The 56,442-nt window shown below is 38.3% G+C and carries 65 protein-coding genes (1 of these 65 only partly in view); 50 read left to right on the top strand and 15 right to left on the bottom strand.

Going from position 1 to position 56,442, the window contains the following annotated elements; all coding sequences use genetic code 11:
- Nucleotides 1-858, top strand: partial view of a reverse transcriptase domain-containing protein gene (locus tag WCS89_02780; protein MFA6554413.1) — the 3' portion only. It extends 147 nt beyond the left edge of the window; 858 of the gene's 1,005 nt are visible here — the last part of the coding sequence; its start codon lies off the left edge, out of view; the stop codon is at nt 856-858.
- 167 nt (nt 859-1,025) lie between these two features.
- Here the strand turns inward: WCS89_02780 and WCS89_02775 are convergent, their stop codons facing one another.
- From WCS89_02775 to rny, 4 genes are all read right to left on the bottom strand, one after another.
- Nucleotides 1,026-1,298, bottom strand: a complete 273-nt coding sequence (locus tag WCS89_02775) for an HU family DNA-binding protein (protein ID MFA6554412.1) — start codon at nt 1,296-1,298, stop codon at nt 1,026-1,028.
- Nucleotides 1,299-1,501: 203 nt separating this feature from the next.
- Nucleotides 1,502-2,161 carry a nucleotidyl transferase AbiEii/AbiGii toxin family protein gene (locus WCS89_02770; protein MFA6554411.1) on the bottom strand — a complete coding sequence of 220 codons (660 nt, stop codon included), beginning with the start codon at nt 2,159-2,161 and terminating at the stop codon, nt 1,502-1,504.
- 18 nt (nt 2,162-2,179) lie between these two features.
- On the bottom strand, nt 2,180-2,377 hold the full coding sequence (locus tag WCS89_02765; protein ID MFA6554410.1) for a hypothetical protein: 198 nt from the start codon (nt 2,375-2,377) through the stop codon (nt 2,180-2,182).
- An 84-nt stretch (nt 2,378-2,461) separates the two neighbouring features.
- Complete coding sequence (gene rny / locus WCS89_02760) at nt 2,462-3,991, bottom strand: ribonuclease Y (protein ID MFA6554409.1); 1,530 nt, start codon at nt 3,989-3,991, stop codon at nt 2,462-2,464.
- Between the two features lie 270 nt (nt 3,992-4,261).
- Between rny and WCS89_02755 the strand changes: the two genes are divergently transcribed.
- Both WCS89_02755 and WCS89_02750 read left to right on the top strand, forming a co-directional pair.
- The gene (locus WCS89_02755) at nt 4,262-4,843 is read left to right on the top strand and encodes an ATP-dependent Clp protease proteolytic subunit (GenBank protein MFA6554408.1); all 582 of its coding nucleotides are present in this window, start codon (nt 4,262-4,264) and stop codon (nt 4,841-4,843) included.
- A 148-nt stretch (nt 4,844-4,991) separates the two neighbouring features.
- Nucleotides 4,992-5,714, top strand: a complete 723-nt coding sequence (locus WCS89_02750; GenBank protein ID MFA6554407.1) for an RsmE family RNA methyltransferase — start codon at nt 4,992-4,994, stop codon at nt 5,712-5,714.
- Nucleotides 5,715-5,785: 71 nt separating this feature from the next.
- On the opposite strand, the gene WCS89_02745 is transcribed toward WCS89_02750, so the two are convergent.
- The 4 genes from WCS89_02745 to WCS89_02730 all read right to left on the bottom strand — a co-directional run bounded on the left by WCS89_02745 (nt 5,786) and on the right by WCS89_02730 (nt 10,669).
- Nucleotides 5,786-6,901, bottom strand: coding sequence for a trigger factor (locus WCS89_02745; protein MFA6554406.1), 1,116 nt, complete (start codon nt 6,899-6,901; stop codon nt 5,786-5,788).
- Between the two features lie 306 nt (nt 6,902-7,207).
- Nucleotides 7,208-7,699 carry a hypothetical protein gene (locus WCS89_02740; GenBank protein MFA6554405.1) on the bottom strand — a complete coding sequence of 164 codons (492 nt, stop codon included), beginning with the start codon at nt 7,697-7,699 and terminating at the stop codon, nt 7,208-7,210.
- A 37-nt stretch (nt 7,700-7,736) separates the two neighbouring features.
- On the bottom strand, nt 7,737-8,558 hold the full coding sequence (locus WCS89_02735; protein MFA6554404.1) for a hypothetical protein: 822 nt from the start codon (nt 8,556-8,558) through the stop codon (nt 7,737-7,739).
- A 125-nt stretch (nt 8,559-8,683) separates the two neighbouring features.
- Nucleotides 8,684-10,669 carry a sodium-translocating pyrophosphatase gene (locus WCS89_02730; protein ID MFA6554403.1) on the bottom strand — a complete coding sequence of 662 codons (1,986 nt, stop codon included), beginning with the start codon at nt 10,667-10,669 and terminating at the stop codon, nt 8,684-8,686.
- Between the two features lie 165 nt (nt 10,670-10,834).
- Between WCS89_02730 and WCS89_02725 the strand changes: the two genes are divergently transcribed.
- Nucleotides 10,835-11,323 carry a DUF5680 domain-containing protein gene (locus tag WCS89_02725; protein ID MFA6554402.1) on the top strand — a complete coding sequence of 163 codons (489 nt, stop codon included), beginning with the start codon at nt 10,835-10,837 and terminating at the stop codon, nt 11,321-11,323.
- A 246-nt stretch (nt 11,324-11,569) separates the two neighbouring features.
- Entirely contained in the window at nt 11,570-11,923 is a 354-nt protein-coding gene (locus WCS89_02720) for a hypothetical protein (GenBank protein MFA6554401.1), read from the top strand.
- 60 nt (nt 11,924-11,983) lie between these two features.
- Here WCS89_02720 and nusA read toward each other — a convergent pair whose 3' ends face one another.
- Entirely contained in the window at nt 11,984-13,150 is a 1,167-nt protein-coding gene (gene nusA, locus WCS89_02715) for a transcription termination factor NusA (GenBank protein ID MFA6554400.1), read from the bottom strand.
- Nucleotides 13,151-13,365: 215 nt separating this feature from the next.
- Here nusA and WCS89_02710 point away from each other — a divergent pair, with 215 nt between their 5' ends.
- From WCS89_02710 to WCS89_02665, 10 genes are all read left to right on the top strand, one after another.
- Nucleotides 13,366-14,343, top strand: a complete 978-nt coding sequence (locus WCS89_02710) for a winged helix-turn-helix transcriptional regulator (protein MFA6554399.1) — start codon at nt 13,366-13,368, stop codon at nt 14,341-14,343.
- Between the two features lie 232 nt (nt 14,344-14,575).
- Complete coding sequence (locus WCS89_02705) at nt 14,576-14,992, top strand: hypothetical protein (GenBank protein ID MFA6554398.1); 417 nt, start codon at nt 14,576-14,578, stop codon at nt 14,990-14,992.
- Nucleotides 14,993-15,455: 463 nt separating this feature from the next.
- Complete coding sequence (locus tag WCS89_02700) at nt 15,456-15,965, top strand: hypothetical protein (protein MFA6554397.1); 510 nt, start codon at nt 15,456-15,458, stop codon at nt 15,963-15,965.
- A 63-nt stretch (nt 15,966-16,028) separates the two neighbouring features.
- Nucleotides 16,029-17,849 carry a GspE/PulE family protein gene (locus WCS89_02695; protein ID MFA6554396.1) on the top strand — a complete coding sequence of 607 codons (1,821 nt, stop codon included), beginning with the start codon at nt 16,029-16,031 and terminating at the stop codon, nt 17,847-17,849.
- 48 nt (nt 17,850-17,897) lie between these two features.
- Entirely contained in the window at nt 17,898-19,115 is a 1,218-nt protein-coding gene (locus WCS89_02690) for a type II secretion system F family protein (GenBank protein ID MFA6554395.1), read from the top strand.
- 10 nt (nt 19,116-19,125) lie between these two features.
- Nucleotides 19,126-20,895 (top strand): carboxypeptidase regulatory-like domain-containing protein, encoded by a 1,770-nt coding sequence (locus WCS89_02685; GenBank protein ID MFA6554394.1) that lies wholly within the window; start codon nt 19,126-19,128, stop codon nt 20,893-20,895.
- Between the two features lie 19 nt (nt 20,896-20,914).
- A complete protein-coding gene (locus WCS89_02680) occupies nt 20,915-21,535 on the top strand; it encodes a prepilin-type N-terminal cleavage/methylation domain-containing protein (protein ID MFA6554393.1) in 621 nt (206 codons plus the stop codon).
- Entirely contained in the window at nt 21,532-23,013 is a 1,482-nt protein-coding gene (locus tag WCS89_02675) for a hypothetical protein (protein MFA6554392.1), read from the top strand. Before WCS89_02680 ends, WCS89_02675 begins: the two co-directional genes overlap by 4 nt.
- Nucleotides 23,014-23,202: 189 nt before the next feature.
- A complete protein-coding gene (gene tpiA, locus WCS89_02670; GenBank protein MFA6554391.1) occupies nt 23,203-23,967 on the top strand; it encodes a triose-phosphate isomerase in 765 nt (254 codons plus the stop codon).
- 8 nt (nt 23,968-23,975) lie between these two features.
- On the top strand, nt 23,976-25,103 hold the full coding sequence (locus WCS89_02665; protein MFA6554390.1) for a phosphoglycerate kinase: 1,128 nt from the start codon (nt 23,976-23,978) through the stop codon (nt 25,101-25,103).
- Here the strand turns inward: WCS89_02665 and WCS89_02660 are convergent.
- Nucleotides 25,100-25,240: a hypothetical protein gene (locus tag WCS89_02660; protein MFA6554389.1), complete on the bottom strand. Its 141-nt coding sequence runs from the start codon at nt 25,238-25,240 to the stop codon at nt 25,100-25,102. The two genes, WCS89_02665 and WCS89_02660, sit on opposite strands and share 4 nt — an antisense overlap.
- Before the next feature lie 32 nt (nt 25,241-25,272).
- The gene (locus tag WCS89_02655; GenBank protein ID MFA6554388.1) at nt 25,273-25,638 is read right to left on the bottom strand and encodes an HIT domain-containing protein; all 366 of its coding nucleotides are present in this window, start codon (nt 25,636-25,638) and stop codon (nt 25,273-25,275) included.
- A 48-nt stretch (nt 25,639-25,686) separates the two neighbouring features.
- Between WCS89_02655 and recJ the strand changes: the two genes are divergently transcribed.
- From recJ to WCS89_02640, 3 genes are all read left to right on the top strand, one after another.
- Nucleotides 25,687-27,453, top strand: a complete 1,767-nt coding sequence (recJ, locus tag WCS89_02650) for a single-stranded-DNA-specific exonuclease RecJ (GenBank protein MFA6554387.1) — start codon at nt 25,687-25,689, stop codon at nt 27,451-27,453.
- Between the two features lie 23 nt (nt 27,454-27,476).
- Nucleotides 27,477-28,202, top strand: a complete 726-nt coding sequence (rnhA, locus tag WCS89_02645) for a ribonuclease HI (protein ID MFA6554386.1) — start codon at nt 27,477-27,479, stop codon at nt 28,200-28,202.
- Nucleotides 28,203-28,292: 90 nt separating this feature from the next.
- Entirely contained in the window at nt 28,293-30,116 is a 1,824-nt protein-coding gene (locus WCS89_02640; protein MFA6554385.1) for a ComEC/Rec2 family competence protein, read from the top strand.
- Nucleotides 30,117-30,300: 184 nt separating this feature from the next.
- Here WCS89_02640 and WCS89_02635 read toward each other — a convergent pair whose 3' ends face one another.
- Nucleotides 30,301-30,915: a Fe-Mn family superoxide dismutase gene (locus WCS89_02635; GenBank protein MFA6554384.1), complete on the bottom strand. Its 615-nt coding sequence runs from the start codon at nt 30,913-30,915 to the stop codon at nt 30,301-30,303.
- Nucleotides 30,916-31,089: 174 nt separating this feature from the next.
- Here WCS89_02635 and WCS89_02630 point away from each other — a divergent pair, with 174 nt between their 5' ends.
- Entirely contained in the window at nt 31,090-31,998 is a 909-nt protein-coding gene (locus tag WCS89_02630) for a hypothetical protein (GenBank protein MFA6554383.1), read from the top strand.
- A gap of 19 nt (nt 31,999-32,017) precedes the next feature.
- Nucleotides 32,018-32,668, top strand: coding sequence for a DUF3800 domain-containing protein (locus WCS89_02625; GenBank protein ID MFA6554382.1), 651 nt, complete (start codon nt 32,018-32,020; stop codon nt 32,666-32,668).
- A gap of 181 nt (nt 32,669-32,849) precedes the next feature.
- Here the strand turns inward: WCS89_02625 and WCS89_02620 are convergent, their stop codons facing one another.
- On the bottom strand, nt 32,850-33,092 hold the full coding sequence (locus WCS89_02620; GenBank protein ID MFA6554381.1) for a bL28 family ribosomal protein: 243 nt from the start codon (nt 33,090-33,092) through the stop codon (nt 32,850-32,852).
- Between the two features lie 51 nt (nt 33,093-33,143).
- Here WCS89_02620 and WCS89_02615 point away from each other — a divergent pair, with 51 nt between their 5' ends.
- From WCS89_02615 to WCS89_02530, 18 genes are all read left to right on the top strand, one after another.
- Nucleotides 33,144-33,752, top strand: coding sequence for a site-2 protease family protein (locus WCS89_02615; protein MFA6554380.1), 609 nt, complete (start codon nt 33,144-33,146; stop codon nt 33,750-33,752).
- Between the two features lie 28 nt (nt 33,753-33,780).
- Nucleotides 33,781-34,830, top strand: coding sequence for a hypothetical protein (locus tag WCS89_02610; protein ID MFA6554379.1), 1,050 nt, complete (start codon nt 33,781-33,783; stop codon nt 34,828-34,830).
- Between the two features lie 206 nt (nt 34,831-35,036).
- Complete coding sequence (rpsL, locus tag WCS89_02605; protein ID MFA6554378.1) at nt 35,037-35,456, top strand: 30S ribosomal protein S12; 420 nt, start codon at nt 35,037-35,039, stop codon at nt 35,454-35,456.
- Between the two features lie 60 nt (nt 35,457-35,516).
- Nucleotides 35,517-35,987: a 30S ribosomal protein S7 gene (gene rpsG, locus WCS89_02600; protein ID MFA6554377.1), complete on the top strand. Its 471-nt coding sequence runs from the start codon at nt 35,517-35,519 to the stop codon at nt 35,985-35,987.
- An 84-nt stretch (nt 35,988-36,071) separates the two neighbouring features.
- On the top strand, nt 36,072-36,281 hold the full coding sequence (locus WCS89_02595; protein MFA6554376.1) for a hypothetical protein: 210 nt from the start codon (nt 36,072-36,074) through the stop codon (nt 36,279-36,281).
- 470 nt (nt 36,282-36,751) lie between these two features.
- Entirely contained in the window at nt 36,752-37,489 is a 738-nt protein-coding gene (locus WCS89_02590; GenBank protein ID MFA6554375.1) for a peptidoglycan recognition family protein, read from the top strand.
- Nucleotides 37,490-37,597: 108 nt separating this feature from the next.
- A complete protein-coding gene (fusA, locus tag WCS89_02585; protein ID MFA6554374.1) occupies nt 37,598-39,742 on the top strand; it encodes an elongation factor G in 2,145 nt (714 codons plus the stop codon).
- Nucleotides 39,743-39,778: 36 nt separating this feature from the next.
- A complete protein-coding gene (locus WCS89_02580; protein MFA6554373.1) occupies nt 39,779-40,054 on the top strand; it encodes a type II toxin-antitoxin system RelB/DinJ family antitoxin in 276 nt (91 codons plus the stop codon).
- 26 nt (nt 40,055-40,080) lie between these two features.
- Nucleotides 40,081-40,350 (top strand): type II toxin-antitoxin system YafQ family toxin, encoded by a 270-nt coding sequence (locus WCS89_02575; protein MFA6554372.1) that lies wholly within the window; start codon nt 40,081-40,083, stop codon nt 40,348-40,350.
- A gap of 150 nt (nt 40,351-40,500) precedes the next feature.
- Complete coding sequence (gene tuf / locus WCS89_02570) at nt 40,501-41,688, top strand: elongation factor Tu (GenBank protein ID MFA6554371.1); 1,188 nt, start codon at nt 40,501-40,503, stop codon at nt 41,686-41,688.
- Nucleotides 41,689-41,739: 51 nt separating this feature from the next.
- A complete protein-coding gene (rpsJ, locus tag WCS89_02565; protein ID MFA6554370.1) occupies nt 41,740-42,129 on the top strand; it encodes a 30S ribosomal protein S10 in 390 nt (129 codons plus the stop codon).
- Nucleotides 42,130-42,148: 19 nt separating this feature from the next.
- The gene (gene rplC / locus WCS89_02560) at nt 42,149-42,769 is read left to right on the top strand and encodes a 50S ribosomal protein L3 (GenBank protein MFA6554369.1); all 621 of its coding nucleotides are present in this window, start codon (nt 42,149-42,151) and stop codon (nt 42,767-42,769) included.
- Between the two features lie 106 nt (nt 42,770-42,875).
- Nucleotides 42,876-44,402 (top strand): HlyD family efflux transporter periplasmic adaptor subunit, encoded by a 1,527-nt coding sequence (locus WCS89_02555; GenBank protein MFA6554368.1) that lies wholly within the window; start codon nt 42,876-42,878, stop codon nt 44,400-44,402.
- A gap of 63 nt (nt 44,403-44,465) precedes the next feature.
- Nucleotides 44,466-44,834, top strand: a complete 369-nt coding sequence (locus WCS89_02550) for a hypothetical protein (GenBank protein ID MFA6554367.1) — start codon at nt 44,466-44,468, stop codon at nt 44,832-44,834.
- 29 nt (nt 44,835-44,863) lie between these two features.
- The gene (locus WCS89_02545) at nt 44,864-45,712 is read left to right on the top strand and encodes an H-type lectin domain-containing protein (protein ID MFA6554366.1); all 849 of its coding nucleotides are present in this window, start codon (nt 44,864-44,866) and stop codon (nt 45,710-45,712) included.
- A gap of 58 nt (nt 45,713-45,770) precedes the next feature.
- Nucleotides 45,771-46,487, top strand: coding sequence for an ABC transporter ATP-binding protein (locus tag WCS89_02540; GenBank protein MFA6554365.1), 717 nt, complete (start codon nt 45,771-45,773; stop codon nt 46,485-46,487).
- 114 nt (nt 46,488-46,601) lie between these two features.
- Nucleotides 46,602-47,840, top strand: coding sequence for an ABC transporter permease (locus tag WCS89_02535; protein MFA6554364.1), 1,239 nt, complete (start codon nt 46,602-46,604; stop codon nt 47,838-47,840).
- A 169-nt stretch (nt 47,841-48,009) separates the two neighbouring features.
- The gene (locus WCS89_02530) at nt 48,010-48,525 is read left to right on the top strand and encodes a hypothetical protein (protein MFA6554363.1); all 516 of its coding nucleotides are present in this window, start codon (nt 48,010-48,012) and stop codon (nt 48,523-48,525) included.
- Between the two features lie 133 nt (nt 48,526-48,658).
- On the opposite strand, the gene WCS89_02525 is transcribed toward WCS89_02530, so the two are convergent.
- Complete coding sequence (locus WCS89_02525) at nt 48,659-49,129, bottom strand: hypothetical protein (GenBank protein MFA6554362.1); 471 nt, start codon at nt 49,127-49,129, stop codon at nt 48,659-48,661.
- Nucleotides 49,130-49,325: 196 nt separating this feature from the next.
- Here WCS89_02525 and rplD point away from each other — a divergent pair, with 196 nt between their 5' ends.
- The 3 genes from rplD to rplB are packed head-to-tail and all read left to right on the top strand — an operon-like array spanning nt 49,326 to nt 51,378.
- Complete coding sequence (gene rplD / locus WCS89_02520) at nt 49,326-49,997, top strand: 50S ribosomal protein L4 (GenBank protein MFA6554361.1); 672 nt, start codon at nt 49,326-49,328, stop codon at nt 49,995-49,997.
- Between the two features lie 33 nt (nt 49,998-50,030).
- Complete coding sequence (rplW, locus tag WCS89_02515; protein MFA6554360.1) at nt 50,031-50,495, top strand: 50S ribosomal protein L23; 465 nt, start codon at nt 50,031-50,033, stop codon at nt 50,493-50,495.
- Between the two features lie 22 nt (nt 50,496-50,517).
- Complete coding sequence (rplB, locus tag WCS89_02510; GenBank protein ID MFA6554359.1) at nt 50,518-51,378, top strand: 50S ribosomal protein L2; 861 nt, start codon at nt 50,518-50,520, stop codon at nt 51,376-51,378.
- A gap of 135 nt (nt 51,379-51,513) precedes the next feature.
- Here the strand turns inward: rplB and WCS89_02505 are convergent, their stop codons facing one another.
- Nucleotides 51,514-52,335, bottom strand: coding sequence for a HAMP domain-containing sensor histidine kinase (locus WCS89_02505; protein MFA6554358.1), 822 nt, complete (start codon nt 52,333-52,335; stop codon nt 51,514-51,516).
- A 113-nt stretch (nt 52,336-52,448) separates the two neighbouring features.
- On the opposite strand from WCS89_02505, the gene rpsS reads away from it, so the two are divergent.
- From rpsS to rplE, 9 genes are read left to right on the top strand one after another with little or no spacing between them, the layout of a single operon-like run.
- On the top strand, nt 52,449-52,802 hold the full coding sequence (gene rpsS, locus WCS89_02500; GenBank protein MFA6554357.1) for a 30S ribosomal protein S19: 354 nt from the start codon (nt 52,449-52,451) through the stop codon (nt 52,800-52,802).
- Nucleotides 52,803-52,811: 9 nt separating this feature from the next.
- Nucleotides 52,812-53,204, top strand: coding sequence for a 50S ribosomal protein L22 (gene rplV, locus WCS89_02495; GenBank protein MFA6554356.1), 393 nt, complete (start codon nt 52,812-52,814; stop codon nt 53,202-53,204).
- A 6-nt stretch (nt 53,205-53,210) separates the two neighbouring features.
- Entirely contained in the window at nt 53,211-53,894 is a 684-nt protein-coding gene (gene rpsC / locus WCS89_02490; protein ID MFA6554355.1) for a 30S ribosomal protein S3, read from the top strand.
- 17 nt (nt 53,895-53,911) lie between these two features.
- Complete coding sequence (gene rplP, locus WCS89_02485) at nt 53,912-54,337, top strand: 50S ribosomal protein L16 (GenBank protein ID MFA6554354.1); 426 nt, start codon at nt 53,912-53,914, stop codon at nt 54,335-54,337.
- A 7-nt stretch (nt 54,338-54,344) separates the two neighbouring features.
- Nucleotides 54,345-54,539 carry a 50S ribosomal protein L29 gene (gene rpmC / locus WCS89_02480; protein ID MFA6554353.1) on the top strand — a complete coding sequence of 65 codons (195 nt, stop codon included), beginning with the start codon at nt 54,345-54,347 and terminating at the stop codon, nt 54,537-54,539.
- A 41-nt stretch (nt 54,540-54,580) separates the two neighbouring features.
- Nucleotides 54,581-54,838, top strand: a complete 258-nt coding sequence (gene rpsQ / locus WCS89_02475) for a 30S ribosomal protein S17 (GenBank protein ID MFA6554352.1) — start codon at nt 54,581-54,583, stop codon at nt 54,836-54,838.
- A gap of 19 nt (nt 54,839-54,857) precedes the next feature.
- Complete coding sequence (rplN, locus tag WCS89_02470; protein MFA6554351.1) at nt 54,858-55,229, top strand: 50S ribosomal protein L14; 372 nt, start codon at nt 54,858-54,860, stop codon at nt 55,227-55,229.
- A gap of 39 nt (nt 55,230-55,268) precedes the next feature.
- Nucleotides 55,269-55,535, top strand: coding sequence for a 50S ribosomal protein L24 (gene rplX / locus WCS89_02465; protein ID MFA6554350.1), 267 nt, complete (start codon nt 55,269-55,271; stop codon nt 55,533-55,535).
- Between the two features lie 47 nt (nt 55,536-55,582).
- Complete coding sequence (gene rplE / locus WCS89_02460) at nt 55,583-56,137, top strand: 50S ribosomal protein L5 (GenBank protein MFA6554349.1); 555 nt, start codon at nt 55,583-55,585, stop codon at nt 56,135-56,137.
- The last annotated feature ends 305 nt before the right edge of the window (nt 56,138-56,442 follow it).

Below are 56,442 nucleotides of genomic sequence, written 5' to 3'. Positions count from 1 at the left end.
TTGCATCTGGATCTTACAAATAGGAATTACAAGCATTCGCCATATGAAGCATTTAAAATCAATGATCCCAAGCCGAGAGACATACACAAAGCCACTGTTCGTGACAGACTATTACATCATGCCATCTATCGAATACTTTACACATTTTTTGATAAGACATTCATATCTGACTCATACTCTTGCCGGTTGAGAAAGGGGACACATAAAGCCGTCAATAGATTTATGGTTTTCTCCAATAAAGTCACTCATAACCATACTCGAACTGCTTGGGTGCTCAAATGCGACATACGTAAATTCTTTGCCTCGATTGATCAGCGAAACTTGCTTCAGATTCTTGAAACGTATATTCCAGATAAGGATATCGTTGCTCTTATCTCAGAAATCGTGCATAGTTTTTCTTCAACTGGAAAAGGTGTCGGTCTACCACTTGGCAATCTTACTTCGCAGTTGCTGGTGAACATATATATGAATGAATTTGATCAGTATATGAAACATAAAATAAAAGCGAAATATTATATCCGTTATGCTGATGATTTTGTAATTTTGTCACCTGACCGAACTTGGCTATACCAAATTATTCAAAAGATCACTGATTTTCTGAAGAATAGATTAATACTCCAGCTACATCCAAAAAAAGTCTCTATACGTACGATTGCTTCCGGTAACGATTATCTTGGGTGGATCAATTTTCCTGACCACCGTGTTCTGCGGACAAGTGCTAAAAGGAGAATGTTTCGAAAATTACAATCATGTAACGGTAAATCAGCTACAGTGCAGTCCTATTTAGGGTTGATAAGTCATGGTAATAGTAAAAAGTTGGAAGCCGTGATTAGGAATCTAACAATCAAAACCCAATAGGGAAAATTACGTTTTGATTTATTGCTTATATTCGTTTGTATACGATTGTATCCGTAAAGTCAACTGTACAAACAAAAAACCGCTGTTAAGGCGGTCTTTTGTTCGATAACAATAAGAAGACTTTTGGTGATCCTATTGAGTTTGTTTGTAATAGCCTTACAGAGCTACTATTTAACTGCGTCCTTGAGGGCCTTTGCGGCGCGGAACTTTGGAACCTTCATAGCTGGGACCTTGATGGCCTCACCCGTGCGAGGATTGCGAGCTTCGCGAGCTGCACGCTGTTTTACTGAGAAGATACCGAGACCTGCGATAGATACTTCATCACCCTTCTTGAGTGAATCAATGATGCTATTAATGGCTGTCTCGACTGCTTGCTCGGCTTGAACCTTGGTTCCTCCGAGGATTGCGTGAACTGCATCTACAATACCTGCTTTGTTCATAGTTGTTTTTATTACTTAATAAATTACTAACTGGTCCCGCCCCGCACCACTATCTCCGAGAGGAGAGCGGGACGAGTCTCGAACCGTGGCTATAATTATATAGTAAGCCGTATTATAAGCAACAGGAGTTATACTATTGACATATATAGCCAATTTGTTCTTGAATTTTTTTGAATTAAATTTAAAAAGTAAAATATTAGTACCTACCTTACCTCACCACTTGAAAGTCTTTTGGCTTCATTCATAAAAAATGATTGCCAGTCTTTTTCATCAATCTTTTTAATCATCGTAGGGTAATCTTTCAATTCTTGGCATTTGACGAATTGCGCGGCAAGCTGTAGGGGATCAATGAAATTATCAAATTTTACTTGAGCCTTTTTGGCTAGATCATCAATCGTCCAGTCCTTTTTCTCTTGCAATATGCAGTATAAATCAATGAAATCACGAGAACGAGGTTTTTGGTATATGGTAAAAACCTTATTTACGGCAATATCTAGTAAACTATCAACTGATAAATCATCCAGTTTTTGCTTGAGGTCAATTCTTGCAAAAGGGAAATAGGTGAATTCTGTCTTTATAGAGTCATTTTCCAATTCTAAAAAGAATAGGTTTCTATTAAAGCTTTGCTCATAGGAGACTTTTTTAATACCAGCACTTTTCTGGATTTTCTTAAATAGTGTAGAAATAGCTTGTGGATCAAATTCATTTTCGGAAAAGAAATCCAAGTCTTCAGATAGGCGATGGTGGAGATAAAATTCTGTCAAAGCGGTACCGCCAGTTAAATAGAAATTGTCGGTTATCAGGCTTTCTTTGGCAAGAATTGAAAGCAAATTCTGTTGATTCTTGGAGAGAATTGACTGCATGTTTATGTAAGCTAGAAATTATGCAAATAATGCAAGAGCGAGAGCCTTGCGTTTCCAAGGATCTATATCTAGGCGATCCCAGAATTTAAGTAAATCAACTTTACTCATGATTTTCTCACCGATACCCCAGTTTATACGTTGCTCAAGCTTCCAGATGGTATGTGCCTCTGGATTCTTGACAAGTTCTTTTTCATCAACTGACCAATGCTTATTCATTGCTATATTATACCATTTTTTCACAAAAAATACCCGAAGAATGATTTTCTAGGGGTATTTTTCTGTGAGGTCGGACCTCGTTTTTTACCTAGCGAACTCAATAGTCCTTGTTTCTCTGATGATAGTAACTTTGATTTCACCAGGATATTTCAAGTCTTTTTCTATTTTGAGGGCTATATTGCGAGCTAATTCCTTGGCTGCGACATCATTGATCTCTTCTGGCTTAACGAATATTCTTATTTCACGGCCAGCTTGTAGAGCGTAAGATTTTTCAATACCAGGGAATGAATTAGCTAGAGCTTCTAGATCGCCGAGTCTCTTCAAATAATTTTCAATGTTATCACGACGAGCACCGGGACGAGCTCCGGAAATTGCATCGGCAGTTTGGACGATACGAGATTCAACTGTTTCGTAAGGATATTCCTCATGATGAGCTTGCATAGCTTTGATGATCTCTTCTGATGCACCAAACTTTTGCAAGATACGACGACCAATGTCTACGTGAGTACCAGCAACTTCATGGTCTAGAGCTTTACCTAGATCGTGTAGAAGAGCACCAGCCTTTGCAACTTGAACATTGGCACCTAGTTCTTCGGCTATCATACCTGCGATGTGTGCCATTTCTATGGAGTGTTGCAAGACATTTTGACCGTAACTAGTACGGAAATGGAGACGGCCTAGAATAAGGAGAATTCTAGGGTCTAATCCTATAATACCGCAATCATAAGCAGCTTGTTCACCCTTTTCCTTTATGGTTTTATTGATATCTTGTTTGGCTTTTTCTACAACCTGTTCAATCTTGGCTGGTTGAATACGACCATCTTTGATGAGTTCTGAAAGAGCTATTCTTGCGATATGACGGCGAACTGGATCAAATGATGAAATAGTAATAGCTCCTGGAGTATCATCAACCATGACTTCAACACCGGTGATACGTTCAAAAGCTTTGATATTACGACCTTCTTTACCGATGATTTTACCTTTGACATCATCACTAGGAATCTCTACGGAAGTAGACATGACATCTTGAGCAACTGATGAAGCAAGACGTTGGATAGATATAGCCAAAATATCTCGAGCTTTTTGATCTAACATTTCTTCGCCATGAGTATCTAACTTATTCATACGAACAAGCAAGTCTTCTTCGGATTGTTTTTCTACGAGCTTGATGAGTTGTTCTTTGGCTTCTTCTGACGTTAATTTTGCTATTTTCTCTAGAGCAGACTTACGATCTTCTTCCATTTTGTCGGCTTTTTCACGAATAGCCTTTATTTCAGCCACGCGTTGCTTGATCATTTCTACTTCTTTGTCTAGATCTGACTGACGTTTGTCCAATAAATCCTCTCGTTTTACGAGACGATCTTCGGTTTGATGAATCTTATCTTCTTTCTCTTTGATCTCTATCTTTGCATCGTCGTGAATTTTGGCGGCTTTGGCTTCGGTATCAGCGGTGATCTTTTTTGCTTCCTCTTTGGCAGCAAGGAGCATTTCCTTGATCTCAAGTTCCATAGAACCCTTTTTGCCCAATGAGATGATCAGTCGTAGATAATATCCGACAGCCACACCGACAACTCCGGCGATGGAGAGGTAAAGTGCGACTAGTTTGAGTGACATATACGGATTGGATCCGCCTTTTGCGAACTATTGTGAAAGTAACATATGAGTTTTTAGCTGGATCTGAATTGTAAGTTGTTTCATAAGTTTGAACGTCACGCCAAGTTCGGAAAAAACGGTATCAAAATTAAAATTTAGTAACAATTGTATCTTATAACAGAGGAGGGCAGTTGTCTAGTTTTTCGTACTTGAAAAAAGATGTCACATGATGTATCGTATGTCAATAAAGCCAAATAATTATACAGAATCATATAGTAACCATATAAAACCATGTTAATACCAACAGTAATAGAAAAATCAAGTTTTGGAGAGCGCGCTTATGATATATATTCTCGTTTGCTAAAAGATAGCATCATTTTTCTTGGCGGGCCTATAGATGACCATACTGCCAACTTGGTAATTGCTCAGCTTCTATTCTTACAATCCGAAGATCCAAAGAAAGAGATTTCTCTTTATGTAAATTCTCCTGGCGGTTCTGTAACAGCGACTTTGGCTATCATAGATACGATGCAACATATTAAAAATGATATTTCTACAGTTTGTGTTGGCCTTGCGGCATCGGGTGCAGCCTTAGTTCTCTCTGCTGGTACAAAAGGAAAGCGTATAGCCTTACCAAATTCTGAAGTTATGATTCACCAGCCTTTGGGTGGTGCAGAAGGTCAGGCTTCTGATATTGAGATCAGTGCAAAACATATTTTGAAGACTCGCTTGATGTTGAATAAGATTCTTGCAAAAAATACAGGTCAGACTTTGGCGAAGATTGAAAAGGATGTTGATCGCGATTTCTTCATGGACGCAGAAGAAGCTAAGAAGTATGGGTTAGTCGATCAGGTTACATCAGTCAAGAAGTAAGACTTGTAAATTTGACGCGCTTCGTTGTCGCTTCACTCGTTTGTGACTAGGCAGTATTATTCATACAGCCTAGTCACAAGCCTCGCTTGCTCCTAGAATCGCATTCAAATTTCCAAGTCTTTACAGTTATAATTGAAATATTGAAATCATGAGACTCCATCGTTTTTACATTTCAGAAAAAATCGGTGTCAAAACCGAAATCACGGTAAACTCTGTTGAATTGGTAAATCAGATTCAGCGAGTTTTTCGTTTGAAGAAAGGTGATATGGTAATTACCTTTGACGGATCTGGTCTTGATTTTGAATGTGAGATTGTTGGTCTAGAGAAAGAAGCCGTTGCTTTGAAAGTTATAAAATCAGAACCAAGTCGCTTTGTACCAAAGAGAGAAGTTTATCTTTATCAGGCTCTCGTTAAGAAAGATAATTTTGAATGGATTGTTGAGAAAGCTACAGAGTTGGGTGTAACTCATATTATTCCTGTTATGGCAGAACGTAGTGAGAAGAAATCTTTGAATGAAGAACGTTTGAAAAAAATTGCAATTGAAGCTAGTGAACAAAGTGGTAGAAGTGATGTCCCAACAATTGGTCAAATTATGAAGTTGGAAGATGTGATTCTTGCGACGTCTGGTACTGTGAATTTAAAGCGTTTGGTTTTTCATACAGAAGGTTTGAATTTTGCGACTTACCAGTTAACGAATAATGCCGTAAAGACTAGTTTAGTTGGAATTTTCATTGGTCCAGAAGGAGGTTGGTCTGAAAAGGAAATTGAGCTGTTTCACAAAAATAATATGGACATAGTCTGTCTAGGTAATCAAGTTCTACGATCAGAAACCGCTGTCATTGCTGCCCTTTCCAGGGTAGTGCTTGAGTAATAGTAATTTCATCAGGTAGTAAGTTTCACAAAAAAACACCCTGACAAGTTCAGGGTGTTTTTTTGTATTTATTATTTCTTGCTTTCTTTTTCCCCAGATTTTTCTAACATCTGAAAGACTTTTTCATTTGTTAGAACTGTATCTGCGTATACAGCAGCTCTTTCTTTATCAGCATCTTTGTAGTGTTCTACTATATGAGCAACTTCGGCCTCAATCTCTTTTTGATCAGGTTTTATTTTCTCGGCATCTGAAATGGCATTCAAGATAAGTTGTAGTTTTGCTTTCTTCTCGGCATGAGGTAACCATTCTTTTCTTATTTCTTCTATGGTCTTTTTTGCATGCTTCAAATAATCTTCTAGTTTTACACCCATGCGTTCTATGTCATCTTCAAATTGACCTTGAGTACGATTGAGTTCGGTTTCGATCATGATGTCAGGTATTTCAATAGTTGTTGCATCTGATAGAGCATCAGCTATACGAATGCGAAGTTTTTCACGAGCTTCATCTTTTTTATTTAAACCGATCATCTCACGGATTTTTTCTTTGAATTCAGCTATGTCTTTGAATTCTCCCAAAGATCTTACAAATTCATCATTGAATTCTGGTAGGGAATCCATAATAGCTTTTTCGTGTTCCTCTGGAGACATTTTCTTGTGATCATGACCTTCATGAGAAGCGTGAGACTTTCTAACTTTCAAGATAGCATCTTCAATATCTTTTTCTTCAACTTTGATTTCATTCTTGGAGTCCTTCTTTACTTCTTTCTCAGCAATCTTTTTGTAATCAGGTAATGTGACGACTGGGACGATGGCAGTGATAGCTTTGAATTCTATAGGGTTACCTTTTGCTAGTTTGGTAATCTGAACTTGAGGTCTACCGATAGCGTCTATTTTATTATCAATCAGAATTTCAATATAAGCTTTTGAAAGGGCAAGTTCTGCCATTTCTTCGTTCACAGCTGATTCACCGACTTTGGAAACAAGTACGTTTTCTGGAACCATACCCTTACGAAATCCATCTACAGTGACAGATTCATTTATATTTTTTAATGCTTGCTTACGGAATTTTTCCCAAACCTCGGTAGGTATGGAAGCACTTATCTCAATTTGAGATTTGGCCAAACTCTTTGTAACAGCGGTGCTATATGATTTCACCGCTTCTTTTGGGGTTGAAGATTTATTTGTCATGAAAGCCAGTCTAACGAATAGGGGACAAGTTGGCAAGGTGTTGATGGTAGTGCCACAATCGCAAGAACATTCCTCTTGAAAACCGAGAACCTGTCTGAGCGCAGTTTTAGTTTCTTAGTAAAATGCGAATGTCCTTGGAATTACGAGAGGACGATTAGTCCTCCGTAATTCCTGAGCATTTTACTTAGAAAATAAACGGAGCGAGTCTCGCAGGTTTTCAAAAGGAATGTTCTTGCGATTGTGGCACTAAAAAATCCCTTGCAAACTTGCAAAGGATTTTTTAACGGTAACGAGAGAGTAAGGTTGTTAAATACTTTGAGCGTCAACACCTTCAATGGAAGTGTCTAGATCTGCTTGGAGAGATTGGAGATCGTCTGATGTTCCTGTTACAGGCTTGATTTCCGCTGGAGTCTCGGTGACTACAGGTGTTGTATCTGTTGAAATGAGGTCGTTTATTGCTGTTGTATTATCTACTGGTGTAGATTGCTGATTTACTCTTGAAGCTAGTATATACAAAGCAACAACTATCAAAATGATAATGACCACAAGTCCGGCAACAATAGGTCCAACTTTCTTTGGGGTATTTTTTACTACATTTCCATTATTTGCAGTGTAAATAGGTGGAACGGTATTTGTTGGAGTAGGCTGTTGAATCGGAGTTGAAGGTCGGATTGGTGCTGGGGCTGTAAATGGTTGGACTGGGGTTGAGGGCTGAACTGGTGTTGGAGCTGGTACTGGTGCTGGTGTTGGCGTTGGAGCTGGTTGACTTGGTACGTACTGTTTTTGTATTGGTTCCATGTTTTTATTAAAAATTGTTAATTATGTGGGTTATTAATTATTGTGCTGTTGTAGAAGAAGCCGTGCCATTTTTCAATCCCATTGCCTGAGCAATCGCAACAACTACATCATTTAAAGATTGATGAGTGTATTTTATAGTCTTTTGAACATCATTTATAAGTTTTCGTGCTGAATCCAAGTTGGTGGAATCTGTTGTTGAAGCTGTAGAGTAAGCTTTTAAAGTATCCATTGAAGTTTTTAATTGAATCAACTTTGTATCAGCAATACCTAAAAGTTGTTTTGCTTTTGTCATATCTCTACCACTTTGTTGGTCTTTTTCTATTCTAGAACCAATGCGTTTACGTAATTCTGTTAGATTTTTGACAGCAACTTCAAGTTGCTTGGCAACATTCTCCTTCTTTTGACGAATAGTAGTTCGTTCATCTTCTTGACCATCGCGACGCATCATAGGTGTTGTAGAAGCCCCTAGACGTCTCTCGTTTTCTAGACGAGCTTTTAATTCTGCTGGATTTTGAGGTGGCTTATTTATCGTATTTACGATTCGTGGTGAAGTAGAATTATTGGAAACAGATGAGGTTGTCGCTGAAATACGTTTCTCTGTCAAGATATTTCTGGTTTCCTGATTGATTTTGAGGTTTTGAGCTTTTGACTCAAGATCAGCACGGAGCTTCTCTCTGATATTCGCTGTATTAGTGGCTGGGACACCATTTAGGGTATTACCAATACTTGTTGCGGAAGTTGTATCAACGATAGTTTGAGCCTTCGTTGCATGATTGTTGATCAATAAAACTGTGAAAATCGCAATAGTTAGGATAGTTACTGTTTTGAGGGTTTTTGAATAAATGGGATCTTTTTTCATATTATATTTGTATATATTATTGTAATTACAATTGTTAACGATGAGAACTATTCTACCATGGTTGAAAACAAAAAACTGCATGCGCTGTGCATACAGTTTTTTGTTAATTCTAGTTGTAAGTAAGATTACATCAAGAAAGCGACGATCAATAGAGCGACAATGTTCAAGATCTTGATCATTGGGTTGATAGCTGGACCAGCTGTATCCTTGTAAGGATCGCCGACAGTATCACCGGTAACTGCTGCCTTGTGAGCGTCAGAACCTTTTCCTCCATGATTACCTTGTTCAATATGTTTCTTTGCATTATCCCAAGCACCTCCTCCTGATGTCATAGAGATGGCTACGAATAGTCCTGTAACGATAGAACCTACGAGCAAACCTCCGAGAGCGACCGGTCCGAGGATAAATCCAACCAAGATAGGAGCGAGAACAGGGATGAGAGCTGGTACGATCATTTCCTTGATAGCTGCAGATGTGACGATGTCAACACATTTTGCATAATCAGGCTTTGCTGTGCCTTGCATAATACCCTGGATCTCACGGAATTGACGACGAACTTCATCAACGACTTTACCAGCAGCCTTACCTACAGCTTCCATACATAGAGCGGCGAAGTAGTAAGGTAGAAGTCCTCCGATAAAGAGACCGACGATAACTTTTGGATCACTCAAACTAAAGGCGAAATTACCGCCGGTAGCCTCTGTGTATGAGGCGAATAGAACTAGAGCAGCTAGACCAGCAGAACCGATAGCATAGCCCTTTGTGACAGCTTTGGTGGTGTTTCCGACTGCATCTAGAGGATCTGTAACATCACGAACTGCTTGTGGAAGATTTGCCATTTCAGCGATACCTCCAGCATTGTCTGTGATAGGACCGTAAGCATCAATAGCAACGATGATACCTGCCATAGAAAGCATACTCATAGCAGCAACAGCGATACCGTATAGTCCAGCGAAGTAGTAAGCAGCTAGAATACCAGCAACGATGGTGATGAGAGGCCAAGCTGTGGATTTCATTGAGATAGCTAGACCTTGGATGATGTTTGTTCCATGACCAGAAGCAGAAGCATTGGCGATGGATTGTACAGGTTTGTACTTTGTTGATGTGTAATATTCAGTGATAACTACGAGGAAACCTGTAACCAAGAGACCGATGATAGTTGCGCCGAATAGATTGAGAACACTATAAGAACCGTTACCCTTCATGATGACGTTTGTAACAGGGTAGAAAGCAATAGCAGACAAAACTCCGGCAACGACTAGGCCTTTGTACATAGCACCCATGATGTTTCCAGATTTACCTAGTTTGACGAACCATGTTCCGATGATAGAAGCGAAGATTGCGACTCCACCGATAGCAAGAGGATACATGAGAGCACCGTTGAAACCTTGGAATAGAGTTGCACCGAGCATCATGACAGCAATAGTAGTAACAGCGTAAGTTTCAAAGAGGTCAGCTGCCATACCTGCACAGTCACCGACGTTATCTCCTACGTTATCGGCGATAACTCCAGGATTTCTTGGATCATCTTCTGGAATACCAGCTTCAACTTTACCAACGAGGTCTGTACCTACGTCAGCGGCTTTGGTGAATATACCTCCACCCAAACGGGCGAAGACTGAAATCAAACTTGAACCGAAAGCTAGACCGATGAGAGAAGCGACACTTCCTGTAATAACATAGAAGCCAGTTACTCCGAGAAGAGCAAGACCAACTACTAGTAATCCAGTAACGGCACCACCTTTGAAAGCCAAAGATAGGGCTGATGCCAAGCCACTGCGTGCAGCTTCGGCTGTACGGATGTTTGCACGAACAGAGACGTTCATACCGATATAACCTGCCAAAGCAGATAATACGGCACCAACTACGAATCCTAGAGCAATCTGGATACCGAGGAAAATCCAGAGGACGATAAACAATACGACAGCGATCATAGTGATTGTGCGGTATTGTCTATTTAAATAAGCTTTTGCCCCGGCTTGAATAGCGGAAGCAATCTCTTTCATCTTGTCGTTACCGGCTGGCTTCTTCATGATTGAAGCGGCCAATGATAGGCCGTAGACGATGGCGACGATTGAAGCAACGAGGGCGAATATTTCGGACGAATGCATGTTATTTATAGTGATTATTAATATTTGCTGCTAATTTGTAGCAATACGCGAGATTCTAGCAGATATTTGAATGATTTGCTTCTTGACATGTGAGTTATTTGTGATATAAGATAGAGAGTAAGTAGTTTTTTGACACATAAAAATTAACATAGAAAAGAGGTTATTATGCAACCAATATCATTAAAGTTTGTCCATGGTGTTTTTTTAAATGCTATGGCAGTAGGTTGGGCGCAAAACGTTCAAGAGATTGAGGTTTCGGAGTTTCCAGGTTCCAAAGCAATTCCATTTGTTTTTGGAGATTTCCGTGTACTTGATATCTATCTTGTGACGCCATCTTCAAATCTAAGTTCTGGTCTTACGACAATTTGGTACAAAGAAGATCCTGTCTGGACTATGCACTACGGAGGCTGGTACACAAATGTTGCGATACCCTTCCTGAAATCATGTTTACATAGAGCATATGTCACTGAGCGTCGTTTTTACGGCGGTCGCGGACCAGTGTTTGTTCGAGGTGAACGTTTCACTTACGTAAACAAGATTGAACGCAATGACTTCGCCAACTTCGCAGGTGAGGAACATGTGTTAGATTTAAACGAGCAGTGCCTCGGTTTTCATTGGTACCGAGGAATGTCACTGATTGGAAACGATCAATAATTGGAAAGGAGTGCTTTACTTATCTGCCCGACGAATCGTTACTGATTTGTCGGGCAGTTTTATTTGGCTTACAAATGTGTACGCGCGAGATGTGTCTCTAAAGTAAAAAGAAAATGTGACGGATTTTTCGTCACATTTTCTCCATTACCAAACAAAAAAATTATTTTGAATAGATTGCAAAAAGTTTTGAGGTGGTATAATTCACGTACCTGCCTACATTATCAGAATTAATTTAAAGATTTCAAAATGATAAAAACCGATACAGCATTGGTTCCAAAACATCAGCTCTTGGATTATGTTTCCAAGAGGGAATTTAACGATTTTGTAGCAGATATGAGAGATTTTAGAGAGGTAACAGAGACAAGGTTGATTGCTTACGATAAGCGTTTTGACAGTATAGATAGACAACTCCTCGCTTTAAACCGTAACTTCGATCAATTCAAAGAAGATGTAAGAGTTCAAAACGGTGCCATGATGGATAAATTTGATGAGAATATGAAAATAACTCTTGAATATGTTCAAAATATTGAGAAAACAAAAGTTGATGAAAAAAGATTTGAGGAATTAAAGGAGTGGGTTAGTAATTATTTAAGAAAATAATTATACACAAACAAAAAAGAGGCTCACTGCCTCTTTTTTGTCTTATAAATTTTAATCCAATTATTTCTTTTCAGCCTCTTCTTCGTCCTCACCGCCAACTTTCAAATCTTCAATTCCACCAATTGATTTGATATCAATTTTCCAACCAGTAAGCTTTGCGGCTAGACGAACGTTTTGACCACCCTTACCGATAGCTAGAGATTGTTCATCTTCAGTTACGGTGACTATTGCACGATGTTCTTTTTCATCTAGTTCAAGAGAGACAACCTCAGCAGGAGATAAAGATTCTTCAATAAACAGAGCAGGATCCTCATTCCATTCTACGATATCTATTTTTTCACCAGAGAGTTCACTAGTAACGGTTGTAACACGAACACCTCTTTGTCCAACCATAGAACCAATAGGATCTATATGGGCATCATGAGAGATGACAGCAACCTTGGAACGTGAACCAGCTTCGCGGGCAATAGTTTTTATTTCTACTACACCACTAGCGATTTCAGGAGTCTCTGTTTCAAAAAGTTTTGCCAAGAATTTTGGATGAGCACGTGAGAGTTTCAAAACAATGCCTTTTGGTGTTTCTTCTACGGCGTACAAATAAGCACGGATACGATCTCCAGTTTTCCAGCGTTCACTAGGAATCTGCTCCTCGTAAGGAATAATACCGACAGCACGTCCCATGTCTATATATACAACGCCACGTTCTACGCGTTCTACTATACCAGCGACAATGTCACCCTCTTTTTTACCATATTCACTCATAACAGAGACTTTTTCAGCCTCACGAATCTTTTGGATTATAATCTGCTTTGCTGTTTGAGCGGCAATACGGCCGAAGTCAGCCTTGGTTTCTAGAGGAAATACCAATTCATCACCAATAACAACGTCTCTCTTTATTTTGCGAGCGTCTTCAATGAACATGTGTTGTTCTGGATTGAAACGGATTTTGATGTCTTCCAAGGCTGTATCTTTGAGATTTTCCTGATGTTCCTCATCACCCTCCATGATGACTTGGTTGCGGTCAACTACAATTTTAACCTGCCAGAATTCTACACTTCCAGAATTTTGGTCAAATGAAGCGCGAACTATCTGTCCTTTTTTGCCGTATTCCTTTTTGTAGGCTGTTGCGAAGGCCATAGAGATGGCTTCAAGAGTCTTTTCGCGGGGAATACCACGCTCTTCTTCCAATTGCTGTACTACGGAGTTTATTACTTTTAGATCAAACATGTTGTTATATTTAGTTTTTATTAAATTTTTACCCTTTTAACAAATAAGTTCGCCGGTGGGCGAACAGATACGTAACGACAACAGTATAGCATAGGTGTCAATTTGAGGCAATTTTTGCCGGCTTGGTGTGTAGGCTTGAAAATCTTCTGTATATTTAGAATCATAAAGTTCCTAGTATACTAGGAACTAGGAACTTTTTATGCTATACTTGTTCCATGGACCAGAAGACATCAGAAAAAATTATTAATTATATAAAAGATAAAGGTCAAGCGTCAGGTAATGAGCTGGCTGATTTTCTTGGTATTACAACTAGAGCAGTTAGAAAACAACTTTTTAATTTGTTGGAACAAAATCTTGTGCACAAAAGAGGTACACCTCCAAAAGTGTACTATTTTATTAATGACATAAAAAAGGATGTTATTTCCGAAATCATCTTTGATAAGAAAACAGAGAAGATTATAAATGAAAATTTTCTTCTCATATCCCCAAGCGGAGAAAGGAAAGAAGGAATTATAGGTTTTATAGAATGGTGCAATAAGAGAAATGAGAATCCTATAAAAACAGCCAATGATTACGTCCAGTCGTACAAGAAATTCTCCGAGTATAGAAAAGATGGTTTTATAGATGGTAAATATAAAATTAAACATACATTCAAAGAAGTATTCCTTGACGAAGTTTTTTATTTGGATTTTTATAGTATAGAAAGGTTTGGTAAGACAAAACTCGGTCAAATTTTGCTTTATGCAAAACAAAGTCAGAGCAAGGAACTTATTCGTGAATTGATAAGTGAGATAAAGCCACGTATTGAATCTTTCATAAAAAAATGGTCAGTAGATGCTATTGGCTATATTCCTCCGACTGTTAAAAGAGAGTTACAGCTTATGAAAGAGATAGAAAGACAACTCAATCTTTCTGTTCCGGTCATTTCATTGGTAAAGGTGAAAAAAGAAATATCTGTTCCACAGAAGACTCTTACTAAACTAGAGGATCGTATTGAGAATGCTAAGTCCACAATCATTCTAGATGAGTCTAGGAAGTTCAAAACCATTTTGCTCATAGACGATGCTCTGGGATCTGGCGCTACTTTGAATGAAACGGCCAGAAAAATAAAAAGTCAAAATATAGCAGATACTGTAATTGGTCTCGCTATAACTGGAAGCTTTAGTGGTTTTGAAGTTATTAGTGAAGTGTAAGGGTCTTAATTTATAATATACTTATTGAATTCAGTTCTCCCGAGTTCAACAATCAATTGCATGTACTCATCTAGTACAAAATACTCGACAAGTTTGAAGTAGGATGATATGTTATGAAAAATAATGAGTTCATTGAGAGGCTTGTTAGAAGTGGTTCTAATGGCATAAAAACATGCTTTTAGAGTTACTCTTATAGTCAAACTATAATAAAAAAGAAAGGACGGGTAAATGAATGATTGTAAATAGAGTTAAAGGAGACATATTCTTGGCGCCACAAAAGCATATCGCTTTTGCAATCAACACTCAGGGTGATAATGACGATGGGTTTGCAGAACAGGTATCTTTGCGAATAAAATGGTCGGAACTTATTCGTACTGGTGGAAATCAACTCGGCGAAGTGCTCATACGTAAGGATGGTGAGAAGACTTACTATGCTCTGGTTTGCCATTCGCTTGATAAGGGTGGTTGGAACGACACACCACGCGTCGCTCGGGAATGTCTCGATAAAATCGAGGCGCCCGACGATGAGGAAATTGCTGTCGTACTGATGGGTTCCGGATTCTTCGGTAGGATGCAAGGTGCAGACGTGGAAGCTATCCTTGGGGGAATTGAACAATCAAAGAAGAAACTTGTTGTTTACACACTCTGACTTACTGGAAGTTCAAGCTTTCACACCCCGCAATCTGAAATATGGTTGCGGGTTTTTGTTTTTATTAAATTGTATTGTAAGTGCAAAGTGAAAAGTGCAAAATGCAAAGTTGTAGTGAAAAGTTATTGAGTTTTTGAGTTAGATAGTATTTGAATATAATAACTATTAACCATTAACTAAAATTTTGCATTTTGCACTTTTCACTTTGCACTAAACATCGCCCCTTTTAACAAATAAGTTCGCCGGTGGGCGAACAGATACGTAACGACAACAGTATAGCATAGGTGTCAATTTGAGGCAATTTAGAGTAGGAATTTTCCGTGTTATTTATGTTAATGGCTTAGTAGAGCCGTATACAAACGCTTGACATCGTCATTAAATAGGAGTATAATATGTCCATCGACAATTGAATCGGAAGCATGATCCATAAAGGTAATGGGAAATCTCTCGAAAGGAGATAAATATGAGAACATTAACAGAAACAAAGTCCTTACCACTTTACGCGACTCGAATCCGTCAACAGAAGTGGTTGGATCAGGAGTACATCGTCAATGTGACGAAGAACATCATGGGTGAGCTCCAAATCACTAATGATGATTTAAAAAAACATTCTTGCGTAAAGGATTTCTCTAAACACGTTTTTCAAAACGTGCTCCATCTTATCGGGAGGCGGAATTCGACCACGCTTGGAAAGATTATTGCCTACGGACTTGGTAGTGGTGAAACCTCTGCTTCTGAGTCTATACCGCTACGCCGAACTTCAATGGGGGATGCGTGGTATGGCACTCCGCTTGAGATTGATATCTCAGGTGGCCTAGCTCTTGAGTGGCTTGCGACGACGGTTATCGTCGCAACTGCGTTTGATTTGCTTCAAGCTAATGCTTTGGAGGATTATATCAAAGCAAGAGTTGCAAAAGGTGGTCAAGACGGTCCTGTCCCGGATCTCTATCTTCCTGACTGGGCTAGGGTCTAGCATAATAAGGTAATGAAGTGGTTACCTGAAAACACCACTCAAAATTTCCCCGCAATCTGAAATATGGTTGCGGGTTTTCGTTTATTCAAAGCTGTGCATAAGCAGTCATCTCTTATATCTGATATAATTTACCTAATGTTCGTTGAAGATACCCAATTATATAAATTTATTCTTGATTCTGGTCTTGTAACCAAGGATGACCTTGAAGATGCAAAGAAAGAAAGCGAGAAAAAGAAAAAGCATTTAGGCGATGTATTGATTTCGTCAGGCAAGATCAGTGCAGACAATCTCCGTAGAATGCAAGCTTATGTCTTTGGTATTCCTTTCGTAGACCTTAAAGGTAAAAAATTACCTTTTGAGACCCTCTCTCTTATTCCAGAACCGATTGCTCGTGCTCATAACATTGTCGCTTTTAAAAAGACAGATGTCGCTTTGGAAGTTGCGATGTTGGATGTCAACGATTTGCCCGCTATTGATTTCATTAAAAAGAAAGTCAATTTGAAAATATTACCTCGTTTGACTGATTCGGATTCTATTAAAGAAGCATTGGTTCAGTATCAAAAGAGTCTCAAGGCTGAATTTGGTGATTTGATCCAAAAAGAGACCGCTTCACTCAAGATGATTTCAGAAGAAGAAGGGGATACTGCCTCAGAAGCTGATTTAAAAAAGATCGCAGAAGATATGCCGGTTGTGCGTATTGTTGATACTTTGATAAAACACGCTATCTTGCAAAATTCTTCCGATATCCATATAGAACCAATGGAGGAACAAGTCTTGGTTCGTTATCGTATAGATGGACTTTTACATGATGCGATGGTACTTCCAAAACAGGCCGGTCCTTCGGTATCTGCTCGTATCAAAGTTTTGGCCAATCTAAAATTGGATGAAAAACGTTTACCTCAAGACGGTCGTTTCAAAGTTGACATGAATGAAGAAAAAGTTTCATTCCGTGTCTCTATTTTGCCAACATATTATGGTGAAAAGATCGTTATGCGTTTACTTAGAGAAAGTATATCCGGATTCACTTTGGAATATTTGAATTTCCACGGCGAAGGCTTGGAAGCGATTCATAAAACTTTGAATAAGACGACGGGAATGATACTCATGACAGGTCCCACTGGATCTGGAAAAACTACGACTTTGTATACCATGTTGGATATTTTGAATACTCCAGATGTGAATATTTCAACTATTGAAGACCCTATTGAATACCAGATGGCTCGTATCAATCAAACTCAAGTTCGTCCAGAGATCGGTTTCTCATTTCCACAAGGTATCAGAACTTTGGTCCGTCAAGATCCAGATATTATCATGGTTGGAGAAATCCGTGACGGTGAAACCGCAGCACTTGGAGTCAATGCCGCTTTGACTGGTCACTTGGTTCTTTCTACTTTGCATACCAACTCGGCAGCAGGAGCGATGCCTCGTCTTTTGGATATGGGTGTTGAGCCATTTTTGTTGGTTTCTACTTTGGATATTGTTATCGGTCAGCGTTTGGTTCGTAAACTTACTGATTCAAAACAGGAATACAAGTTATCCAAGGATGAATTCAATCAATTGGCAAAAGTTGTTGATCTAGACAGAGTCCTTGGTTATTTGAAGACAGAAAAAATAGTAAAATCGTCCGACACTTGGGATAAGATCAATTTCTGGAAAGCTGTACCAGCTGGAGATGACGATGGTTTCAAGAGTCGTGTTGGTATCCACGAAGTCTTGGTTATGACTCAATCTATCAAAGATCTTATAATGAAAAATGCTACTTCAAATGATATTGAAATTCAGGCCAAGAAAGAAGGAATGCTCACAATGTTAGAAGACGGTATATTCAAGTGTGTACAGGGAATGACAACGATTGAAGAAGTGCTCCGTGTCGTTTCAGAGTAATAACTTTGCACTTTTCATTTTGCACTTTTAATTTTGCACTAAACTATAATGCCCCATTTCACTTTCAAAGCAAAAAAATCTACAGGAGAGATATATAACAGCGAAAGAGATGCTGTAGATCGTTACGAATTGTACAAACTTCTACGAGAAGGTGGTGATGAAGTAGTTGAATTCAAAGAAAAGCGTGAATCTAGAGGACTGCATATGAATATTTCTCTATCTATTTTTGATAGGGTCAAGACTATTGAGAAAATAAATTTCGCACGTAATTTGGGGGCAATGTTGGAAGCTGGTCTAGCTCTTTCTAGAGCTTTGGCAGTCCTTGAGAAACAAACACGCAACGCATCTCTCAAGAAAGTCGTAGCTGATCTTGTGAAGAATATTGATCAAGGTATAACTTTTGCTGACGCGCTTAGTAAACACCCAAAGGTTTTTCCAAAGATATTCGTCGCAATGGTTCATGCCGGAGAACAGTCTGGAACATTGGCTGATTCTCTGAAGATTGTCTCCAGTCAGATGGATAGTTCGTATTCCTTGGATAAGAGAATCCGTGGTGCTCTCATGTATCCTGCAGTTATTTTTTCAGCAATGATAATTATCGCTGTATTGATGTTTATCTTTATAATTCCTACTTTGCTCAAGACTTTTACAGATCTCAATGTTCCGTTACCTATGACAACCCAAGTAGTCTTGAATATAAGCAATCTCATCAGGGATCAAGGAGTGATCGTCTTTGGTCTTGTTTTGATCCTTATCGGCTCTTTAGTCTGGTGGTCAAAAAAAGCTTCTGGAAAAAAGATATTTCATTCTGCCATTCTTAAGATTCCTGTTATAGGAGAACTCGTTCAAGAAGTTAATACTGCTAGAACAGCAAGGACGATGTCTTCATTGTTGGGTTCTGGGGTTGATGTTGTTGAATCTATAAATATTACTGCAGACGTTGTTCAGAATGTTCATTTTCAAAGAATTTTACAAAAAGCTTCTCTTTCAATAAAGAATGGAGAATTGATGTCAAAGACTTTCGGTCAGTTTGGTAAATATTACCCAGTCTTTTTTATTGAAATGATGAGCGTTGGTGAAGAGACCGGTAAAACAGGGGAGATGCTTATGGGTGTAGCTCAATATTATGAAAATGATGTTAATCAGAAAACCAAAGACATGTCTACGATAATAGAGCCGATACTCATATTGGTTATAGGAGGGGCCGTAGGTTTCTTTGCAATTTCTATGATTCAACCTATGTATTCGTTGGTAGATGTAATGTAGGATCAAAAAAATGTTTTGTCTTAAAATTAAAAAATTACAAAGAGGCTTCTCTCTCGTTGAAGTGCTTGTAGGCTCGGCAATTTTTCTAATTGTAGCAATGGCTGTTTACGGCTCATTTGTAAGCTTGCTTCAATTGGCTAGTGGAAGTCAGGCTAGGACTTTGGCTACTCAATTGGTGGCAGAGCAATTTGAGATCATTCGTAATATGCCATATGTAAACGTTGGTCTTACGACAGGTATTCCTTTGGGAGTTTTGCCTCAAACGCAAACATTGACTCGTGGAGGTATGACTTTTGATGTCGGTCTGACTATCCGTAACATAAATCTTTCAACCTCGTCCGTTCAAGCTAGTAGTAAGTTGGTTGAAATAAACGTTGATTGTTCAAATTGTAAAAATTTTAGACAGGTATCTCTTACGGGTTTGATTTCTCCTGCCAATCTTCAATCTGCAGGAAATGGGGGAGCTTTGGTCGTTCAAGTATTCAATGGTAATGGGGAACCTGTTCAAGGCGCAACCGTCAGTGTTCAAAGTGTTGCAACTTCATCTGTCACTAACGTTGATATAACAAATAATTCTGGGATATTGAATATCATCGGTGTTCCCCCTGGCGAGGATATGTACAAAATCATTGTAACAAAAGAAGGTTATTCTACTGAAGAAACTTATTCATTGGCAGAAGTAAGCAACCCTACGAAGCCAAATGTTACTGTTTTAAATCAGGAAGTTAGTCCGATAAGTTTTTCCATAGATAAATTGAGCTCATTACACTTTTCTAGTGTTACACCACTTTGTGTTCCTGTTGGGAATGTAGACTTTTCAATGGTTGGGGCAAAAGAAATTGGTGCTGGAATACCAAAATATTCACAAAATCTTTCTACCAACGCATCTGGTCTTTTGAATCTCAGTTCTATGGAATGGGATACATATACTATTACACCTACAGATGGTTCTTATGATGTTGCTGGTATAAATCCAGATAGTCCATTTTCCTTGAATCCTGACAATTCTCAGAATGTACAGATTGTAGTCGTACCAAAGGATTCCAATAGTTTGATGGTCTCTGTTTTGGATAGTGCAACGAATCTACCGATCTCTGGTGCTGTTGTTGAACTTTCTAAGACTGGTTATTACAAAGCTAAAGTTACAGGTGAAGGTTATCTTAGCCAATCAGATTGGTCTGGCGGAAGCGGTCAAGACATGTATGTTACTGACGGAAGATATTTCACAGATAATAATTTGGTTGATACTGCCACTTCCTCAGGAGACATCCTCTTGAAAGATCTTTTTGGTTCTTATGATGTGAACGCTACGGGTACATTGGAATCTTCTATATTTGATACAGGAACTACAAGTAATTTTTATACTATTTCTTGGAATCCAAATAGTCAGCCTATCTTGTCTGGAGAAACAAGTGTGAAGATGCAATTTGCAACCAATGCAAGTTCATCTGGATCAGCTTGGAATTATTTTGGTCCAGATGGAACATCAGGGACTTACTACACTGTTCCTGGGTCTCCGATAAATATTGTTCATAATGGTGACGAATATGTACGTTACAAGACTTATTTAACGACAGAAACGGCTACTGTAACTCCAAAAGTTTCAGATGTCTTCTTTTCTTACACTTCGGCTTGTTTACCACCGGGGCAGGTTATCTTCCAAGGTCTTTTGGGTGATGAATACACTTTGACCGTTACAAAATCTGGATATGCTACACAATCTAAATTTGTAACTATTGGAAGCGGTTGGCAGAAACAGACGATTTTGATGAGTCTATAACGAGAAAATATTCATTCATATGATAAATAACAAAGATTTAAAAATAAGGGGTATGACTTTGGCCGAGGTCATGGTTGCTGTGGCTATCTTTGCAATAATAATGATGGCGGTTGGAACTTTTTCTGCAAATATTTTTTCTTATAATAGTTCAATCTCAAGTTCATTTTCAGCTGCACAAAATTCTCAGACTATTTTAAGGACAATGTTGAAAGAATTGAGGGAAATAGCTCCTGGTGCAAACGGAGCTTATCCTTTGGTGAGGACTGGTAGTACGACACTGTCTTTCTTTTCTGATGTAAACAACGATACTAAGACGGAGCAGATAACTTATTCTCTTATCGGAACCACTTTGTATCGCGCAGTGATCAATCCAACTGGTTCACCTCCTACATATCCGATAGCTAATCAATCAACGACAACTTTGATTACCAATGTTATGAATGGTAATGCACTTCCATCATTTCAGTATTATGATACCAACTATACAGGTACCAGCTCTCCGTTGGTGCAACCAGTTTCGGCTTATGCTGTCAGGTTGATCAAGATAAACCAACAAATTGATGTTGATCCGATTCATTCTCCTTTACCAATATTGTATAGTGTACAAGCAAGTCTTCGTAACCTAAAGACAAACCTATGAAAATTTCCAATAATCGTGGCGATATTATTCTCTCGGTGATAATCTTTGCGTCTGTCGCTATAACTATCATCATTGGTCTTACCAATTGGGGAGCTACATTGTTGGCTAGTATCCGTAACGTTGCACAACGCGAACAAGCTTTTCAAATAGCGGAAGCTGGTGCCGATTATTATCAGTGGCATTTGGCTCAATCACCAAATGATTATAAAGACGGAACAGCTACTTCTGGTCCTTACGTACATGATTTTGTAGACAAAAATGGAAGTATTTTAGGAACATTTTCGTTAACTATCACTCCGCCGATCACTGGTTCAACGATTGTGAAGATAGTTTCTAAAGGGACGTTGGCTTCTTCTACAATATCTAGAACTATTGAAAAAACTTTAGCTATACCATCGCTCGCAAAATATGCTGTCGTTGCAAATGATAATATGCGTTTTGGAGAAGGTACAGAAGTTTTTGGACCAATCCATTCTAATGGGGGAATAAGGTTTGATGGTGTGGCGCATAACCTTATCTCTAGTGCGAGAACTACTTATACAGATCCTGATACAGGTTTAACTCAGTGGGGAGTTTATACAACAGTTGGTACAGATGACCCTCGTCCTAACACTCCAGTATTAAATCGTCCAGATGTTTTTATCGCAGGTAGACAGTTTCCTGTTCCTAGTTCAGATTTTACAGGTTTAACTTTGGGTTTGACGCAATTACAGGCATTGGCTCAACCGTCTGCCGGAGGTAAAGAATGGACGTCTTCTGGTAAGTCTGGATACCATATGGTGTTTAAGGTTACTGGAGGTGTAACTAGTTACGATATGTACAAGGTTAATGCTCTACAAGCCCCTCCTACTGCTGGTTCTCCAGATTGTGGGGCAGATGCTACGGCACGGTCTCAAGTCAATGGTCCAAAGTATTATCAGTGGGGGACATGGAGTATAAAGACACCTATTTCGTCAAATCAAACTCTTTTAGGTAATTATCCTATTCCAACTAATGGAGTTATCTTTGTTGACGATCATCTTTGGGTTGATGGTCAGATAAACAATACACGAGTAACGGTAGCGGCCGGTATTATCGGTAATACTGATCCACTTAAAAATGCAAATATAACAGTTAATGAAAATTTAAAGTATACGAATTATGACGGAGTGGATAGTATCGGTCTTATTGCACAAGGTAATATAAATGTTGGAATGCTTAGTGCGAATACTTTACGTATAGATGCCGCTTTGGTGGCTGAGAAGGGTCGTGTTGGTAGATTTTATTATAATTCAAATTGTACGAGTTATGCTAGAAGTTCTCTCACTTTATATGGCATGATCGCAACATTTTTGCGATACGGTTTTAGTTATACAGATGGTACAGGTTATGATGTCCGAGACATTATTTACGATGGAAATCTAATGTATGGTCCACCGCCATCTTTTCCTCAAGCAACCAATCAGTATCAGGTTATTTCTTGGCAACAATTGGATTAGTCAAAACGCGTAAATTTGGCGCGCTTCGTTGTCGCTTCACTCGTTTGTGACTAGGCAGTATTATTCATACAGCCTAGTCACAAGCCTCGCTTGCTCCCGATCCAGCAGGATCGCCTACTGGGTAGAATCGCATCCAAATTTATGTGTTTTGTGTTGTTTAAGTGATCAATTTTTAGGTATAATGTGACCATGAACAAAAAACTCATTATCGGTAATTGGAAGATGAATCCTGTAACAATTGATGAGGCAAAACAGATTGCGAAAAAGGTACAACATTTGAGCCCAGAATTAAAAAAGACGGAGACCGTGATTTGTCCGCCATTTGTTTTTATTCAGGTATGTTCACCGAAAGACAGGATAAGTAATTTTCATATGGGAGCCCAGTCAGTTTCTAAAGATGAAGAAGGTCCTCATACTGGGGAAGTTGGTGCAAAAATCTTGGTAAATATGGGAGTTGAGTATGTCATAGTTGGTCATTCGGAAGAACGTGAGCGTGGTGATACAAATGAGATTGTATCAAAGAAAATAAAGATTATTCTTGATGCAGGGATGAAGCCGGTGGTTTGTGTTGGTGAAAAAGCAAGAGATACGGAAAACGGCTCTCATTTTGAGTTTTTGAAACAACAGATCAAAGAAACTTTCGCTGATGTTCCAAAGAAATATGCAAAAGATATAGTCTTGGCTTATGAACCTGTATGGGCTATTGGCGTAAGTGAGCCTATGAGTTCGGATCAAATATACGAGATGACTATTTTTATTAGAAAAGTTCTTTCTGATATTTTTGATGCTAGTTTAGCTATGAAAGCCGTGGTTCTCTATGGAGGATCGGTAAATTTTAGAAATGCTTTTGATATTATTACAACTGGTAAAGTTGACGGTCTTTTGGTTGGAAGAGAAAGTGTCAATATTACAGGTTTCAGTGAACTTTTGAAGGTGGTTGATACAATTTCTTAAATAAAACAATGAAAACAATTAAAGATATTCAATTATTGAAAGGGGTTAAAGTTTTGGTGCGTGCAGATTTCAATGTGCCTGTTAAAAATGATGTTGTAGTTGATGATTATCGCATTCAAGCGACTTTACCAACTATAAATTTTTTGAGAGAAAAAGGGGCAAAAGTTATTTTGATTAGTCATTTAGAAGCAAGTGATGGTTCTAATGGCTCACTTAGTCCTGTTGCAAAACAATTAAAGAAATTGGGTCAAGAAGTTGTTTTTATTGAAAATTGGAAAAATGCCAATAACATTATTGAAAATGAGATGAAAGATGGTGGTTGCGTCTTATTGGAAAACCTTCGTTATTTTGATGGTGAAAAAGCAAATGATACGAAGTTTTCCAAAGAATTGGCTTCTTTGGCTGATATTTATGTAAACGATGCCTTCTCTGTTTCTCATAGAGCGCATGCTTCAGTCGTTGGAGTTACGAAATATTTATCAAGCTATGCTGGTTTGCAGTTGGAAAAGGAAATAGGCAATCTTTCCAAAGTTTTTAATCCTGCTCATCCATTTCTATTCATTCTTGGTGGTGCAAAATTTGAAACCAAGTTGCCGTTGCTAGAAAAATTTATGGACATTGCAGATTTTGTCTTTGTAGGAGGTGCCTTGGCTACGGATATATTCAAGGAGAAGGGTTATGAGATTGGAAAATCTTTGGTATCAAAGGGTGATTTTGATTTACTTCGTTTTGCAAATAATCCAAAATTATTATTACCCTTGGATCTATCAAATCAAAATCGTGAAATTAAGCCTGTAAATGGTTTGAATAAGGAAGATCAATCTATGGATTCTGGTCCTGAAACATTAGAATTATTGAAACAGAAAGTTTCAGGAGCGAAGTTTATCCTTTGGAACGGTCCTTTGGGGGTATATGAAAAGGGTTTTAAAGATAATACTTTGAAATTGGCAAAGATGATTGCCGAAGCTACTTCCAATGGTACAGAGACCATAGTCGGTGGGGGAGATACTTTGGCAGCTATTGCAGAAAACGGTGATCAAGGCAAATTCACCTTTGTTTCTACTGGAGGTGGAGCAATGTTGGAATTTCTAGCAAAAGGAACCTTACCCGGAATTGAGGTGTTAAATAACAGTTAGTTGATAGCAGAGGCTAATGCTACATAATTGAAATACTGCATGATTATCATTGCGGTAACTATAACGTTTGATACAAAAGTGGCGTATAGGATTATACGAGTAGAGAGTGGTAATTGAACTTGAATTTTTGGTTTCATAATTTTAACTATTATACCATAAGTCTCGTACCTTAAAGTAAAGATTTTGAAATTTTCATAGCATTTTCTGTAAAATCGTTTTTATCGCCTTTTGTAGCATCTGATGGGTACAACCAGATATGTGCATGGTGTATCTCTTCACCGACAATCTTGGAAAGGATCATTTCTTGGCCAAAGGCTTTGCGAATAGCTAAGGCTACTTTTCCTGTTGCGTTGAAATATTCTGTAAGATTTGGAACGTCCCAAACCCATCTATAGTGTTTCTTTGGAATAACTAGGGTGTGACCAGGTGATTTTGGATGTATATCAAGAAAAGCCAAAAAGTTTTTATCCTCATAGACAATATTGGCAGGAATTTCTTTGTTTACAATTTTACAAAAGATACAGTTATTATCCATGTTTCTATTTTACCACAAGCAAGCGGTTGCGCATGTTATACTCGTTCTGTGTCATACAATATCCGTAGGCAATTAAATGATAAGGAGCGAGCTGTATTGAATAGTGTGCCAGATATTACTGCGCACCTTCTCTTTCATCGTGGTATTTTGGACAATAAAATCGCAGAAAAGTTTCTGGCTCCAGATTATGAGAAAGATATTCATGACCCTTTTCTTCTCAAAGACGCCGAAAAATCAGCCGATCGTATCGTTCAAGCAATAAATAATAATGAACGTATCGCTATATATGCCGATTATGATGCTGACGGTATCCCTGGATCTGTCATTTTCAATGATTTGTTCAAAAGAATTGGTTTCAGTAATTTTTCTATATATATTCCACATCGTCATGATGAAGGTTTTGGTTTGAATGTAGAAGCTGTTGAACAATTGGCTGGGGAAGGGGTGAAGCTACTCATAACTGTAGATTGTGGTGTTACTGATGTTATGCCAGTCACTCGTGCGAAAAAATTGGGTATGGATGTGATTATTACAGATCATCATGAACCACCAACTCCTTTACCGCCAGCTTTTGCTATTGTTGATCATAAACAAAAAGATTGTCCTTATCCTGATAAAAATCTATGCGGTTCTGGTGTTGCTTATAAACTCATTCAAGCAATTCTAAAAAAGAATCGTTTTGGTTTGAAAGAAGGGCACGAGAAATGGTTATTGGATATGGTCGGTATTGCTACACTTTCAGATATGGTCAGTCTAACTGGAGAAAATCGCATCTTTGCGCATTTTGGTTTGGCAGTTTTGCGTAAGAGTCCTAGGAAAGGCTTGATGCAACTTTTGCGTAAATTGAATATAAATCAAAGATTTCTAACTGAAGATGATATTGCTTTTATGATCACCCCTAGGATCAATGCGGCTTCACGCATGGGGAAACCTATGGACGCTTTCAAGCTTCTTTCTGCAGACACTGATGAAGATGCTCATTTTTTTGCAGATCATTTGGATAAGATAAATAATGAAAGAAAAGGGGTCGTCGCTTCTCTAGTCAAAGAGGTTAAGAAAATTTTACATGAAAGATATCAAGATTCTTTGCCAGACGTAATAGTTTTGGGTAATCCTCTGTGGCGACCATCGCTCCTTGGTTTGGTTGCAAACTCTTGTGCAGAGGAATTTGATAGACCAGCTTTCTTTTGGGGGAGAGATGGGGACGATATCATAAAGGGCTCTTGTCGTTCTGAAGGGCAAACCAATGTAGTAGAACTTATGCGAGCTACTCCAATAGAAACATTTTTACAATTTGGTGGGCATCACCATTCTGGCGGTTTCGCTGTTTCCAATGATGACGTACACTTTTTGGAGCAAAGGTTAAACAAAGCGGTTGGTGATATGAAGAAAGCTCTAAATAAAAATATCAAAAAAACTGGCGATTTTGATTTGGAGGTTGATAGTATTGAAAATAAATCTGACTCAGTTATAGATATGGAACTTTCTTTAGAAATGATTGATTCTAGATTGTATAATGAGATAAATAAGTTAGCTCCGTTTGGTATCGGTAATCCAAAACCAGTTTTTCTTTTTAGAGATGTTGTTCCTGTTGAGGTTAAAATTTTTGGAAAGGGTAAAGAACATGTTGAGCTTTCATTCAAGAAAAAGAGTGGAGAAAAAGTCTCAGCCATATCATTTTTTGGGGCGAAAGAAAGTTGGGCAAGTAAAGTTATAGCTAATAAAACGATTGATCTCGTAGCTTCTTTGGAAAAATCTATGTACAGAGGAAGGAGTGAATTGAGGTTGAGGATAATAGATGTCATTGTCAAATAATTTGCTATACTGATTTTAATAATATGGAAAATATAATTTTTACAGATGGATCTTCGCGAGGTAATCCTGGTCCCGGTGGTTGGGGTGCTGTTGTGGTATCAAGACTTGATTCTGATAAATCAGAAGTTTTAGAGCTTGGTGGTGGTGAAAAATTTACAACAAATAATAAGATGGAGTTGATGGCGACAATAGAGGGGCTTTCTCATACATCAGATGGTTCAGCTTGTACTGTCAATACGGATTCTTCTTATGTAATAAATGGCATTACAAAATGGATAAAAGGTTGGAAAAAAAATGGCTGGAAGACAAAGACAAAAGAGGATGTTTCAAATAAAGATTTGTGGATGAAACTTTCTCTACAAGTAGAAAGTAAAACTGTTAGTTGGAAATATGTCGGTGGTCATATCGGTATTGTCGGCAACGAGAGATGTGATGAGATAGCTACTGCCTTTGCAGATGGTCAAGAAATCAGGTTATACAAAGGTCCTCTTTCTAAATATGCTTTACAAAATATTTTGGATGTTTCACATAATGAAGAGAAGAAAGACGATAAGAAATCTTCATCATCTCATTCCAAAACCAAAGCATATTCATATGTAAGTTCTGTTGGTGGTGTCATAGAGACTCATCGTTCATGGTCTGAATGTGAAAAAAGAGTAAAGGGTGCAAGAGGTGCAAGATATAAAAAAGCTATTAGTGTAGAAGATGAAAATAAAATAATAGAAGAATATGAGGCGTATTTGATTTGATTGACGAGATAGGCCTTGGCTAAGTTTTCTTCATCATTTTTTTAACCTTTCTTAATCAGGATTTAAACTCGCGCTTGTATGATGCTTCTCATGAAGAGAGGTGTTTTTATTTTTTGGAGTATATTCATAGCTACTGCCATTTTTCGTATCTGGCAATCTTTTGGTATAGAGCCACCAGATATAGGTGATTGTGTGAAACAGAATGTTCAAGGAGTTGGGATTATTGAGAATGAACCAGAACGAAAAGAAAACGGACAAGTCTTTGTTGTCTCAGTTTTGGATCTTTCGGTAGTGAGTACGTCAAAATATTGTAATACAGAATTTCTCATTCGCTTGAAAACCAAACTTTATCCACGATTTTCTTTTGGAGATAAAGTTTCTTTCAAAGGAAAATTATTACAGCCGACAAATTTTGACAGTGGTTCGGGTCGCATCTTTGATTACAAAAATTATCTGGCAAAAGATGATATTTATTTTGAGATGAAAAGTGCGGTTGTTTCATTGACGAAAATTGTTCAACAAAATAATTCATCTTGGTTTGGAATTCAATCATTTTTTTCTAAACTCTCTTCACAATTATTTTCTCTGAAAAGAAATTTCGTAAATAATTTGAAGAAAACTTTAGGGGAACCACACTCTGCTCTGGCATCTGGTCTGGTGGTGGGGGAGAAGTCTGCTCTGGGGAATGATCTGTTAGATGATTTTAGAAAAGTTGGACTTATACATATCGTTGTACTTTCTGGATACAACATCACTATTGTTGCAGACGCTATGCGTCGCCTACTTTCATTTTTGCCTAGAGTTTGGGGAATATCAGTTGGTGGTATTGGTATCGCTTTGTTTGGAATTTTGGTTGGCGGTGGTGCCACGGTTGTTCGTTCTTGTCTGATGGCGAGTATTGCTCTTTTCGCTGACATTATCCGACGTGATTATAGTGTTATTCATGCGCTCATGTTTGCTGGTCTTCTCATGCTCGTTCAAAATCCGATGATACTTTTGCATGACCCTTCTTTCCAGCTTTCATTTTTGGCAACTCTAGGACTTATCATTCTTGCTGGTCCAATAGAAAAGCGCCTGACATTTATTACGGAGAGATTTGGTATACGAGGTATTGTTGCTTCAACTATAGCTACACAAATATTTGTTTCACCTTACATCTTGTATATGATGGGACAGATTTCAATAATTGGAATGTTGGTCAATATTTTGGTTCTACCTTTTATTCCTGTAACCATGCTTTTTGTTTTTATTACTGGGATTGTAGGAATGTTTTGGTTACCACTGGCTCAAGTTTTTGGTTGGGCAAGTCATCTCTTGCTTTCCTATGAACTTTTTATGGTCAACAATTTCGCCAGATTCCCGTTTGCTTCATTACAAGTTGAAGCATTTTCCTTTTGGTGGGTCGTTGGATTTTATGTGGTGTTTGCGGGGGTTTACTTAAGAAGAAAGATTTTTACCCGCTTTAAACTTTTTAGATCAAGATCAGATTCAAATACATTACTTTTGTTGTTTAAAGAATTTCAGAAGTTACCAAAAAATGTTTTGATTGATAATCCTGATGATAAGATTTTGACTAATTTTAATACGGTTGTTGTATCTCAATTGTTAAATACAAAATTTAAATCGATACATTTTTCTAGAAGGACTTTTAAGCATCTTGCAGAGAAAGATATGGAAGGTAAAAACTTACTTGAAATGATGGTGATAATTTTCAAGAACCCAGATATTATTCTTAAGGGAAAGAATAATCGTTTATTGATTACTAAATTCTTTCCTGATAATGAAGGAGAACCACATGTAATCGTTTTTGAATCTGTAAATGATGAGATAATCATTATCACCTCTTTTGTCACCGATAAAAAATACCTCAAGAACTTTGAGATTCTCTGGAGGACGGGCACCTCATTTTCATGAAGCGATCCCTCCATACTGCATATTCGCCGAAGCGAACGCTGGCGGCCGACCCGGATTTTCCGCTCTTAGAGAATCTCAAAAATCTCAAAGTATTTCACTGGTAGGAGTTTATTCCAAATAAGGAGCGGTGTCAAGAAATTGAACACACCTTTTCTTTACATAATAGATTTATTTCGCAATTGTATTACCTAACCGCTTTTTTGAAATTTCCTTCAATAACCTCCCAATTTAAATTTGCAAAAAAGTCTTCAATATAGTTTTTCTTTCCAGAAGGCTGGTAATCGGCTACATAGGAATGTTCCCACATATCCATAGCGAGAATAGGGGAGCAACCTTGAAGTTGTCCCAAATGTTGTTCGTCAATCCAAGCATTGAGGAGACGACCATCTTTATTATCATAATATAGAATAGCCCAACCAATGCCACGAGTAAGTCCAATAAGTTTGAATTCTGCCAGCCAAGCATCAAAGGATCCCCAAGTCTCAGAAATCGTTTTTTTGAGGGAACTTTTATCGCTAAGAGGGGTTGCGCCTTCTAATGAAGAAAAATATATTTCATGATTGCGCATACCATTGTATTCAAAACCGAAACGTCTGTTTATCTCTCCGACGATATATGCATTACCTTGTCCTGAGGGGGTTGATGAGTCAGTATCTTTTTTTAGTTCCTCAATCTTCGTAAGGATCAGATTGGTGTTTTTGACATAGCCAGCGTATAGCTTCAAATGCTCCTCAATATTTTTTGCAGAAATTCCTTTTAGAGCCGGAATGGTGAATGTTTTTAGGGTGAATTGTTTCATATTATTTTGAGATTTATTATTGAGAATAGACCTTGATTATACGCCAAAAGACCTTTTTTGTTTACGGTAAATGATTTTAATGAGGTAATACCTAGTTAAAATCATCAAAAAATCTTCATCATTTCTTTAACCTTTCTTAATCAGGATTTTAACTCGTATCTATATGATTACGGTATGAATATATCAAAACCTTTGGTTATAGCTGTAGCTTCTACTGCCTTGGCTAGTGGTCTAGGTGGTTACGTTTGGAAAGAATCTAGTAGGCCACCTATTTTAGAGATATACATTTTTTCTCTAAGTAATGGACGCTCCATGTTCATACGTACTCCAGAAGATAAAAGGATACTTATTGATGGTGGTCCAAATTCTGAGATTATAAGAGAATTGACTAAGATTATTCCTTTTTATTCGCATTATATAGATATGATCATGGCTACCAATACCGATGGTAAAAATGTCTCGGGCCTCATAGATGTGGTGGAGCGTTACAAAGTCAATCAAGCCTTCGTACCTGCTGTTACATTAGAGACTGTTGGTCTGGCTAGTTCTACGGATCAGATTTATTCTACTTTTATTGATACTTTAAATATTGAAAATATAAAAACAGACAAAGTTTTGGCAGATGATAATATTGTTTTAGATGGAAAAGTTTCTATAAAATCCATATTTCCAATCAAAGATAGTGATTTTACTTATTCTAAGACAAGTTCACCAGAGGTTTTATTTAATATCTCTTTTGGTTCAACAAATATTACCTTCTTGGGTAGTGCCTCTAATAAAACCCAAAGGGCTATAGTTTTTTCACCATCTTCTACTTTGGGCGATGCAGATGTTCTAGTAGTTTCACATAGTGCTTTGCCGGAAAATATCTATTCACAATTGATAAATGAAATTAAGCCAGAGTACTTGGTGTATTCACGCAAGGTTACAAATAAGTCTACGGTTTTAAGGGCGAAGGCAAAGAAAGAGGTTATAGATCCTCTGGCTTATATTAAAGATGATAAGAAGTTCAATTTGAAAGAGAAGGGAACGGTTAAGATAACTTCTGACGGAAAGACAGTTAAGGTTGTGAATTGGGAATAGTTTTTAATCATATAGGAATATGGTTTATATTTTTCTGGATGAAAGTGGTCAATTTACAAAACGTGATAATAAAAATTATTTTGTAATAGCATCTGTTTCAATTGAAGAACCAAAAATTACAGCAAAAAGATTTCGTGCATGGTGCAGAAGTCATTTTCCTGTAAAGATGCGTGATTTGAATGAAATAAAATGGTCAAATACGGGAATCTCTGATGATTTACGTTTAAAAATGTTGAGGGAACTCTCTAGACTCGATATACATATACGATTTGTTTATGTGTTTAATAAGAATATTCCTAAAGATTATATCCATAAGAATAAATTACGAAGTGGTCTCTTGTATACAAATATTGTTGGTGAATTACTTGCCTCATATTTACCAACAGATGATAAGGAATTTAGGATATTTTGTGATCGAAGAAGATTAGGTGGAATGTCAGAGTCTGAATTTAAAGAATCTCTCAGAGCTTATCTCTTATTGAGTCTTTCTAAAGATGTGGTTTTACAAATTGAAATGGTCGATTCTATTTCTATGGCTAATGTCCAAATTGCTGATTGGGTTGTCGGCGCATTGGCTAGATATTTAGAAGGTGGATATTTTGGGGAAGAATTTTTTAAGATTTTACAAAGGAATATTATTGATGAGGGCAGGGAACTTTTTAAAGAATAATCTAACAAAAAATCCGCCTTAGCGGGTTCTTTGTTAGAAGTAGCGTCTCACAAGGTGGTTATCTTTAGCTCAAGCCCTAGATATTCTAAGGGAACACCAAAGCGCCTCATAAGTTATTATTGCATACTTCTAATAGAAGCATATCAAATCTAATAAATACTATCAAGATTAATCAACTGTCTTATATAACACCTGCCTTTTTCAATGTAACGAAAGCACCGTTCTTTTCAATAGTACGAAGTGCACGTGTAGAGATATTCAAAACAAAGGATTTCTTTAGTTCAGGAACATAAATACGCTTCTTTTGAAGATTTGGATATTTGCGGATTTTTCCACAAGGGTTGAATTGGGTAGCACGAGTGGCGTTGGAATAACGACCTCCCATTACTGAACCTCTTTTAGTTATTGCACAGACTTTGGACATAAAGTTGATTAGAGTGATATGCTAACATAGAGCTTATAGATATTCAACCCCATGTTAACAATTCTCTCCATAATCATTTTAATCTTCTCAATCATTATCCACGAGATCTCTCACGGTTTTATGGCTGATAGGTTGGGTGATCCTACCCCTAGATTGCAGGGAAGATTGACTTTGAATCCTTTGAAACATATAGATCCTGTTGGTTCTATTCTTTTTCCACTCATCACATCTCTGTCGGGTTTCACTTTCGGCTGGGCAAAACCTGTAGAGTACAACCCTTATAATTTAAAGAATAAGAGACAAGGGGAATTCCTCATTGCTATTGCTGGCCCTATTTCCAATCTCTTATTAGCTCTTGTATTCGGTACGATCATTCGTTTTGCAATCAGTGGAGCAACTTTTAGCGCTCCTTTTATAGAGATTTGTTCATATATAGTCATTATCAACTTGGTTTTAGCAATATTCAATCTTATTCCTTTACCACCATTAGATGGTTCAAAGTTATTGTTCGCTTGGTTACCAAATCAATATGGACAAATAAGGATGATGATGGAGACCTATGCCCCTATTTTTGTCCTCATTGTCGTTTTCTTTCTCTGGAGATTTGTTTCTCCGATAATCCCTTGGGCTTTTAAGCTGATTACTGGTGTGGGACTTTGATTTTGTTTTTCAGTTTCTTTTATAGAATATGAATATTAAAAAGAATTATAGTAATAAATCTATGTCAAAATTATATGTTCAGCATGAGGGTAGAGTAATAAATACAGATAAAAAGTTTACGCACGTTATGGCGATTGCTCTTGACCCAAGAGTTCAATATAAGGAAGGGATAATTAGATGTATTACAAGTAGAGAGGGAGATGTAACGGTAAAAGGATATATTGATAGAAGTGAATTACATACAATACGAGGAAATTCGCTGGAGTATTTTGAAATTGGTGATCGTATAATAATTAGAAACGAAAAAGAAATTATAGACAGTTTGACTCCTAAAGACTGGGATTTTATTGGATTGGAGGATCCAGATATTTGGATAGATGAAACTACTGGTTTAATACATCTGTATTTCACAATTCCAATAGGGCCATCAAAAAAGATGAATGATGAAGGAGAAAAAATGAAGATACATCTTGGGCATGCTGTTGGAAAAGATTTAGATTCTCTAGAAATGACAATGCCTGTACTTATGGACACAGTACAATTAAGTGCAAAGGAAGTTTCTATAGCTCCGCTTAACTCTAAAGGTTTCAGGTATAACCTTATTGAATCTCGAGATCGTCAGACTGATACAACTTATTCTATTGTTAAAGTTGCTATTGCAGAAGATATGAGCAAACTGTGGAGGTATGGAGAGACAGTATTTCATCCTAAAGAACATAATATTGCTTGGATTGGTGGCCACGCCTCACCTGGACCTTTGTTGCCAAAGAACTTTATTGATGTCGGTGAAGGAAAGTTATTGGGTATAATGAACGGACGAGAAGCTAACCAAAAAATGGGCGACAAAATAAAATACGGAATGTTCTCAGTGGGGTTATTTATTTATGATTACGAAAATGGAAAAATTGATTGGGTTTCCCCTGAGCCGTTTATCCAAGATACTGAAGCGGTAACTATTACGTTTGCTAGTCAGTTCGTAGAGACAAAACTAGGTGAAGGAATTTTATATGCTCATGTGGACGATTCTTTTGTTCGAGCCTACACCTTAAACGCTGAATCCATAAAATCATTGCTGTAACATTTGCCCGATTCATATTCTCATGCTAATGTATCCCCACTGTCTCCGTCGATGGAGATCGGTACATTATCAAGCAAAATGAGTAATCGGGGATGGTGTTTCTCATATCATCTTTGGTGAAAAATTCAGTTTGCTACAAAATTATAATTTCGCTATAAAAAAGCGGATCAAAGAGCTTCCGAATATGGAAGTTCTGTCACTTAATTATGCCAACAATAAATCAGTTGACCAAGTCGTCAAGGAAGCGTTTCAAGCAGAAATCAAAATCTGTCGCTTTGACTCGTACTTTCAATACGATCAAGAACCGACCAAGTTTCTTCCCAGCTCCTTTCAAGAGAGGTGTTTGCGTGAAAGTTACTACCAAGACTCCGAAGAAGCCTAACTCAGCTATTCGTAAGATTGCCCGCGTACGTCTTACTAATGGTCTTGAAGTTACTGCTTATATCCCAGGAATGGGTCATAACTTGCAGGAACACGCAGTGGTTCTTCTAAAGGGAGGTCGCGTAAAGGATGTAGGTTTGCGTTATTCTGTAGTCCGAGGTGTTCTAGACTGTGCAGGTGTAGAAGCTCGAAGAAAAGGTCGTAGCCAATATGGTAATAAAAGACCAAAAGCAGCTAAGGTTTAATAATTCATAATTTTTTATTTTGAATTGTCATTTTGATTTTTCAATTTTAATTTAACTAACATGCGACGTAAACTCAATATAAAACGTGAATTGAAGCCTGATGCGAATTATGCTTCTTTGAAATTGTCCAAATTTACCAACTACGTTATGGAATCAGGAAAGAAAAACATTGCCCGAGGCATTGTTGCTGATTGTATGACTGCTATCAAAGAGAAAGCCAAAGTTGAAAATCCTCTAGAGGTCTTTGAAGCTGCTCTCAAGAATACTTCTCCAGCTATGGAAGTTCGTTCTCGCCGAGTCGGTGGTGCCAACTATCAGGTTCCTCGCGAAGTTCGCCCAGAACGTAAGATGGCTCTTTCAATGAAATGGATCATTGAAGCTGCTCGTTCCAAGAAAGGTGCTCCTATTCATTTGAAGTTGGCCGATGAGATCATCTCTGCTTCCAAGAATGAAGGTGAAGCTGTCAAAAAGCGTGAAAACGTTCACAAGATGGCCGAAGCTAACAAAGCTTTTGCTCACTTTGCTTGGTAATTTTTACGAAAGGAGTCATTTCAAGAAATAACAAAAACATCCGGTCAATATTGACTGGATGTTTTTGTTTGCTATCATTATTCTATGAATCGAATTACTATCTCAAAAACTGAATATAGCAAGCTGAAGAAGGAGTCAAAAGCCTATCGTAATGTGGCTACACGCTTACTTGAATTGCTTATAAAAGATCCAGTCAAGAATATTGTCGAAGATTTTCGTGCTTCAAAACTCTATACAAAAGAATTCATTTCCGACCTAGAAAGCGGTCTCCAAAAATCTTCTTATTCAAAGTAAATATCTGATCTATGAAGATTTTACCTCTTCGTTCAGATTTATTGGAATATTTGGCAATACATAAGCTGACTTCAAAGTGGAAAAAGATTACCGTGTTGCTTGTTTCGAATATTAAACATCCTTCTTTAAACACAGAATTACTGGAACCGAAATGGCATGGAATTTACTCGTTTAGGGTTGATCGTAAATACAGAGCCTTATTTTTCGTGAAAGGGGACGTGATTGAAGTTTTTCAGATTACAAATCATTACAAAAAATAATATGAATACAATCCAAGAATCAATAATTCTTACACAGAAACAACGGGCAATCGTTTTTTGTGTGGAATGTCACAGCTTGATTTTTGTCACAATATCAAGTGACGGGGCTTGGTATGGTGCGCATTATTTTGGTCTTACTCCGGTTACAATCCAAGATAAATTTGGTTGGGTATGTTACAGTTGTTGGGAAAATGCTTATTTATCTTAGTTATGTTCACCTTCAACATTTCTGAATGGAAAATAAAGATAAAGAATCCTCACTGGTATAAAGAGATTCCTCAAGTCTTGAAGGATTTGAGTCGTTTACATGATATGGATCGTCCCGCTTACGAAAAGCAAAAAGAAAGAGTGTACGATTTCTTTGAGGAGCAGTTGATACTTGGAAATGTGGCCTTGGGTAAAGAAGGTAAGAATTTTGATGAAGAAAGAAAACCTATTGATACTATAATTATTCATCATACGAGTTCTTTCCCTGGTTTGACCAAAGAACGTTTGTCAGCTATAGAACTTGTTCGTCTATATGCTCCACAGTATGCAGGGAAAGGTCCTACTTATGATGCTAACAAAGAAATAAAAGATAATTTTATTTATTCAGGACATTTTAGAAATGGTTTACAAGTTTTTTGGCCATATCATTGGATTGTTCGTAAAGATGGAAAGTGCGAGAGGTTGTTGAATGATGATGAGATAGGTTGGCAAGCGGGGAATTGGGATATCAACTGTAGAAGTACGGCTATTTGTTTGGATGATGATCATGAAAATGGTGTACCAAGCCAGATTGAGCTTGAAGCTATCGCAGGATTGATCCGTAAGAAATACTCTAATGTCTCAAAAGATAGAATCTTTGGTCATAGAGAAATCAATCCAAAAACGACTTGTCCATCGGAGTTCTTTTTGAGTACACCAGAGAAGAAGGGTTGGAAGGATACTTTACTTGGGATGATATAGCTTTAAGCGTTGATTATTTCTCCCGTTTACTGTATTGTATGGGGCAATAAGCAGTTCCTGCTTTTTTGTTTACCATAGATTATTATTTATTTATAAGCCCAAACCTTTATGAACCGCGACTATCCTCTTGAGCGTATGCGCAACTTCGGTATCATTGCTCACATTGATGCCGGTAAGACCACGACTTCAGAACGTATCTTGTATTACACGGGAATGATCCACAAGATCGGTGAAGTTCACGATGGTGAGACAACCACAGACTGGATGGAACAAGAAAGGGAGCGCGGTATTACTATTACAGCGGCTGCCATCACTTGTTTTTGGAATCCTACATACATGCCAAAGACGGATCTTTCCAAGAAGGTTCGTTTCAACGTTATTGATACACCAGGACACATTGACTTTACTGTAGAAGTAAAGCGTTCTCTACGCGTACTAGATGGCGCTGTTGTTGTCTTTGACGGAGTGGCTGGAGTAGAACCACAATCTGAAACAAACTGGCGTTACGCTGACGATGGAAAAGTTCCTCGTCTTTGTTTCATCAATAAGATGGACCGTATGGGTGCTTCATTTGAAAGGTCTTTCAAGTCTATTGTAGAAAGATTGAATAAACACGCTATCCGTTTCCAACTTCCTATCGGTCTAGAAGGAGAACATAACGGAGTCGTTGACCTTATGCGTATGAAGGCTTTCTATTTTGAAGGAGAAAAAGGTATTGATATTATTGAAAAGGAAATTCCTGCAGATATGCTAGAAGATGCAAAGAAATATCGTGCAGAAATGATTGAAAAGATTGTTGAGAATGATGATACTGCTATGCAACAGTATCTTGAAGGAAAAGAGATTTCTATTGATGAATTGAAGAGGATTACACGTATTGCTGTCATCGCCAATAAGATTTTCCCAGTATTTACTGGCTCAGCTTTGAAGAACGTCGGTGTTCAACTAGTTCTAGATGCTGTTGTTGATTATCTACCATCACCTTTGGATATTCCTTCTATAAAGGGTATAGATCCTAATACAGGAGGGGAGATTTTCCGTCATGCAGATGATAGTGAACCTTTCTCAGCTCTAGCTTTCAAACTCCAGAACGATCCTTTCGTTGGTCAGCTTACATTCTTCCGTGTCTATTCAGGAACTATTGAGTCCGGTACTTATATTTACAACTCTACAACTGGTAAAAAAGAACGCCTCGGTCGTATCGTTCGCTTGCAAGCCGATCAGCGTGAAGAAGTAAAGAAAGTCTTTGCGGGTGAGATTGCTGCAGCTGTAGGTCTCAAAGATGCTTTGACATCTCATACTTTCTGCGACGAAAACAATCCTATTGTTCTTGAAGTTATCAAATTCATGGAACCTGTGGTTTCTCTACGTATTGAACCAAAGACCAAAGCTGACCAAGAAAAGATGGGTATGGCATTACGTAAACTTGGTAACGAAGACCCTACTTTTAGAGTTTCTTCAAATCAGGAAACTGGCGAAACTATTATTTCAGGAATGGGTGAATTGCATTTGGAAATCATGGTTGACCGTATGAAGCGTGAATTTAGTGTTGAAGCCAATGTCGGTGAGCCTCAAGTAGCTTACAGAGAGACAATCTTGAACACTGCAGAAGCTGAAAACAAATATATCAAGCAGACTGGAGGTAAGGGTCAATATGGACACGTCCGTCTAACTTTGAAACCTATGGAACCATGGCCAGAAGGGGAGAAAATTCCAAAGACTGTTCATCGTTATGATGATTTTGAATTTATCAACTCTATCAAGGGAGGTGTTATTCCAAATGAGTTCATTCCAGCAGTAGAAAAGGGTGTCCATGAAGCTATGGATCGCGGTATTTTGGCTGGTTACAAGATGGTCAACGTCTCTTGTGAATTAACATTCGGTTCATATCACGATGTGGACTCATCAGAAATTGCTTACAAAATCGCCGCTTCTCAAGCTTTCCAAGATGCTGCCAAGAGAGCCAAGCCTGTTATTCTAGAACCTATTATGAGACTTGAAGTTGTTGCCCCAGAAAAATACATGGGAGACATCAACGGTTCTATCGCTTCCAAGCGCGGTACTATTGAAGGTTCTGAGCCAAAGGGTCAAGCATTGGCCATTCATGCCAAAGTTCCACTTTCAGAAATGTTCGGTTATACCACCCAACTCCGTTCTATGACTTCTGGACAAGGTAGTGCAATGATGGAATTTGATCACTATGATGTTGTACCAGCCAATGTTGCTGAGGAGATCAAGGAGAAGAGGAAATAGTATTGACTATCTCTAACCGTTGTATATACTTTAGATATGAAAACGGTTATAAATATAAAAGCTGATAAAGAGGTCAAGGAAGAGGCTGTGAAGATAGCTGGACTAATGGGTCTGCCCTTGAGTACGGTTGTAAACGCTTTCTTGAAGAAATTTATCGCTGATCAAAGTGTAACTTTCAACGTTCCTTCAAAACCTTCTAAAAATCTACAGAAAATCATCAAACAATCAGAAAAAGATTTGAAAAATGGTAAAAACCTCTCACCACTTTTTACTGATATGGACAAAATGGATCGCTATTTGGCTAATTTATAGATTATTAAGAATCCATCATTATTCTCATGAAGAAAATTGTTGGATTCATTTTGCATAAGAATTTTGAGAAATCCTATCCTAGGCAAAATATTGAGGTTAAAAAAGCTTTTATTGAAAGGAGAAATTTGCTTTTAATAGACCAGCAACACCATTTGTTGAATAACCATTCTCTTCAGGGTAAGTGGGTAAGGCATAGAAGTATAAATATTACAGGTAACATAAGGGCTGTATATAAAATGGAAGGTTTTTTCGCTATTTTTATAGAAATAGGGACACATAGTCAGTTGTATGGATAGGTGTTGGAATTTGCGAAATTATCACCATTATGTTATCTTATTTGGTACGCGCCTTAGGGCGTTTTAATAACTAGTAATAATTTATCTTTGGCTCTCGCTGTATGGCACACGCCCATGCAATGCGAGCTAAAGCACTAAATCAATAATCATATGGCAGCAGAATTCAATCGTACGAAGCCACACATCAATGTCGGTACAATCGGCCACATTGACCACGGCAAGTCTACTTTGACAGCCGCTCTTTTGGCAGTTCAGTCCAAAAAGGGTCTAGCTAACGTCAAAGCTTACGCAGATATTACAAAGGGAGGTACAGTTCGTGATGCAACAAAGACAGTTACAATTTCTTTGTCGCACGTTGAGTACGAGTCAGCTACTCGTCACTATGCTCACATTGACTGTCCAGGACACGCCGACTTTATCAAGAACATGATTACAGGTGCCGCTCAAATGGACGGTGCTATCCTCGTTGTTTCAGCTACTGATGGTGTTATGCCACAGACACGTGAACACGTTCTTTTGGCTTACCAAGTTGGTGTTCCAAAGATCGTTGTATTCTTGAACAAGTGCGACCTAGTACCAGAACAAGATCTTATTGACCTTGTTGAAGAAGAAGTGCGTGAACTTCTCACCAAAAATAAGTTTGATGGTAAAAACACTCCAGTTATCCGTGGTTCTGCATCAAACGCTTTGAACGGTGATGCTACATGGTCAACAAAGATTGATGAACTTATGGCCGCTTTGGATTCATATATTCCTACTCCTGTTCGTGAAGTAGACAAGCCTTTCCTTATGCCAATTGAAGATATCTTCTCCATTGAAGGCCGTGGAACTGTGGTTACAGGTCGTATAGAGCGCGGAATGATCAAAGTTGGTGAAGAAGTTGAGATTGTTGGTTTCAAAGATACAAGTAAGACCGTTATTACTGGTATTGAAATGTTCAACAAATCTCTCAAAGAAGGTATGGCAGGAGATAATGCAGGTCTTCTTCTCCGTGGAACCGCCAAGGATGGTGTTTCTCGTGGACAAGTTTTGGCCAAGCCAGGTTCAGTCAAGCCTCATACAGAATTTGAGTCTGAAGTTTACGTTTTGAAGAAAGAAGAAGGTGGTCGCCACACTCCATTCTTCACAGGATACAAGCCTCAGTTCTATATCCGTACAACAGACGTCACTGGTGAAGTAACTCTTCCTGAGAAGGTAGAGATGGTTATGCCAGGAGATACTATTACTTTCAAAGTCAAACTCGTTGCTCCAGTCGCTCTAGAAGACAAGCAGAGGTTTGCCGTTCGTGAAGGAGGTAAGACGGTGGGGGCAGGGGTTGTAACAAAAGTTATAGCATAGGCCGAGAAAAGGGAAGAAAAATACTTTCCTTATCCAGTCCTTCCCAAAATTATGGAAAAAACAAACGAAACAATTAAAAAAGAATCTCCAAAGGCCAAGGCTCCTCGTGCCAAGAAGGTCAAAGCTATTGGTGAGAATCCACATTTGAGGATCAGAGTTCGTGCTTACGAACACAAGATTCTAGATGCTTCTTTGAAGCAGATTATGGATACAGCAGCTCGTTATGATGCTGAAATTCATGGTCCAGTTCCTTTGCCAACTGAGATCAAGAAGTACACGGTCAACCGTTCTTCATTCATTGATAAGAATTCTCGTGAACAGTTTGAAATGCGTGTTCACAAGCGCCTTATTGATATTATCAATCCAAATCCAAAGGTCATTGAAGCTCTGACAAACCTAAATTTGCCATCAGGGGTCAATATTGACGTTAAGATGATGTAAGTCTGATTAAAATACTGCAATGAAATTCATTCTAGGAAGAAAACTCAATATGACGCAGATCTACGATGCCTCTGGTTCTGCTATTCCAGTAACCGCTGTTACCATTCGTGGTAACGTTGTTACTCAGGTTCGCACCAAGGATAATGATGGCTATGAAGCTGTTCAGATCGGTGAAGGTACAAGAAACGCAAACAATATCAACAAAGCTCAAAAGGGTCATTTCAAAGAACTTGGTTCATTCGCATCTCTTCGAGAATTTCGCTTTGATGAACAATCAGGTGCAATTGCTCAGAAAGTCGGTGATAAGTTGGAAATAACTCAATTCAAGCCAGGTGATGTGGTCATGGTCAGTGCTATCTCAAAAGGAAAAGGTTTCCAAGGTGTTGTGAAGCGCCACGGTTTCGGTGGAGGTCCTCGCACTCACGGTCAAAAGCACTCAGAGCGTGAGCCAGGTTCTATCGGAGGAGGTCTACGTACCCACGTCCCAGTAGGTATGCGCATGGCCGGTCGTATGGGTAGTGATCGTATTACGGTTACAAACCTCAAGGTTGCTCATATTGATATGGAAGACAACGTTATCTATGTTTCAGGAGCTATTCCCGGAAGAAGGGGGACGTTGGTTGAGATCGTTGGGAAATAATAAGAGAGATTAGTGGATAGAGATTAGAAGAGAAAAAGGAGGAGATGAAAGTCTTCTCTTTTTTCTTGTTTTGAAGACTCTTTGTTTTTTGCTATAATAATAGGGAATGAAAAAGTCTTTTGTAAAAAAGTATTTATGGAATAAATACGGCATCATTATCGGTGTTGTTCTTCTCATAATAATCTATTCGGTTTTCTTCCGTAATAATAATTCTGCAAAGATGGATTATGTTACGGCTACAGTAGGTAATATTTTGGAAAAAGTTAGTGTAACCGGAAAGATTTCTCCTACAGAAAAGGCTGATTTGGCATTTGAAAAGGGAGGGAGAGTTACGGTATTAAATTTTAAAGTTGGAGATAGAGTTAAAAAGGGTGATATTATAGCCTCTCTTGATTCTGCGAGTGATAGGGCGTCCTTGGCTTCTGCAGAAGCCAAGCTATCCGATCTTTCTAGAAGCCTCAATGCTCCAGAATTGGCTCTAGAACAATCAAAAATCAATACTGCCAAGATTACTCTTGTTAATGCCAAACAAGACGCGTTGAACGCTGTAAGAACAGCTCTGACACAGACACAGAGTGCTGTAAATAATTATGCTGATACATTTTTCAACAATCCCCAAAGTGCCAATCCGACTATAAACATTCAAACACAATCTTTCTCTTTTGAAAATTCCATAAATTCTTCAAGAGTTCTTGTTTCTGAAGCCCTAAATAAATGGAAAAATGATCTTAGTTTAGCCACTTCTTCAGAATCAGCTTCCAGTCTTATTTCCAATGCTAACGTCTATGAAGTTACCATCAAGGGTTTTATGGATCAATTATCTTCAGTTGTGAATGATCTAGACCCTGGAAGTTCAGGTTTGTCACGATCAGCTATAGATTCTTATATATCAACGATGAATTCAGGTCTATCTACTCTAAATCAAGCAATATCTTCTATTTCTACAACCAAAACTTCATTAGAAAATGCTTTATCAAACTACGATCAGATATATAACAATTTTCTCTTGAAAAATTCTGGTTCATCGGCTCAAGCTATACAAGCGCAATTGGCAGTCGTTGACTCTTATAGAGCGGAATTAGCAAAAGGTAAAGTTGTTTCTCCTATAACCGGTATAATTACAAAAGTTGAACCAGATCTTGGTGAGTTTGTCTCATCTGGGGTTATTTCTTTTGGAGTTATTAGTGATGGAGATTACAAGATTGAAGCTTATGTTCCTGAAGCAGATATAGCCAAGATATCTATTGGTAATATTGCTTCAACAACTCTGGACGCTTATGGTCAAAGCGTTGATTTTCCATCTACGGTCGTTGCTGTGGATCCTGCCGAAACTGTTTTGGAAGGAGTTCCTACTTATAGGATTACCCTTAAATTTATAAACAAAGATGTCAGGATTCGTTCTGGGATGACTGCTAATTTGGATATTTTAACTAAACAAAAAAATAATGTCATAAGTGTACCAGCTAGGGCTATCATTGATTCTGACGGAGTAAAATCCATAAGAATCCTCAAGTCTGATAATAAGACTTTTGTAACCATGCCTGTTGTAGTAGGTCTCAAAGGTTCAGATGGTATGGTGGAGATAATAAACGGAGTTAGTGAAGGGGAGAAGGTGGTGACATATGTGAAGTAAGGGCTTTGTAGATAGTAACGTTCGTTATATTTTGTAATCATCTCTATAATACATACATACAACATGAATAATAATGAACATTTAGGGATTTCAAATCTTCCTACAGAACAAGAACACCATCATGGTAGGTTGGTATTTGCTATGATCGCTTGTCTTATTCTCGCTGGCATAGTTTTTTATGGGTTGTATTTGAGTAGTAATATTGCACAAAATCAACCGACTATGATTTTAGATGGCAAGGTTGTATCTTCAAAAGCTAATCAACTCTCTGAAGTCGCTATTAGTAATTTCAAAATAACGTTGACTCCTTTACAAGTAAAGACGAAAGAAACCCAGTTAAAAGAAGTCAGTCAAATGAATAAGAGTATCAAATTGACACCGGTAGAGATTGAGGCTAAAAGAAAGATTATTGAAGCGGACAAAACATTTTAAAAAAATTTAATAATATTAATCATAAACCTATGACAAAGATCTTCAATTTTCTGAAAATAACTATACCGACTATTATTATTGCTTTAGCAATATCTTATGCTTCTGCTGCTACTTGGTCGCCAGCACCAAGCAATCCACCAACCAATAACACCCCAGCTCCTATTAATGTCGGACCAAGTATTGGTGGTATTCACCAAGGTAAAGATGGTGGATTGGATATCAACAAATCTCTGTCGTCACCAGACGCGGTCGGTCTTAACGTTTGGGGACTTTCCAATTTTTTCGGTTCTGTGAAGATACAAGATGGTACACAAGGTGCTGGTAAAGTTTTGGTTTCTGACGCTGATGGTAAATCTGCATGGGTAGCAACTTCTTCTCTGGGTCTTGGAGCAGGAGGGGGAGGGGGAAGTAGGGATGTCTATACGACTTTCCCTGACGGAAGTACGTCTTTAACTTTGCAGAGTGAAGTAGGTTATTCAGAGTTTTGGAGAGCTGGTCCGAATATAACTTCTGTTAGTTTTGTCTGGAGTGAATTGACTGATTGGGGAGATGTAGCGAATCGTGTTAGTAGCTATGTTGATACACTTTTCAGCGGGACTTATGAGATTGGTGTTTATAATCAGATCACTTTTACTAGACCCTTTTCTAGACCTCCGTTTGTTTCGGTAACCCCAAACTTTATCGGAGTAAATCACAATCAAAGCAGTGAGTCCTACGGTCCATTTCCTATTGTTTTGAATGTTACCACAACAGGTTTTGAATTGATTACAGATAGAAATGGATACTACATGAGAGGTGGAGAACTCAATCCTACACCTGGTATTAGTTTACCTACAGGTACTCGTTCATATGGTTTCAGATGGAGAGCTTCCTTATAATCTAAATTAAATATCTATTTCTATGGGGTTTTTAGAAATTAGGAATTAGAAATTTTCAATGAATATCATAGAAGTACACAACCTGAAGAAATCGTATAATGATGGTGCTGATACCATTGCTTTGAATAGTGTATCTTTCTCTGTTCGTAAAGGTGAATTTCTAGCAATTATGGGGCCTTCTGGAAGTGGAAAGTCCACCTTATTGCATTTGCTTGGACTTCTAGATCTGCCAACTAGTGGCAAATATATTTTTAATGGCAAACATACGACCACATATTCTGGTGATGAGCTCGCCGATCTTCGTAATAGGGAAATAGGTTTTGTTTTTCAGTCTTTCAATTTGTTGCCTAGGACTTCTGTTTTGGAAAATGTAAAATTGCCACTATATTATTCCAAAGTTCCAGAGAGCGAATGGGAAGCCAAAGCTATTGAAGCCGTAGAGTCTGTTGGTTTGGGACATAGAATGTCACATCAACCATCTGAACTTTCTGGTGGAGAAAAACAGAGAGTGGCTATAGCTAGAGCTTTAGTTACGGATCCGGAGATTATCTTTGCGGATGAACCAACTGGTAACTTGGATTCAAAATCTGGTAAAAATGTCATGGCGGTTATCCAGCATTTGAATGAAGAACACGGTAAAACTATCGTACTTATCACCCATGAAACTTCCACAGCCGAACATGCTGAGCGCATAATTCATTTGTTGGATGGAGAGATAGAAAGAGATGAGAAAGTTAAAAAGAGATTGACAGCTAATGATGAGTTCGTTAAGTAGTGAAAAGTTTACAATGCAAAGTGCAAAGTTGTAGTGAATAGTTGGTAGTGATTTGTTAATATATGAAATCTAGCAAACAAAAACTTAATAATTTTTCACTTTGCACTTAATACTATGACTTGGAAACACACTTTAAAAACTGCATTGACCGGACTCACGACCAATAGATCGCGATCGTCCCTCACTATTCTTGGAATAGTGATTGGAATCACGGCTATCATGCTCGTGGTCTCACTTGGTGCTGGTGCACAGGAACTTATCTTGGGACAAGTTCAAGGACTTGGAACAAACACTATCGCCGTCATTCCTGGAAGGGAACCAACAGGACCTTCCGATGTTACATTTTTATTTAGTGATTCTTTGAAAGAGAAGGATCTAGTAGCTTTGAGAAATAAGGCCAATGTTCCTGGTCTGAAATCTATAATGCCAACAATCTTCGGAGCAGGATCAGCTTCCTTCGGTTCAAATACTTACCAAGTATCTATTTTTGGTGCCACAAATCTGATGGCAGAGATTTTTGATCTTCATCCACAAGGTGAATTTTTTGGTGAAGATAATGTTTTATCCCGTAGTGATGTGATGGTGTTGGGTTCAAAAGTCGCTGAGAAACTTTTTACTGGTAATGAAGATCCTTTGTCAAGTAAGGTAAAGATAAAAGGTCGTAATTTTAGAGTTATTGGAGTATTGCCTGCAACTGGTGGAGGGTCACTTTTCAATTTTGATGATATGGTTCTTGTACCATATACGACTGCTCAGGATTATATTATCGGTAAAAAATCTTTTAGTCGTCTCATCATACAAGCTGTTTCTGATAATGAAGTTCAAGCTACTGCTGAAGATATCAAACTGACCTTACGCGAATCTCACGGCATTACGGATCCAACTAAAGATGATTTTACAGTCCAAACTCAGCAAGATCTTGCCAATCGTTTGGGTACTATCACAAGTGCACTCACATGGTTCCTTGTAGCTGTAGCATCTATAGCTTTGTTTGTAGGTGGAGTTGGAATCATGAATATAATGCTTGTCTCAGTTACTGAACGTACTCGTGAGATTGGTTTACGCAAAGCTCTTGGTGCTACGGATAGGGACATTCTCACACAGTTTTTGCTTGAAGCAGTCTTGCTTACTGCTATTGGCGGAGTAGTCGGTATTATTCTAGGTGCTTCTTTGGCATTCATCACTGCCATAGGTCTTTCCAAGGGGCTAGGAGTAAATTGGACGTTCGTATTTCCGTGGGGAGGAGCAATGCTTGGTTTGAGCGTTTCTGCGCTAATAGGCCTTATTTTTGGAGGTTATCCAGCCAATCAGGCGTCAAAGAAGAGTCCGATTGAGGCATTGAGGTATGAGTAATTACTGTGTCATTCCCGCATGTTCTGTCATTCCCGCGAAGGCGGGAATCTAGGATTATTACGAGATAATAGTTTGTTATAATTGTTTGAAGGATCACTTGGTAATATCCTGGATTCCCGCCTTCGCGGGAATGACAACGTAAAAGTCTTCGCGGGAATGACACAATAAAATGATTAAAAAAATAAGTTATGCAAAATTGGTGACGGCTATCTTATTTGGTTGGTATTTTCTCGGTTGTGCTATGGATGCTCAGGGTTGGCATTTTATAGATAATTTTGATCTGATCATTCATGAAGCTGGTCATTTTATATTTATTTTCTTTGGTCAATTTATCCAGATTCTAGGAGGTTCTTTAACTCAAATTCTTGTACCATTTATTTTTGCCGGATATTTCTTTTTGAGAAGAGATTATTTTTCTACATCTTTGTTGTTGATGTTTGTTGGTTATAACATTGTAAATGTTTCTGTTTACGTGGGTGATTCTATTTTGATGCAATTGCCACTTCTAGGAGGGGACTACGTTATTCATGATTGGAATTATTTATTAACCAATACTCATCTATTGAAATATACGCAATTATTATCATCAACCGCTTGGGGTTTGGGTGTATTTATCATAATTACAGGTATTGTTTTGGGGTTGAGGTTTGCTGTACGGGAGAAGAAAGAGGTAGACTTTATTTAAAAAATTGCATCTTTTGTTTAGGGTTGCTATATTACTGGTATGCCTGTGGGCGAAAGCCCCGTTCAGCTATGGAATTCCTAAGCCGAAGGCAGGCATAACAAAACTACTCCGCTTAAGTGGGGTATTTTTGTATCTAAGAATCTTCAATACCTACGTCGAATATTTTCTGATAGCCATGTTTGATCTTTGAATTTGGCATTACACTCCAAAATATGATATTTCCGTCACCAACTCTTCTAACAATTACTCTAATTTTAATATTACTTTTACCTGTAATAGCGGCAAATCCCCAGTATTCAACTTCTTTCATTGGAATTGAATTGTTTAAAGGAGACGGTTTACCTATAGGTGTTAATAATTTTCGGTATTCTTGAATTGTTCCAGATTTTCTAATTACGTCTAATCCTAAAGGTAATAAGCTGAATTTTAGTAGTTGTTCTTTCTTATTTCTCTCTACACGTGCAGAAAATTGTAGATGATGAAAACCGTCTGAATTTAGAATAATTTTTGTTTTGAAATACGGATTATAGATTTCATTCTGTGCAGAATAAATCTCTCGGGCCTTTTCTTTTCTCATATTAAAATAATTGATTTCAGGTTCCATAGTCAAAGATTGTACCAAACCGAGTTAAAATCCTGATAAAAAAAGGTTAAAGAAACTATAAAAAAGTTATGAAGAAACAATGAAGTTTTTTTGTTTGGTTTGTAGCGTACTTTGATGTCTGATATTACAACTCATTGACTTCGTAAAAAGGCTCTGTTAAGATGCTTTGCACGCTCTTCAGAGCCTATTTTCTTTCATGGAAGCAACAATATACAATCAAACAGGTAAGGCAACAGGCAAGATCTCACTCCCAGAAGGAGTATTCGGCGTTCCTTGGAATGCTGACTTGGTTCACGAGATCGTCCGCTTGATGAATTCCAATTCTCGTAGCAATATCGCTCACACAAAGACTCGTGGTGAAGTTCGTGGTGGAGGCAAGAAGCCTTGGAAACAAAAGGGAACAGGACGTTCTCGTCACGGTTCTACACGTTCTCCTATCTGGGTTGGTGGAGGTATCGCACACGGTCCTCGCAATACTCAGAACTACGATCGTAAGATCAACAAGAAGGCAAAGGCAAAGGCTTTGTTCACTATTTTGTCAAAGAAATTCAATGAAGGAGAGATTCTCTTTGTTGATAATATGACTATGGCAGCTCCAAAGACAAAAGAGGCAAAGAACATTCTTTCTTCACTATCCAAGATCAAGGGATACGAAAGATTGTCAACAAAAAAGGTCAATACTGCTATCATCGCTTTGGACAAAAAGACTACTGCAGTAGAAAAGAGTTTCAATAATTTCGGCAATATTTCAATAGAAGAGTTTCGCAATATTAATCCAGTTTCTTTGCTCAACCATACTTTCCTTATCATTTCCAATCCAGCAGAGTCTCTCAAAATGTTAACAGCTAAGACCGTTAAGTCTGCTTAATTTGACAAGCTCACCATAAATAATACAACTACCATGGCAATATTCGGATTCAAAAAAAGAAAAGATGAAAAACTTCAGCAAGGTGCTGAGATGGCAAAAGGTTTGACTGATAAAAAGCCAATCAAGAGGACTTCTGTAGTAGAAGGCAAGACCTCACAAAAGACTTCTACGAAAGTTCCTGCTCCAAAGGTTTCTGTACCAGCTCTTCATTCAGATTCTGCTTCAAATACAGCTTCAGTTATCCTACGTCCTCGTATTACAGAGAAATCTGGAGTTATGAGTCAAAATGGGGTATATACTTTTGAAGTAACAAAGAATTCCAACAAAGCTTTGATCGCAAAGGCTGTTACTACTTTGTACAAAGTTGTTCCTACCAAGATTTCTATCATCAACACTCCTATTAGAAATGTTTTCGTAAAGGGTCGTCGTGGTACAGTCGCTGGTATCAAGAAGGCTGTTGTTACAGTTAAAAAAGGAGATAAAATAGATTTTGTATAGTTCGACAAGCTCACCATAAATAATTAACATGAAATCATTTAGACCTACAACCAAATCTCGCCGTCACATGACTGTTCTCCCATTCAAGGAGTATTTGACAGCCTCAGAGCCATATAAACCTCTTACACACGGTATGAAGCGCGATGTTGGAAGAAATGCTTTTGGTCGTATTACAGTTCGTCACAAGGGTGGAGGACACAAGAAACTCTATCGTGAGATTGACTTTATGTATGACAAAAAGGACATGGTCGCTACGGTCAAAACTATTGAATACGATCCATTCCGTACTGGTTATGTCGGTATTGTTAACTACAAAGATGGAACCAAGCGTTATATTCTTTTGCCAAAGACCATGAAAGTTGGTAACTCATTTATCGTTTCTGAAAAAGCTCCAGTTGAAGTCGGTAATCGTTTACCTTTGAAGAATATTCCAGTTGGAACATTCATTTTCAATATTGAAGTTAAACCTGCTTCTGGTGCAAAACTAGTTCGTTCTGCTGGTTCATTCGGTCAGGTAGTTGCAAACGATGCTGGTTATACTCATATCAAGATGCCTTCTACAGAAGTTCGTAAGATTCACGAAGATGCTTGGGCTTGTGTCGGAGCAGTTTCTAACGAAGAGTCTCGTCTAGTCAATATTGGTAAAGCAGGAAGATCTCGTTGGTTGGGTATTCGCCCTACAGTTCGTGGTTCTGCTCAAAACCCTTGTGACCACCCATACGGTGGAGGTGAACAGAGAGGAGGTCGCGGTCTACGTCGTTTGAAGACTCTTTGGGGTAAGCCAGCTGGTAAGGGTCAAAAGACACGCCGTTCCAAGAAATATTCCAATGTTTACGTTGTCTCCAGAAGAGAGCCTGGAAAGAATATGACTAGCGCCGTTTAATAAAATGTTTGATTTCGTCGTTAAAATTACTCTAAAGATAGTTGATAAAATCTTTATAATGGTGGTAAATAAATAAAAAAGAAAATACCCCCTCCCCCCTAGGGGGTATCGCTGTTTATAAATCTGAGATCAAAGCTATTTCACCCTCGGTAAAACAATAGTAAATTTTGAGCCTAGATTTTCACCATCAGATTCAGCGGTCATCTTGCCACCAAGGTGTTTGATTATGGAAGAAGCTAGATAAAGACCAACTCCGAAACCTTCAGTGTCGGTTGATTTGGCGTTTTTACCGCGGAAGAATTTGGTGAATATATGAGGAAGATCCTGTTTTGATATACCTATACCGTTGTCTTGAATAGAAATGATAGCTTTTGATGATGTTCCAGAAACTGTAACCTCTACATTTTTCCCAGTTGAGGTATAGATAGAAGCGTTTTCTAGGAGGGTATGAATGATAAATTCTAATCTGGTCTTGTCAGCTTTGACCTTTATTTCATTGTCATCACAATGAATACCAAGAAAGATGTTTTTATTATGGAAGGCATCTTTGAAATTGCTGGACACGCCTTTGACGAATTCGCCGAGGGGGATATTTTCGTAGGCGTAAGTTGCTCCACCGGAACTTTCTGAATCAGCGATTTCTATCAAAGTTCCTGTAAGATCAATGAGTTTTTGATTGGAAGTCTTTACATCTTCTAAACTTTTCTTTTTGAATGGATCCATCTCTTCTGGAATGAGTGCGTCGCAGAGCCATTTGACATAGGTGAGTGGTGTACGGAATTTGTGAGCAACAATGGTAATAAACTCATATTTTAAGCGTCTATTTTCAGTAAGTCGTTTGGATATGTAAATAATTATCGCTGTAACGATGATTATAAAAATAACGATTGTTATACCAGCTCGTAAAACTGACCCTGTTAATATCTGATTATTATCTAAAATAATTTGGTATGTCATTTTGTGGGGTGAATTTATATTATGAATAAGTATAACATTCTTTCTTGACTTCAAACGACCGCTCTGTTAACATGCGTGGCAAGCTCTTTCGAGCTATTTTAATTCATTTTTCCATGTCACGATCACTAAAGAAAGGCCCATACGTTGATGAAAATCTTTTGAAAAAGATTGCCGGCAAAAAGCCTGCCGTAACAGCTACAATAAAGACTTGGGCAAGACGCTCACAGATTTCCCCAGAAATGGTTGGTTTTACGTTTGGTGTTCATAATGGCAGGATTCACATTGATGTTTTGGTTACAGAAGATATGGTAGGTCATCGTCTAGGAGAATTCGCATCTACACGCAAGTTCGTTCGTCACGGAGGTAAGATGCAAAAGGAGATTGAGATGAAGGCCAAGGAAGCTGAGATGACTGCTGCCAAGTCTGCCAAGGAAGCTGCTACAGCCGTAGCTGCACCAAAGAAATAATATACTACTATGATTACCGCCTCACTCAAAAATTACCGCATCTCTCCTCGCAAAGTCCGCGTTGTTGCAAATATGATCCGTGGCAAGAGTGCTGTTGAGGCTCGTAACATTTTATTGTATGCCGACAAGAAAGCAAAAGGTCCTTTGAATGACCTATTGGCTTCAGCTGTTGCAAATGCAAAAAACAACTTCAAGATTGAGGTTGATACTTTGTTTGTAAAAGAGATTCGTGTAGATCAAGGCTTCGTCATGAAGCGTCAGATGCCAGTATCTCGTGGTTCAGCTCACCCTATAAAGAAGAGAACCAGTCATGTTAGTATCACCCTTGCTCCAAAGGTTGAAGTAGAGAAAAAGGCAAAAGTAAAGAAAGTATTTTCAGTAAAGAAAACAATCAAAAAATAAACTATTATGTCACACACCGTTCATCCATATTCACATCGCCTTGGAATCATTAGAGACTGGAGAAGTCGCTGGTTCCTCATGCATAAAGGCTATCGCACCGCTCTCAAAGCAGATCTTCTCATTCGTGAATTTTTGACAGAAGCTCTACGTGCAAATTTCCTCGGTGGTATAGATATAGAACGTAATCGCAAAGTTTTGCGTGTTGTTGTGAAGACTTCTCGTCCAGGTATGCTCATCGGTAAAGCAGGGGATGGTGTTGTGAAGCTTCGTGCAAAGATCCTCAAGCTTTTGAAGAACAATAAAGCTGAGATTGATGGTCAAGAATTGAAACTTGATGTTGAAGAGATCCGCAGTCCAGAATCAAACGCTAGTATTGTAGCAATGATGGTTGCAGAGTCTTTAGAAAAGCGCTTACCATTCCGTCGTGTTATGAAGCAGACTGTTGAGAAGATTATTGCAAACAAAGATGTTCAAGGAGTTCGTGTACACCTAGGAGGTCGCTTGGGTGGTGCAGAGATCGCTAGAAGTGAAGATATGAAGAGAGGCCGTATTCCTCTTCAAACTTTGCGAGCTGATATTGATTTTGCCAGAGAGAAAGCTCATATGACATATGGTGATATCGGAATCAAAGTTTGGATATACAAGGGCGAGATATTCAGAGAAAAGGGTAAAGATGGCAAGAAGGAATAATTCATTAATTTACTACCATGTTATTTCCTAAAAAAGTAAAACATCGCAAGTGGTTCACTATGAGAACCCATCCAGCCAAAGAGGCGACACATGCCGATACTCGTGGAGTTGAAGTTTCATTTGGTTCATTTGGCCTCAAGGCAATGAATTATGCTCGTATTACTTCCAACCAGCTAGAAGCTGCTCGTAAAGTTATGGCACGCTACGCTACAAAGTCAGGCAAGGTTTGGATTCGTGTTTTTCCAGATCATCCATATACTCAGAAGCCAGCTGAAGTAAAGATGGGAAAAGGAAAGGGAGATCCGGTAGGTTTCATCGCTGAAGTCAAACCAGGACGTATCATGTTTGAGATTGATGGTGTAGATCAAAAGATTGCTTCTGAAGCACTCCGCAAGGCTGGAACAAAACTTCCTGTAAAGACCAAGATCGTAGCTAGAATATAACAAAAATATGAAGATCAAAGATATTAAAACCAAGACTATTCCAGACCTTATGAAACTTCGTGCCGAAAAGCATGAAGCTCTAAGAGTATTTCGTTTTGGAACAGCTGGAGCCAAGTCTAAGAATGTCAAAGAAGCCAAGACTATCAAGAAAGACATTGCTCGTATTGAGACGATTCTCACTGCTAGTAGAAAGTCAGCTTAGTCTAGACATTTGATCATAATTCAAGTAATATCAGCACTCACATGACAACAACCACAACAACCAAAATCAAGACAACCCCACAGACATTTGTCGGTGTAGTTGTTTCTGACAAAATGAAAGATACTTGCGTGGTTGCTATCAAGCGCTTCGTAAAGCATGCAAAGTATGACAAATACCAGAACAAGCTTACAAAGCTCATGGCACATGACGCTGGTAATACAAAGAAGATTGGTGATAAGGCTACCATTGAGGCTTGCCGACCAATGTCAAAGAGAAAGTCTTTCAAAGTCATCAAATAATATATCCTGATCCAATACCATGATTCAACCACGTTCAATTGTAAATATTGCTGATAACTCCGGAGCCAAGATCGGACGTATCTTCAAAGTACTCGGAGCTTCAAAGAAGCGTTATGCCGAGATCGGTGAGATGGTTATCCTTTCTGTACAAAAAGCCGAACCTCGCAAAGCTATCAAGAAGAAAGATGTTCTCCGTGCAGTAGTTGTTCGTCAGACCAAACCTCTACGTCGCAAAGATGGTTCTTATATCCGTTTTGATGAAAATGCAGTAGTTATCATTGAAAGGGAGAAGAAGGAACCTCTCGCAGGACGTATCTTCGGACCTATCCCAAGAGAAGTTGGTGAAGCTGGATTCAAAACGATTGTTTCTAGATCAGCTGAAATTGTTTAATGGTTCGACAAGCTCACCATAAATTTTTAAATTAATACCATGCATATCAAAAAAGGAGACAACGTAATAATATTGTCGGGTGACGACAAAGGAAAGACAGGTAAAGTCGTCAAAGCTTTTCCTAGTACAAACAAGATTCTTGTTGAAGGTATAAATACCGTCAGGAAACATGAGCGTGCTCGCAAGGAAGGTCAGAAGGGTCAAACGGTTACAATTTCTATGCCGTTCAATGCTTCCAAAGCCAAGAATGCTGATGAGGCAAAGCCTGTAAAGACAGCAAAGCCAGCCAAGTCAACAAAAAAGTAGTCATTTAATAAAGTAATGATTGGGAATAATCCAATCTGAAAACCACTATGTCATACAAAACAGTTTACGATTTAACAAAAGATTCTTTCAAGGCTCTCAAAGCTCCTCTTAACCTTGTAAATCCAATGCAAGCTCCACGTCTAACCAAGGTGGTTATTTCTTGTGGTTTCGGTTCAGTTAAAGATAAAAAGAAGATTGAACTTATTGCAGATAGGCTAGCGAGAATCACTGGTCAGAAGCCTGCTGTTCGTACAACCAAGAAAGCTATTGCTACATTCAAGACTCGTCTAGGTGACCCTATTGGTTACCAGATCACTCTCCGTGGTCCACGTATGAATGAATTCCTAGATCGTCTCATTCACATCGCTCTTCCTCGTACAAAGGACTTCCGTGGCCTCTCTAGAGACTCTGTAGATGCTATGGGTAATTACACTCTAGGTATCCGTGAACACACCATCTTTGCCGAGACAGCTGATGAAGATTTAAAGGATGTCTTTGGTTTTGCTATTACGATGGTTACAACTTCAAAAGATAAAAAGTCTACATTGGCATTTCTAGAACATATCGGTATGCCACTCAAGAGGGAGGAGGTTAAGAAATAGTAAGATAATATCTTGGTAATAGTCAAGGGTACTGACAATTTGTCAGTACCCTTTGTGTAAGGGTGGGTACAAATTGTACCCTTGAATTCTAGGTTGAAGTGCAACACTTCCCAAACATTTCGCATGGAGTACGCCAATTAAGGCATTTGCGCTTTGTATGGTTCATCATCCACACAACGCTACTAAGTTCCTTGTCTGTAATCATACTGAAGTCCGTTCCTTTTGGAAATACCCGACGTAATCGTTGATTACTGTTTTCATTCGTTCCACGCTCCCATGGATGGTGTGCCTCAGCAAAAAAGACT

It is taken from the genome of Candidatus Paceibacterota bacterium (genome assembly GCA_041666915.1).
GTDB lineage: Bacteria > Patescibacteriota > Minisyncoccia > Phycocordibacterales > PALSA-1337 > C7867-002.
This window is presented reverse-complemented; position numbering and strand designations above follow the sequence as displayed.

What these genes read in the sequence shown, in the direction of transcription:
- WCS89_02775 (MFA6554412.1), bottom strand. Translation starts at nt 1,298, where the DNA reads ATGAACAAAGCAGGTATTGTAGATGCAGTTCACGCAATCCTCGGAGGA.
- WCS89_02770 (MFA6554411.1), bottom strand. Translation starts at nt 2,161, where the DNA reads ATGCAGTCAATTCTCTCCAAGAATCAACAGAATTTGCTTTCAATTCTT.
- WCS89_02765 (MFA6554410.1), bottom strand. Translation starts at nt 2,377, where the DNA reads ATGAATAAGCATTGGTCAGTTGATGAAAAAGAACTTGTCAAGAATCCA.
- rny (MFA6554409.1), bottom strand. Translation starts at nt 3,991, where the DNA reads ATGTCACTCAAACTAGTCGCACTTTACCTCTCCATCGCCGGAGTTGTC.
- WCS89_02755 (MFA6554408.1), top strand. Translation starts at nt 4,262, where the DNA reads ATGTTAATACCAACAGTAATAGAAAAATCAAGTTTTGGAGAGCGCGCT.
- WCS89_02750 (MFA6554407.1), top strand. Translation starts at nt 4,992, where the DNA reads ATGAGACTCCATCGTTTTTACATTTCAGAAAAAATCGGTGTCAAAACC.
- WCS89_02745 (MFA6554406.1), bottom strand. Translation starts at nt 6,901, where the DNA reads ATGACAAATAAATCTTCAACCCCAAAAGAAGCGGTGAAATCATATAGC.
- WCS89_02740 (MFA6554405.1), bottom strand. Translation starts at nt 7,699, where the DNA reads ATGGAACCAATACAAAAACAGTACGTACCAAGTCAACCAGCTCCAACG.
- WCS89_02735 (MFA6554404.1), bottom strand. Translation starts at nt 8,558, where the DNA reads ATGAAAAAAGATCCCATTTATTCAAAAACCCTCAAAACAGTAACTATC.
- WCS89_02730 (MFA6554403.1), bottom strand. Translation starts at nt 10,669, where the DNA reads ATGCATTCGTCCGAAATATTCGCCCTCGTTGCTTCAATCGTCGCCATC.
- WCS89_02725 (MFA6554402.1), top strand. Translation starts at nt 10,835, where the DNA reads ATGCAACCAATATCATTAAAGTTTGTCCATGGTGTTTTTTTAAATGCT.
- WCS89_02720 (MFA6554401.1), top strand. Translation starts at nt 11,570, where the DNA reads ATGATAAAAACCGATACAGCATTGGTTCCAAAACATCAGCTCTTGGAT.
- nusA (MFA6554400.1), bottom strand. Translation starts at nt 13,150, where the DNA reads ATGTTTGATCTAAAAGTAATAAACTCCGTAGTACAGCAATTGGAAGAA.
- WCS89_02710 (MFA6554399.1), top strand. Translation starts at nt 13,366, where the DNA reads ATGGACCAGAAGACATCAGAAAAAATTATTAATTATATAAAAGATAAA.
- WCS89_02705 (MFA6554398.1), top strand. Translation starts at nt 14,576, where the DNA reads ATGATTGTAAATAGAGTTAAAGGAGACATATTCTTGGCGCCACAAAAG.
- WCS89_02700 (MFA6554397.1), top strand. Translation starts at nt 15,456, where the DNA reads ATGAGAACATTAACAGAAACAAAGTCCTTACCACTTTACGCGACTCGA.
- WCS89_02695 (MFA6554396.1), top strand. Translation starts at nt 16,029, where the DNA reads ATGGTTGCGGGTTTTCGTTTATTCAAAGCTGTGCATAAGCAGTCATCT.
- WCS89_02690 (MFA6554395.1), top strand. Translation starts at nt 17,898, where the DNA reads ATGCCCCATTTCACTTTCAAAGCAAAAAAATCTACAGGAGAGATATAT.
- WCS89_02685 (MFA6554394.1), top strand. Translation starts at nt 19,126, where the DNA reads ATGTTTTGTCTTAAAATTAAAAAATTACAAAGAGGCTTCTCTCTCGTT.
- WCS89_02680 (MFA6554393.1), top strand. Translation starts at nt 20,915, where the DNA reads ATGATAAATAACAAAGATTTAAAAATAAGGGGTATGACTTTGGCCGAG.
- WCS89_02675 (MFA6554392.1), top strand. Translation starts at nt 21,532, where the DNA reads ATGAAAATTTCCAATAATCGTGGCGATATTATTCTCTCGGTGATAATC.
- tpiA (MFA6554391.1), top strand. Translation starts at nt 23,203, where the DNA reads ATGAACAAAAAACTCATTATCGGTAATTGGAAGATGAATCCTGTAACA.
- WCS89_02665 (MFA6554390.1), top strand. Translation starts at nt 23,976, where the DNA reads ATGAAAACAATTAAAGATATTCAATTATTGAAAGGGGTTAAAGTTTTG.
- WCS89_02660 (MFA6554389.1), bottom strand. Translation starts at nt 25,240, where the DNA reads ATGAAACCAAAAATTCAAGTTCAATTACCACTCTCTACTCGTATAATC.
- WCS89_02655 (MFA6554388.1), bottom strand. Translation starts at nt 25,638, where the DNA reads ATGGATAATAACTGTATCTTTTGTAAAATTGTAAACAAAGAAATTCCT.
- rnhA (MFA6554386.1), top strand. Translation starts at nt 27,477, where the DNA reads ATGGAAAATATAATTTTTACAGATGGATCTTCGCGAGGTAATCCTGGT.
- WCS89_02640 (MFA6554385.1), top strand. Translation starts at nt 28,293, where the DNA reads ATGAAGAGAGGTGTTTTTATTTTTTGGAGTATATTCATAGCTACTGCC.
- WCS89_02635 (MFA6554384.1), bottom strand. Translation starts at nt 30,915, where the DNA reads ATGAAACAATTCACCCTAAAAACATTCACCATTCCGGCTCTAAAAGGA.
- WCS89_02630 (MFA6554383.1), top strand. Translation starts at nt 31,090, where the DNA reads ATGAATATATCAAAACCTTTGGTTATAGCTGTAGCTTCTACTGCCTTG.
- WCS89_02625 (MFA6554382.1), top strand. Translation starts at nt 32,018, where the DNA reads ATGGTTTATATTTTTCTGGATGAAAGTGGTCAATTTACAAAACGTGAT.
- WCS89_02620 (MFA6554381.1), bottom strand. Translation starts at nt 33,092, where the DNA reads ATGTCCAAAGTCTGTGCAATAACTAAAAGAGGTTCAGTAATGGGAGGT.
- WCS89_02615 (MFA6554380.1), top strand. Translation starts at nt 33,144, where the DNA reads ATGTTAACAATTCTCTCCATAATCATTTTAATCTTCTCAATCATTATC.
- WCS89_02610 (MFA6554379.1), top strand. Translation starts at nt 33,781, where the DNA reads ATGAATATTAAAAAGAATTATAGTAATAAATCTATGTCAAAATTATAT.
- rpsL (MFA6554378.1), top strand. Translation starts at nt 35,037, where the DNA reads ATGCCAACAATAAATCAGTTGACCAAGTCGTCAAGGAAGCGTTTCAAG.
- rpsG (MFA6554377.1), top strand. Translation starts at nt 35,517, where the DNA reads ATGCGACGTAAACTCAATATAAAACGTGAATTGAAGCCTGATGCGAAT.
- WCS89_02595 (MFA6554376.1), top strand. Translation starts at nt 36,072, where the DNA reads ATGAATCGAATTACTATCTCAAAAACTGAATATAGCAAGCTGAAGAAG.
- WCS89_02590 (MFA6554375.1), top strand. Translation starts at nt 36,752, where the DNA reads ATGTTCACCTTCAACATTTCTGAATGGAAAATAAAGATAAAGAATCCT.
- fusA (MFA6554374.1), top strand. Translation starts at nt 37,598, where the DNA reads ATGAACCGCGACTATCCTCTTGAGCGTATGCGCAACTTCGGTATCATT.
- WCS89_02580 (MFA6554373.1), top strand. Translation starts at nt 39,779, where the DNA reads ATGAAAACGGTTATAAATATAAAAGCTGATAAAGAGGTCAAGGAAGAG.
- WCS89_02575 (MFA6554372.1), top strand. Translation starts at nt 40,081, where the DNA reads ATGAAGAAAATTGTTGGATTCATTTTGCATAAGAATTTTGAGAAATCC.
- tuf (MFA6554371.1), top strand. Translation starts at nt 40,501, where the DNA reads ATGGCAGCAGAATTCAATCGTACGAAGCCACACATCAATGTCGGTACA.
- rpsJ (MFA6554370.1), top strand. Translation starts at nt 41,740, where the DNA reads ATGGAAAAAACAAACGAAACAATTAAAAAAGAATCTCCAAAGGCCAAG.
- rplC (MFA6554369.1), top strand. Translation starts at nt 42,149, where the DNA reads ATGAAATTCATTCTAGGAAGAAAACTCAATATGACGCAGATCTACGAT.
- WCS89_02555 (MFA6554368.1), top strand. Translation starts at nt 42,876, where the DNA reads ATGAAAAAGTCTTTTGTAAAAAAGTATTTATGGAATAAATACGGCATC.
- WCS89_02550 (MFA6554367.1), top strand. Translation starts at nt 44,466, where the DNA reads ATGAATAATAATGAACATTTAGGGATTTCAAATCTTCCTACAGAACAA.
- WCS89_02545 (MFA6554366.1), top strand. Translation starts at nt 44,864, where the DNA reads ATGACAAAGATCTTCAATTTTCTGAAAATAACTATACCGACTATTATT.
- WCS89_02540 (MFA6554365.1), top strand. Translation starts at nt 45,771, where the DNA reads ATGAATATCATAGAAGTACACAACCTGAAGAAATCGTATAATGATGGT.
- WCS89_02535 (MFA6554364.1), top strand. Translation starts at nt 46,602, where the DNA reads ATGACTTGGAAACACACTTTAAAAACTGCATTGACCGGACTCACGACC.
- WCS89_02530 (MFA6554363.1), top strand. Translation starts at nt 48,010, where the DNA reads ATGATTAAAAAAATAAGTTATGCAAAATTGGTGACGGCTATCTTATTT.
- WCS89_02525 (MFA6554362.1), bottom strand. Translation starts at nt 49,129, where the DNA reads ATGGAACCTGAAATCAATTATTTTAATATGAGAAAAGAAAAGGCCCGA.
- rplD (MFA6554361.1), top strand. Translation starts at nt 49,326, where the DNA reads ATGGAAGCAACAATATACAATCAAACAGGTAAGGCAACAGGCAAGATC.
- rplW (MFA6554360.1), top strand. Translation starts at nt 50,031, where the DNA reads ATGGCAATATTCGGATTCAAAAAAAGAAAAGATGAAAAACTTCAGCAA.
- WCS89_02505 (MFA6554358.1), bottom strand. Translation starts at nt 52,335, where the DNA reads ATGACATACCAAATTATTTTAGATAATAATCAGATATTAACAGGGTCA.
- rpsS (MFA6554357.1), top strand. Translation starts at nt 52,449, where the DNA reads ATGTCACGATCACTAAAGAAAGGCCCATACGTTGATGAAAATCTTTTG.
- rplV (MFA6554356.1), top strand. Translation starts at nt 52,812, where the DNA reads ATGATTACCGCCTCACTCAAAAATTACCGCATCTCTCCTCGCAAAGTC.
- rpsC (MFA6554355.1), top strand. Translation starts at nt 53,211, where the DNA reads ATGTCACACACCGTTCATCCATATTCACATCGCCTTGGAATCATTAGA.
- rplP (MFA6554354.1), top strand. Translation starts at nt 53,912, where the DNA reads ATGTTATTTCCTAAAAAAGTAAAACATCGCAAGTGGTTCACTATGAGA.
- rpmC (MFA6554353.1), top strand. Translation starts at nt 54,345, where the DNA reads ATGAAGATCAAAGATATTAAAACCAAGACTATTCCAGACCTTATGAAA.
- rpsQ (MFA6554352.1), top strand. Translation starts at nt 54,581, where the DNA reads ATGACAACAACCACAACAACCAAAATCAAGACAACCCCACAGACATTT.
- rplN (MFA6554351.1), top strand. Translation starts at nt 54,858, where the DNA reads ATGATTCAACCACGTTCAATTGTAAATATTGCTGATAACTCCGGAGCC.
- rplX (MFA6554350.1), top strand. Translation starts at nt 55,269, where the DNA reads ATGCATATCAAAAAAGGAGACAACGTAATAATATTGTCGGGTGACGAC.
- rplE (MFA6554349.1), top strand. Translation starts at nt 55,583, where the DNA reads ATGTCATACAAAACAGTTTACGATTTAACAAAAGATTCTTTCAAGGCT.